We start from the raw sequence: 56,564 nt of genomic DNA, 5'->3' as shown, positions 1-56,564 counted from the left end.
CCGCCCCGGCCTCCGGGCTGCCGCCCGAGCTCTGGCCCCTGGTGGACGTCCTGGTCCCGAACCGCAGTGAACTGGCCCGGCTCCGTGGCGTGCCGGACGCCGCGGTCGCCGACCCCGCCGCGGTCGCCCGGCTGACCGCCGGCCTGCCCTGCGCCCGGGTGGTGGTCACCCTGGGCGGGGACGGCGTGCTGGTGCGGGAGGAGGGGGCGGTCACCGTGCTGCCCGCCCCCGTGGTGCGCGCGGTGGACACCACCGGCGCGGGGGACACCTTCTGCGGCGCGTTGGCGGTGGCGCTGGCCGAGCGGCGGACGCTGGCCGAGGCCGCCCGGTTCGCGGTCCGGGCCGCGGCGCTGAGCGTCGGACACACCGGCGCCCGGACCGGCATGCCGACCCGGGCCGCCCTGGGCCGCGCCACCGCCCCGGACCACGCCTCCGAAGGAGCCGACGCCGGTGCCCCATGAGCCCCTCGGCACGCCCGTCCCCGAGCTCTTCCCCCGCGAGCGGACCGAGCCGTTGCCCGGCGTGGTCCACCTGCCGGACTGGTTGACCCCGGGGGAGCAGCGCCGGCTGGTCGCCGCCTGCCGGGAGTGGGCCCGCCCGCCGGCCGGCCTGCGTACGGTCCGGCTGCCCGGCGGCGCGCGGATGTCGGTGCGGCAGGTCTGCCTGGGGCTGCACTGGGGCGTGGTGGCCCGCTGCCCGACCTGCGGCGTCGCGCGCAAGGCGGCGGCCGGCTGCCCCGACCACTGGTTCCCGTACGCCTACACCCGTACCGCGCTGGACGGCGACGGCGCGCCGGTGAAGCCGTTCCCCGCGGAGCTCGGCGCCCTGGCGCGGCGGGCCGTCGCGGAGGCGTACCCGGTGGCCCGGGGCAGGATCGCCGGTGCGGTCGGCTACGCCCCGGACGTCGCACTGGTCAACCACTACCCGCACGGCTCGCACATGGGCCCGCACCAGGACCGCGAGGAGCGCGTCGACGCGCCCGTGGTCTCGCTCTCGCTCGGCGACAGCTGCCTCTTCCGGCTCGCCGGCACCGAGAGCCGGAACCGGCCCCGGACCGACCTGGAGCTGCGCGGCGGCGACCTGCTGGTCTTCGGCGGCCCGGCGCGCTACGCCTACCACGGGGTGGTCCGCACCCTGGCGGGCAGCGGCGATCCGGCCCTCGGGCTGACCGGCCGGCTGAACGTCACGGTCCGCCAGTCCGGGCTCACCTGACCACCCACCCCAACCCGCTCCGCCCGAGCTCCCCTCCCCCTTCCCGACCGTCGCCGCGCGCCCCCTTTCGTCACTCCGCGCGAGCATCGTTCACCCGTTCGTGCGGCTCTTGGACCAGCGGGAATTCCCCGGTCGCCGGCGGACTTCTGGCTAGACGAAGCGGTAGCCCGCCCGGGGGTCCGGGGTGCCCGCTCGGAGAGGACGAACACCATGGGAACACCCGTCGACCACCTGGTCGAGCTGCTGGATCTGGAGCAGATCGAGGTCAACATCTTCCGGGGCCGCAGCCCGGAGGAGTCCCTGCAGCGCACCTTCGGTGGTCAGGTCGCCGGTCAGGCGCTGGTCGCGGCGGGGCGCACGGTCGAGGACGGCCGACCGGTGCACTCGCTGCACGCGTACTTCCTGCGCCCGGGCGTCCCCGGCGTCCCGATCGTCTACCAGGTGGACCGGATCCGCGACGGCCGCTCCTTCACCACCCGCCGGGTGCTCGGCATCCAGCAGGGCCGCAGCATCTTCGCCCTCACCGCCGACTTCCACGTCCCCGAACCCGGCGGCATCGAGCACCAGGTGTCGATGCCGCCCGTCCCGAAACCGGAGGAGCTGCCCAGCGCGCTGGACGAGGTGGGCAGCCGGCTCGGCGAGCTGCCGCCGTTCATCAGCCGCCGCCAGCCGTTCGACATCCGGTACGTCGAGCGGCTGCGCTGGAGCCAGGAGGAGCTGGCCGGCGTCGAGGCGCGCAGCGGCGTCTGGCTGCGCACCAACGGCGCGCTGCCGGACGACCCGCTGATCCACGTGTGCGCGCTCACCTACGCCAGCGACATGACCCTGCTGGACTCCGTCCGGGCCCCGGTCGAGCCGCTCTGGGGCCAGCGCAACTTCGACATGGCCTCGCTGGACCACGCGATGTGGTTCCACCGCCCGTTCCGGGCCGACGACTGGATGCTCTACCAGCAGGAGGCGCCGATCGCGCACGCCGCCCGCGGCCTGGCCCGCGGTCAGATATTCGACCGAGCCGGGCAGCTGCTGGTCTCGGTGGTCCAGGAGGGGTTGTTCCGGCCGTTGCGCGAGCAGTGACGGCCCACCGGCCGCCGGCGCGCCCCGCGCCCCGGCCGAGAGCGGTGACGAGAAGCATGATCATCAGGAGGACCGGCCATGACCGACGCCGACGAATGGAAGCGCTGGACCGACGCCCGCACGGCGGCCGTCAGCACGGCGCACGGCGTGCTCGCGCTCACCGCCACGCACTGGCTCGGCCCGGAGCCGGCCGAGCTGCCCGGCCTCCCCGGCCGCTGGTCGGGTGACGCGGCGGGGATCCGGGTCACCGCCCGGGCCGCCGACGGTCTGCGACCGGTGGGAGGCAACGGTACGGCCGCGGGCGGAGCGGTGCCGGCGGCGGAGGAGCCGCCGATCGACGGGGAGCTGCTGCTGCACCCCGACACCCAGCCCGAGGCGGACCGGCTGCGCTGGCGCGACCTGTTGCTGGTCCCGATCGAACGCGAGGGCGAGCCGGCCCTGCGGGTCTTCGACCCGGCCGCCGATCGGCGCACCGGCTTCGCCGGCATCACGGTCTACCCGTACGCACCGGAGTGGTCCGTGCCGGCGGTCTTCACACCGTTCGAGAACGGCGACCGCACGGTGACCGTGCCGAACGCCGACGGCCGGGACCGCGGCCTGGCGGTGACCGGCCAGATCGCCTTCCGGCTCGCCGGGGAGCCCCACACGCTCATCGTGAGCCGGTCCGGTGACCAGCTCACCGGTGTGATCAGCGACGCGACCAGCGGCACGGACACCTACCGGTTCCGCTTCATCACGCTGCCCGCACCGGACGCCGAGGGCCGGACGGTCCTCGACTTCAACCGGGCCTACCTGCCACCGTGCGCCTTCTCCGAGCACTTCATCTGCCCGTTCCCACCGCCGGGCAACCGGCTGCCGATCGCGGTGCGGGCGGGGGAGAAGGCGGTCCTGCACCGCTGACCCGGCGGAGTCGACGGCCACATTTCCGGGCCCGCTGCTGACACGCGCGAGCGCGGGGGCCACCATAGTCCGTTGTGTCAACCAATCATCCCACCTCTGGCCCGGCCGCCTCCCCTCCCGCGCCTCCCGTCCCCGTCACTCCCGCCCCCGCCTCTCCCACTCCCACCCCCGCCTCCCGCTTTCTCGCGGACCTCACCCCGCTCCGCGAGAACGCCGACTACCGCCGGATCTGGTTCGGCCAGTCCGTCTCCTCGATCGGCCAGCAGATGACCGCCGTGGCGGTCTCCGTCCAGGTCTACGCGCTGACCCACTCCAGCTTCGCCACCGGCGCGGTCGGCCTGTGCTCGCTCGTCCCGCTGATCGTCTTCGGCCTCTACGGCGGCGCGATCGCGGACACCGTGGACCGCCGCAAGCTCGGCCTGATCGGCTCGGCCGGCCTGGCCGTGGTCTCCGCCGTACTGACCACCCAGGCACTGCTCGGCAACGCCCAGGTCGCCGTGCTCTACGCCGCGGTCGCCCTGCAGGGCGGTTTCTTCGCGATCGGCTCGCCGGCCCGGTCGTCGATGATCCCCCGCCTGGTCCCCAGCCACCAGCTGCCCGCCGCCAACGCGCTGAACACCATCAGCATGAACCTCGGCCTGACCGTCGGCCCGATGCTCGGCGGTGTCCTGATCGGCGCCTACGGCGCCCAGGCCGCCTACCTGGTCGACACCGTCGCCTTCGCGGCCACCATCTACGCCATGTGGCGCCTCCCGGCGATGCGCCCCGACGGCTCCGCCGGCCGCAACGGTCGGGCCTCCGTCCTGGACGGCCTGCGCTTCCTGCGCGAGCAGCCCAACCTGCGCACCAGCTTCCTCGCCGACCTCGCCGCGATGATCTTCGGCCTGCCCCGGTCCCTCTTCCCGGCCCTCGCCGCCGGCTTCTACCACGGTGACGCCCGCACGGTCGGCCTGCTGGTCGCCGCCCCCGCGGTGGGCGCGCTGATCGGTGCCCTCTTCTCCGGCTGGATATCCCGGGTCCACCGACACGGCGCCGCCGTCCTGGCCGCCGTCATCGCCTGGGGCCTCTCCATCGCAGGCTTCGGCCTCACCAGCGGCCACCTCTGGCTCGGCCTCGCCCTGCTCGCGGTCGCCGGCTGCTCGGACACCGTCAGCATGATCTTCCGTAACACGATGATGCAGGTCGCCGCCCCCGACGAGATGCGCGGCCGGCTCCAGGGCATCTTCATCGTCGTGGTGGCCGGCGGCCCCCGCCTCGGCGACTTCGAGTCCGGTACCGTCGCCTCCCTCACCACCCCCATGGTCTCGGTGATCTCCGGCGGCCTGGCCTGCGTCGCCGCCGTCCTCCTACTCGCCGCCCGCCGGCCCGCCTTCCTCCGCTACGACGCCCGCCACCCCACCCCGTGACCTGTCCAAGCCTGGCAGCGAGCACCCCCCATCGTGCTGTATTGTTTTCCACGTCACCGGGACACCGGCGACAAGGTCGAGAATCCGGGCCAACTCCCGGAGCCGAGACCACGGGACGTGGCGCAGCTTGGTAGCGCACTTGACTGGGGGTCAAGGGGTCGCAGGTTCAAATCCTGTCGTCCCGACAGTAGTCGGAAAGGCCGTTGGCCGGGAGAAATCCCAGGTCAGCGGCCTTTTGCATGACGCGGTGTCAGATTCAACAAACAGTTGTTCGCATACGGTTGGGGACCAGTTGGGGACCAAGTGGTCTCGAAGTGGTCGCATCCGGGGACCAAGGGGCCTCTCAATGGGCATTTTGTGCCTCGAAATTGACTACCCACAGTGACCGAGACCGAATCGTGACCAACGATTTCCCGACACCCCATGACGCAATCTGGCCATATTTTCCGGCAGTTGAGCGACTGCTCCCGAATCTGTCAAGACGTCAGCTGATTTCGTGACCTCGCGCCCGAGGCGTCGCCTGGCTCCTCCCGGACGCCTCCGCAGGCCCGCTCGGGGACCTGCCTGCGACCCGTGATGATCTACGCACAGTGACCATCGCCGTGACGGCGCGAGTGGGAGAATCGGCCGACGACCACGAGCGCGCGGAGGCCGCGGGGTGCTGGCAGGCGAGTTCCGACACAAGGGAGCAGGCCCACTGCTGGGCGCCCGACGGCCCGGCGAGCTGGGGCCTTTCGGACCGTACGGATCGGGCGACCGGGCCGACTCGGCGACCGGTCGCCGCTCCGAGCCCGGCGAGCAGGAGGACGGGACCGCAGATGCCGAGTCATGACCCGACCGACGGGCCGGCGCCGCACGGCGCCGAACCCGGCGACGCGGCACCGCTCGGGCCGTGGGCCGGGGCGCGGTCACGGCCTGGCGCGGCAAGACCGGCAATCTCTGGCACGCCGACCCGAACTGCCACATCCTGCGCAGCCGAGCGATGGAGGAGATCTTCGTCCAGCCCGCCGAGGGCGCCCTGGGCGACCGCAAGCTGCCGGAGAACCTGCACTGCCCGCCGCCGGGCCCGCTGCGGGACTACCTCATCGCGGCCCGGAAACTGGAGAAGTACGAGTGCGCGACCGAGATCGGGCACGAGCAACTCGCCGACGGCCAGCTGCCGGTGATCGCCTTCGGCGCGCTGATGGCCCGGAGCGACGTGATCAACGCACTGGAGAGCGATCCGCTGGAGTCCTCGTGGCGCTCGGCCCGCCGACGCCGCGACGAACTGGTCGATCAGGCCCGCCCCCTGCTTGACGAGCGCTTCCCGCTGTTGCTGGCCGCCCAGTGGGTGCTCACCGGCAAGACCGCGTGCCAGTACCAGCACCGCTACACCGACTTCGCCGACGCCGTCATCGACGCGTTCGAGAACGAGGGCCTCTCCTTCTTCGGCCTCTACGACTACGTCACCAAGGATCTGATCCGCGCTGGGTGCAGGACATCGCAGCTGGCCACACCCCCGAGGTCGGTGAGGGCCGGCCACAAGAAGTAGGGGCCGGTTAGACCCGGCGCGGGCGGCTGGTCCACCAGGTGGTCCGCGATCAGCGAACGCCAGCGGGGCAAGGCCCGACGTTGATGACGTCGGGCACGACGCAGTAGCCGTCCCGATGAAATGCCGTGATGAGAGAACGAGTTGTCGTCTCCATCCCGCATTGGAAGCGGCAGCGGGCTGGGGTGGGCAACAGGATTTCCGGGCCCGGTGGTCAGACAGGCGCGGGGCCCCGCCCCCGCAACACCGGGCTCGCCGCCGCCGCCAGTTGACACGCAACCGGCTCTTGACGGATCCCGCATGTCGTCTCGTGTTGCCTCCTACGCCGAGTCCGTTGCCCAGTGGTGCGCCAACGCCAAGGCTGGGGGTGGACGACGGTTTCGACACCGACCACGTGGTGGCCAGGCCGACCAGCAAGTCCGTCCCCTCACCACGCTGGGCACCCGCGGAGGGGTTCGGCGCCCTGGATGGATCGGCTAAGAGCACGCGATGTGTCTGGCCCGAGACCGCGACAGGAATCCCGCAGCACATGCAAGAGGAGGCTCGCACATGACGGATCTTGAACTGATCTCCGAAGTGAGTGAACGCGGATACGCCGTCATCTCGGCGCCCACGACGGAAGACCCGTTCGACGCGCACAGGAGCGTCGCCCGATCGCTGGGTCTGTCCGACGCCTACACGCCGGTCCTTTATCAGGACCCGGAGGTCTGTGACGTGGTAGGCCAAGTGGGAGCGTACAACGAGATTCCCCGGGACAGCTCCTCGGTGTTGCCGTGGTCCGAGATGCCGGGGCAGCAGTTCCACGTGGACGGCCTGCTGGAGCCGCTCGGTGGGATCAAGACGACCGTTCTGCACTGCCTGGAGCAGGCGCACATCGGCGGCGAGACGGAACTGTTCTTCTGCTGCGAGGCTTTCCTGAATCTGTCGGCGGCCGATGAGGACGCGGCGATGAGCCTGCTGCACGCTACGGCGTTGACGCGGTTCGCGACCATCGCCGTGTCGGACCCCACCCGCCTTCGCGCCACTGGGCCGGCCTTCGGTCGGGTCGACGGGGAGATGGTCACCCGCTTCTCGGATGGGACGACTGAGCTATGGAACACTGCGGGTAACCCGGCTTTGCAGCGGGCGCTCGACTACCTGCGCGGGCCGGCACACGAAGCGCATTCCGCTCGCGTCCGTCTCGCACCGGGCGAGATGCTGATCTTCCGGAACGACCGGGTGTCGCACCGTGGCTGCGCCTACCAGAACGGCGTTCGGCCGCGCCGGCTCACCCGTTCCATGTACAGCAGTGCGCCGTACCACCGGATGCTGGACAGGTAGAGCCACGCCCAGCGCCAACACGGTTCGGACGGCCGGCGCGATTCCGAGAACAGGCGTTCAGCCGGAGTCGCGCCGACTGTCCAGGCGCACATCTCATCCGATCGGCCGGGCTCGCGACCTGGCCGAGTACGCGGGAGAACCGTCTGGAGAGTCGGCGCCGTCAGCCCGAAGGGGGCGACCGCTTGAGGTCAGGCCGAGATGCTGAGGAACTCGGCGACGGTCGGGACGTGCCGGTGCCGACCCAACCGTGTGCGCAGGTCGGCGAGTGTGCTGGTAGAGCGAGCTGAGTCGACACCGCCCATCGCGTCGATGACGTGGTGCCCGATGGCGACGGCGGCGTCGAGTTCACCGAGCGCCAGATGGGCCTCCGCGCGTCGGGCCTGGTATATGACGGCGCCGCGGATCTCGCGTTCGGTGTCGTACGGGTCTTCCTGGGTGGCGGCGGCTGTGAAGTGGTCGAGGGCCTTTCGAGGCTCGCCCAGGCTGAGCGCCGAGCTCGCGGCGACTTGGTGGATCTCGCCCCGTGACAGCCAGTACAGGGCGGGCCGGTCGGCCTCGATCGCCTCTGCGCTTTCGTATGCGGCGAGCGCGTCGTCGATGTGGGCGTAGGCAGCGGTGCTCTCGCCGGCCTTGGAGTGGGCTCGGGCCGCGCGGGCGTGGAGCATGGCCCGTACGCGGGGCGAGGAGATCTTCTTCCGGTCGGACATCGCCGCGTCGATCAGGTCGAGTGCGCCCCGAGGATCGCTCTTCTCGGCGTTGTAGCGGAGATTCGCCCAGAATCCGAGCACGAGGGCGCCCAGAGTCGGGTCCTGGGCGGTGGCGGCGGCGCGCAGGGCGGTGACGAAGTGCCGCTCGGCGGCGGCGTGCCGGCCCTCGTCGTAGGCGCACCATCCGGCCAGCCGGGACGCCTCGGCCGCGGCGGCGAACAGCTGTCGGCCGGTCTCCTCGGTGTAGGTGGCGTTCTTGATCCGGTCCCGGATCATCTGCAGTTCGAAGACAGCGCCCTGGTAGACTTGTTCGGATCCCACGGTGTCGTCGAGATGCCGAAGCGCGTCCAGACGAAGTTCGAAGAGCTGGGCGTCGCTTGTGCCGACTCGGCGGCCCGTGGTGGGGAGGGTGAGCGAGGGGTCGGCGGTGGCCCACTGGGCGAGGATCGCCCCGAGCGCGCCGGTGGACGTGATGAGGAAGGCGCGCCGGTCCACGTGACCTCCTAGGTCAGTCAGTGAGAGGACCGTACCCGCTGCCGTCCAGGGCGACTCCAGGACGATGCCATCGTCGTGAAGCGCCAGGTACAGGAAGTCCGGCCAGCCGTACCGGTCGACGTCTGCGAGGTCGATGCCGTGGTAGCGGGCCATGGCCAGCAGCGCGGGCCTTTCGGGAGTTACGCCCTTACGTGTCCACCGTGTGAGCTTCTCTCGGCGCACGGCCATCGCTCCGAAGCCCAGTTCCTGGTGCGCCTGGTCGATCCGGGTGAGGTAGCGCGTGGCACTGAGGCCGTCGCGGACCAGCAACGTGGTGAGCGGATGGATGGCCTGCCCGACCTCGACCGCCTTGGCCACGATGTCCTCCCTGCAGTGGTGTCAGCTCCAGCTTTGACGACTCGTCACCACGGATCAAGCCCGTCGTGTCGGAAGGCAACACGGAGCAACATGAGGCAGCACGAGGCAACGCGCGGCGGCTTCCGTCACCGCCCCGTGCGGGCGGACAGTAGCGATCCCGCCGGCGTTCCGGCCCCGATCGAGCCGCAGCGAACGGAAGACGCGCGGCCGGGCGGCCCCGCCACCTACGGCCCCAACGGCGCTCCGCAGCACTGACCTTGCCGCACGCCCGGCCCCACCCGGCGGAATCCCGGCGGTCCCGGTTCCCGACAACGGAGGTACTGACATGAACTCCACGGCCCGTAGCAAGGGCCCGGCTGAAGCCCCCGAGGACGGCGCAGCCGCGAACCTGGGCCACGGCAGCGTCCAGGGCAGCCCGCTCCTGGTGTTCTCCGAATCTGTCATCCGGCACGACGGAGCCGCTGGCACCCGCGGCTTCGTGGTGGCCCCGGTGCGTCAACTGCACAGTCCCCAGCCTTCGGGTAGCGGGCCCCACATCCTTATCGCCCACGATCTGACGCCCGCAGACACCTCCGCCCTGGACCTCACCCAGGTCTCAGCATTCTGCACTGTCGCCGGAGGCCCCACCTCCCACGCCGTACAGGTCGCCTACAGCCTCGGCATCCCGACGATCGTCGCAGCCGGCGACCGGGTCCTGACCGTCCCGGACGGGACGATGTGCGCCCTCGACGGCGACACCGGCACCCTCTACAGCGAGCTCACGGAGAGCGACCTGGCCGCCGCGACCGCCCACCGCGACCGGCGCGCGACCCGGCCGCGAGCGCGGGCCAACGGGGGAGGCACGCCGGTCACCCTCACTGGCACGATCACGCGGCCCTTGCAGGCCGCCGAACTCCGAGCGGCCGGCGCCGACGGCCTCGGCCTGCTCGCCACTGAGCTGCTGTTCCTCGGCCGTGAACAGGACCTCACCGACGAGGAGCAGCACTACCGGGCCTACCGTGAGATCGCTCGCGCCGTCGGCGGCGCTCCCGTGACCCTTCGAACGCTGGACATCGGCGGAGACAAGGACATGCCCGCACTTGGGCTGCCCCGCGAGGACAATCCGTTCCTCGGAGTGCGCGGCGTTCGCCTGAGCCTGCGCCGACCGGACCTGTTCCTACCTCAGTTGCGGGCCGCCTACCGGGTCGCCCGCGACGAAGGTGCCCAACTGCGCCTGATGTTCCCGATGGTCACCCACGTCGAGGAATTCCTCCAGGCCGCCGAGGCCGCCCGCGAGGTGCAGGCCGAACTCGACGCCCCCGTTCTGCCCCTGGGCGTGATGGTCGAGGTCCCGGCCTGCGCCCTGGCCGTCGACCAGTTCGCCGGGCACGTCGACTTCCTGAGCATCGGCACGAACGACCTCGCCCAATACCTCACGGCAATGTCGCGTACCAGCGCGGACCTCGCCCGCAACATCGACCCGCTGCACGTAGCCGTCACCCGCACCGTGCGGGAGGTGGCCCAGGCGGGCACCGACCACGGCATCCCCGTGTCCGCGTGCGGAGGACTGGCGGGCGACCCGGCGGGCGCCGTCGTCCTGACCGCCCTGGGAGTCACCGCTCTCACCGTCGCCCTGCCGTACCTGCCCGAGGTGCGCGACACCCTCGGCCGGATGGACGCCGCCGCCCTGGCGACGATCCGCGACCACGCCCTCGACACCGGCGGCAGCCGGCACCTGCGGGACCTGGTCACCGAACTGCTCGACCTCTGAGCAGACCACCACCAACCCGCCCAGTCTCACTCCTGATGGGCCGCCACACCCGTGGCGGCCCGGGAAGGCACCACCATGCCCTCACCTGCACCGCGGCCGATCAGCGTCCTGCTGGTCGGCGGCTGCGGCCACTGGGCCGCGGCCGAGAACCACATCCCGGCCATCCTCGCCCTCGAGAAGAACGCCACCCCCGTTCGTGTGGCCGCCATCTGCGACCCCCGCGACCCTTACAGCCCGGCGCTCCTGGCGCACATGCCCGACCTCGACACCCTCGTGCAGCGGGACAAGCCCGCGTGGATCAAGCCCCGCCCGGGCGAGACGCCCGACCGGCTCGAGCAACAACTGCAGCAGGCCTACCAGGAACACCGCTTCGACGCGGTCATTGTCGCCTGCGACCCCGTCGCCCACTACCCCTACCTCAAGTGGGCCACCGACCAGGGCATCCACGTCCTATGCGACAAGCCGATCGTCTGCGTCGAGGACGCCGCCTGGAACCCCGAGCACGCCGCCGAGATCCACCACCGCTTCGACACACTGCTCCGTGCCCACCGCGACCGGCCCGGCCACCTCTTCGCGGTACCCCTGCGGCGACGCGCCAACGACGCCTTCCTGCACGTCGGCGAGCTGATCCGCGAAATCCACGACGACCACAAGCAGTCCCTGACCATGGGCCGCATCGACGTCGCCGGCGGCCACTTTCGCCTCCCCGAGGAGTACGCGCTCGGCAACGCCCACGGTTACACCCACGGCGTCGGGGCGCTCAGCTTCAGCAGCTACCACTACCTCGACGAGCTGACCCGCTACCTCCTGCTCGCCCCCGGCCAGATCAGCGCACTGCGCCTGACTCTGCAGTACGTCCGCCGTGTCGGCGACCAGCTGTCGACCGGACAGAACGATGCCCTCGCCGCTCTCCTGCGCCCCCGCTCCGAGGTCGGTATGCCGGCCGCGGACCTCGCCGAGCGAGTCCTCCTGGCCGAGATGGACTTCGGCTTCACCGTGGACCTCCTCGACTCCCAGCAGCGGTCCCACGGCGTCCTCACCTACACCTTCACCTCCAACTCCCTCTCCAACCGCACCGTCGGCACGCTGGCCCATGACTTCCAGGACGACGTCGCGTTTCGCGAGAAGGGCCGTATGTCGCAGTACGTCATCGACCTGCATCAGGGCAGCCTCCAGCACGTGCGGCTGACCAAGAACGACGCGGTCGGCGAGACGTACACCATCCGCGTCGAGCACCGGCGCAATCCGCTCATCGGCGGCAGCGGCCGGCTGGAGACCGTCTACGAGAACGCCCACACCAGCAGCGCCGTCACCCCCCGCGACATCACCGCCGCTTTCCTCGCCCTGGCCGCCGGCGGAACCGCCAGCACGGACGTCACCGACAAGATCGCCTTCCTCGACGGCCAGACCCTCACCCACCGGGTCTTTGCCGCCATGTACCAGTTGATCGCCACCAACCACCACGACGCGATCCCGTGCCCGTCCATCCTCGTCGACCTGCCCTGACCCACGGCGCACCACAGACAAGGGCGCAGCACATGTAGCCATACCCAGATCCCCTGGGTGCACCGATCTTACGAATGATCAGTTTCAACCCACTAAGAAAGGTAGGGCCGCACATGAACCGCCTCGTCCCTGTCGATCACGGCCTCATCTTCTACCCCCGCGGCGGATCCGCCCTCGTCGCGAAGGGCCTCACGGAACACCTGCGCGCCCAGGGCCGCCCCGCCCGGGTCTTCGCCGGATCCCTAGGCGAGCCCGGCGACTACTCCCACGCGCCCACCTTCTACGACCCGGCCCACCTGCTCGCCTCCGACTACAACCTCGCCGCGACCACCTACGGCACCGGGCTGGACCCCCTGGAGATGCCCGTTCCCCTGCACCCCTCCTACGAGGACCGCCCCGGCGTGCCGGACCGGGTCTTCGCCGCGGTCTCCCCCCGCACCAACGCGCATCTCGAGGACTACTGGACCCACCAGTTCGCCGACCACGGCGCCGGCGAGGGCGGTCTGCTCCACCTGCACCACCTCACCCCGCAACACACCGCTGCCCGCCGCCTCGAACGCACCGTCGTGACGACCCTCCACGGTACCGACCTGAAGTTCCTCCAGGGCGCGCTGGACCGTGTCCGCCGGGCCACCGACACCGGCCTGACCATCGCCGAACTCGCCCAGCGCGAAGAGACGGCCGGCGACAGCACCGAGAACCTGCCAGACGAGCGCTGGCGCAGCTGGGCCCATGCCGAGTATTGGATCCAGACCCTGCGGGAATACGCGCAGAGCAGCGAGCACATCGTCACCGTCTCGGAGCAGGACCGCGCCCTCGCTCACGAGCTGCTCCACATCCCCGAAGGCCGGCTCGAGGCCATCCCGAACGGGGTCGACGTCAACCTGTTCCGGCCCTGCCACGCCCTCGACGACACCGGCAAGCGCAGCCTCCTGCACCGCTGGCTGGTCGAGGACCCGCAGGGCTGGCTACCCGGCCGCAGTCCCGGCACGATCACCTATACCAACTCCGACGTGGACCGCATGCTGCGCGATGATGCCGGCAACCGGCGTCCCCTGCTGCTGTGGATGGGCCGCTTCCTGGGCTTCAAGCGCCTGGACCTGCTACTCCACGTCTTCGCCTCCATCGGGGAGAGCGCGCCGGTGCGCCCAGCCCTTCTGGTGCTGGGCGGTTTCCCGGGCGAGTGGGAAGGCGAGCACCCGCACACCCTGGCCGACCGCCTGGGCATCGGTAATGACGTGTACTTCGCGGGATGGCGACCGCACGGCGACCTGATCGATGGCCTCAACGCCAGCGACCTGTTCGTGACGCCCTCCGTGGGCGAGCCGTTCGGGCTGGTCTGCCTGGAGGCGATGGCCTCAGCCACTCCGGTCGTCGCGACCGCCAGCGGCGGCCCGCTCGCCACTATCCGGCCGGACGGTCCCCGGCCCACCGGGTGGCTCACCGTCCCGGGCGATGCCAAGGACCTGCACGCCACCCTGCTGGACGCTCTTACCCGTCCCGGGGAGATCGAACGGCGCGGACGTCACGCCCGTGACTTCGTCGTCCGGCACTACAGCTGGCGGACCATCACCGACCGGTACGCCCACATGTACGACAGGGTGCTGGCGAGCGTCCGCGCATAGCGACCACCAACCTCATGGCCGACTGGGTACGGCGGACCGGTTCGAACGGCCGGAGGTTCTGCGCGAGAGCGTGTGTGACTGGGATCGCTGCGCGGCCAGCTCCACCGTTCCGTTCGACGAGGAGGACGACCGCCTGGCAGCCCCTACGCGGGGGCGAACGCGATGGCCGGGGTAGCGACACCCGCTGCCCCGGCCATCGCCTTTCGGATCAGGCAGAACCGCGGACGGTCGTGCGGCCCACACTCATGTAGGTGAGGCCGAGTGAGGCCATGCGCTGCGGGTCGAGGAGGTTGCGTCCGTCGAAGATCAGGGGACGCGCCATGAGGGCCGCGGCCTGATCCCAGGCGACGCCCTGGAGCTCTGGCCATTCCGTCACGATGATCGCCGCGTCGGCGCCGGTCATCGCTTCCAACGGGGTGGCACAGCGTGTGGTCGACGCCCAGGGCGCGGAGTCGAGCTGGCGGACCAGCGGATCCCAGCAGCGGACCGTCGCGCCCTCGGAGAGGAGCCGGGAGGCGATGATCGTGCTCGGGGCCTCGCGAACGTCGTCCGTTCCGGGCTTGAAGGCGACGCCGAGCAGGGCGACGGTCCGGTTATGGAAGGCGCCGCCCAGCTCGTCCTTCAGCCGCTGGATCGCGCGCCGTGGCTGCAGGTCGTTCACCTCGATGACGGAGGTGAGCAGCTGGAAGGAGTAGCCGGCGTTGCCGGCCAGGGCCCGCAGCGCTCGGGAGTCCTTGGGGAAGCAGGAGCCGCCCCATCCGACGCCGGGCCGCATGAAGTGCGGCCCGAGCCGGTGGTCGAGCCCGACCGCGCGGACCACGTGTTCGACGTCGGCGCCGGTGGCCTCGCAGATCGTCGCGATCTCGTTGGTGAAGCTGATCTTCGTGGCCAGCAGCGCGTTGGCGGCCAGCTTCACCATCTCCGCCGAGCGGACGTCCATCTCGGTGATCGGGCCGTCCACGCCTTCGTGCAGCTGGGCGACCAACTTGGCCGTCTCGGGATCGTCGGCGCCGATCACCACCCGGTCAGGGTGCATAAAGTCCCGCACGGCCTGGCCCTCGGCGGTGAACTCCGGGTTCGACGCGTACCCCACATGCTGGAGACCGGCGCGGTCCATTGCGGCCCTGACCCTGGCGCCGGTGCCCACGGGCACCGTGCTCTTGACCACCACCGCCGCCAGATGACGAGCATCCCGCAGGGTCTCGATCACCTGCCAGATCCTGGACAGGTCGGCATCCCCGGAGGGCGTCGACGGGGTGTCCACGCACACGTACACGACGTCGGCGTCGCGAACGGCCTCTTCCGCGTCCAAGGTGAACGTCAGGCGGCCGGCGTTCTCCGCGATCAGCGACGCCAGCCCGTCCTCATGGATAGGAACCCCGCCGCTCTGGAGGAGCTCGACGCGCTCCTGCTGGATGTCGCGAACGACGACGTCATGCCCCAGTTTCGCGAAGCAGGCGCCCGTCACGAGGCCGATGTAGCCCGCACCGAAAACCGCGATTCGACGTTGTCCCAGCATCGGTTCGTTCACCTTTCCGGCCTCGAGGCGCCTTGCCTGTCACCTGCATCTGACCCTAGAGCATGCCGCAGGCTGCGTCCGTGGGATGACGAGCTGGCCACCCGCCACGTCGGGCGGAGGCCCTGCCGCCGACATCCGGCCAACCCGGAGCCGCCGCCTACTTGCCCTTGCGCTGGCGCTTGGGCTGGACCCCGCTTGCCGACCGTGCGCACCGGGGCTTCGGCGCCTGGGTAAGCGTGGCCGTGGCAGCCTGCAGCACAGTGAGGAGCTTGGCCTTGAGTTCCTCAGCCTGCTTTGGGGTGGTGGCGTCGGCGGGCGTTTCCAGCAGGTGCATCTTGAGGACGGCCAGCATGTCCCACTCCCAGGGGCCCCGCTGTCGCGGGCCGGGGATCAGTCGGACATAGTCCTCGTTGTACAGGTCGGCGAGCAACGCAAGCGCGTCAGCGTCGCTGACCTCGTTGATCTGCTCGCGCTCCGGCGCGCCGGTGGCTACGCTCTCCGCGCCGCGTACCTCCTTCAACAGGGCCAGCCGCAGGTTCTGCTGCATCGCCACGCGCCCGCCCGCGCCGTTGGCAATCCACGCCGCCGCCGCTGCGGCGAGCATGACGGATCGCGAACGGCCGCTGGGAGGCTCGTCTCGGCTGCGTGGGTTAGCGGCGGAATCCGCGTTTCGGGTCGCGTGCTTCGACGTTGTCGAACGGCTTGAACCATGCGGCCGGCCGCATGTCACCGATGCCCATGGCCTGGTTGGCGGTGTCGTCGGGGTCCTCGATGCCGTCCAGGTGCGGGCTGAAGAGCATGAGGATGTCGGTGTCCTGGAAGAGGATGTCGGTGCAGGCGTCCCAGTCGTAGTCGTCGGCGTGACGGGGCAGCCCCTGATGGCTGGCGGTCTCCTCCGTGAGTTCTCGGGTTGAGGGTGCGTCGGCGAGGGCGAGGTGGAGGGCCATTTCCTCGGCGGGGCAGGTCGGTTCGGGTGACTGCCCTGATTCGAGGTCGTTGGCGAGGTCGTCGCAGGCGCGAGCGAAGCAGCGGCGCCACTGGTGGTCCTGCTTCCAGGTCAGATGCGGAAGTCGGCCGAAGACTCCCCAGTTTCCGTCCTCATCGTTGTGCAGGGCGTCGTCGCCGAGTTCATCAGCGTCGTCGTACGCCTGGTCGGAGAGGACCGAAAGCGCTGAGTGAAGGATCGCTGCGGTGCGTGGCGTCAGCTGCCAGTGCTCCTCTTCCTCCTCAGCGCCGCTGGGACCGGTGAGCGGGAACAGGGCGGCGTAGTCGGGCAACTTCTCGGCAGCGGTGGCGGATTCGGGGCCCGGCCGGGTGGAGGACGCTCGGTAGCCGGCACCGAAGTCGGCGGTCACGGGAGTGGTGCTCCAGTCGGCGACCTCGTCGCCGGCAGCCGGGTCCAGCATGCTGCCGATGGCGCTGTCGGCCAGTTCGTCTGTTCCAGGGATGAAGGCTGTACTGGTGACGAGGTGCATCAGAGCACCGGTGAGATCGCGAGGATCGTCGTCGGACAACTCGTCCGCGGGCAGCGGCTCCCAGCCGTCGTCTTCGGCTTCGACCAGGACAGCGTCCGGATCGGTGATATGAAACTCCTTGAGGTGAATGACCCGAACGACGCTACCGGGGAGGTCGGCGAGCCGGCGGTCACGAGTGAGGTCGCCCTCCTGCGATTCCTCCTGCTCGTCGTCGGCGGGCTCCTGCGCGAGCGGCTGTGGTGAGGTGCCCGCATAGGCGTGGGGGCCGCTCGGCCACCAACCCTGCAGAGCTTGCTGGAAGGCGAGGCGCAGGGCCTGGGCCTCGGCGGCAGGCAGCGCGGTAGCGGCCTTGGCGAGCCGCGCATCAAGCTCCGGGCTGGCACCGCGAATGGCGGCGCGCAGGACCTCGGCCACAAGCTCGGCTTGCCCCGCCTGATCGCAGGACAGGACGTGCTGGGCGGCCGGAGGCGTGTCCGGCACAGCGGTGACGACGAGCACGCGGCTCAGACGCTTCTGGTGCTCGCAGACGAACTCTTGAATGGCGGCCTTGGCAGGGGAGGAGGACATGAACTCTCCGGTCGGGGGGCTGGACGCTCTACGTGGTGGCCCACGGGAGGACGGTACTTGGCAGTGAGTGCTGTGTGGTGCTGCCGAGTGGGTCGGCGGCACCACAGGTGCTTCGCGGTGATCCGGGTGCCCGCTCGGTACCCTTCCGCGCGGGCCGCTGGAAACGGGTCAGGAGGTCAGGGCGAGTTGGCGGATCTGCTCGACCTCGACCTTGGGGCCGGGCAGTCCGCAGGTGGCGTTGATGTAGGCGGTGAGCTGGTCGCCGGCGCGCTGGATGGAGCGCAGGTCGGGGTGGAGGTAGCGCTGGGTGGTGGTCAACTGGCCGTGTCCGGCGATGCGCATGAGCACGTGAGGCGGGACCCCGGCGTCGGCGAACCAGGTCAGCGCGGTGTGGCGCAGGTCGTGGCGGCGCAGGTACTCGTAGCCGAGGCTGACGACGACGTCATCCCAATGAGTGGCGTCGCGCAGGATGGCGGTGGTGACCCGACCGCCGCGCGGGCCGGTGAACAGCCGGGCATCCGGCCTGCCGCCCACGCGGGAGATCCGCCAGGCGATGTTCGGGCGTAGCTCGGGGATGATGGGGACGAGGCGGCTGCGCTTGCCCTTGGTGCCCTTGTCGATCAGGCCGCCGGGGGCGGTGGTGGTCTGTCGGCAGACCCTCCAGATCCAGTTGTTGGTGTCGATGTCGCCGGCGCGTACGCCGGAGACCTCGCCGATACGGGCTCCGGTGCCGCCGGCGAAGCGGACGATGTCGCCCCAGCCGTCGTAGTTGTTGAACGAGGCGGCGACCAGGGCGTCGGCGATCCGGTTGAGGGCGTCCCAGTCGCGCAAGGCGAGTCCGCGAGGGTTGTCCTCCTCGTCCTCGGCCTTCTTGATCAGTTGCTGCCAGCCGTACAGGCGGGCGGGGTTGTTCTCGATGATCCCGTCGCGGATCGCCTGCTCCATGATGCGAACCCACACGGCTAGGGTGCTCTTGAGGGTGGAGACGCCCGTGCCGTCGGCGATCCAGCTGTTCAAGGCGCGGTCGGCGATGCCGGCCGTGATACCGGCGACTTGCAGATGGCCGACGGCGGGCTTCACGCGAAGGCGCCAGCCGGCCAGGTATGGGACGTGGGTCTTGAGTTCGAGGCCGCGCAGGGCGAGGTCCATGACGGAGTCGCCGTACTCGCCGAGTTCTGCGGTGGCGAGTTCGACGGTGACGCCGCGGCTGGCGGCCTTGGCGACTCGGTCGAGCCAGCCCTGGGCTTCTTCCTCGGTAAGGAACATGGTGGAGCGCGAAGGGCGCTTGCCCCTGTCGGCCGGGTCCACCCAGCGCACGCGGGCGCGGTACGGGGTGGGCCGGTCGGGACGGTACTCGATGTCGGTGGAGATCTTGATGCCGATCGGTGCGTCGATCTGCTTGGGTGACGTCATCAGGCGGCCACCCCCGGCACGACACGGTGGCTGACCAGGTAGTCCAGCAGGTCCTGGTGACGGTAGGAGACGCGGGAGCCGATGCGGACGTAGGCCGGGCCCTGCGGCGGGCTTTGGGTACGCCAGCGGCGGAGGGTGCCCACGGTCACCTTGAGGATCTTGGCGGCTTCCTCACCGGTGTACAGCAGGGCAGGGGTGCCCGCGTCCGCGCAGATGCACACGGAGGCGGCCGGCGGGGTACGGGGAGTGCGGACCGTGTGGACGGTGGCTGATGCGGTCGATGTCGGGGCGTGGGGCATGATGGTGCGTGCCTTCTCCAGTTGATGGCTGTGGAGGGCGGGTCTCCGAGACGGACGGATGCTGGCAGGCGAAGACCGTCTCGGGGGCCGCTGATACGGGGCTGCGCCCGGTTGTGTAGTTGGTGAGGGTCAGGCTGGTTCGGGGTCGATGAACGCCAGGGCCGGGGGCAGCGGAGGCGGGGTCAAGCCCTGTTTGCGCAGTGCGCGGCGGGTGGTGAGCAGGTCCGTGCGGTCGTTGTGGGCGACCTCCTCCAACTGGGAGGCCGCGATGTTGGCTCGCTCGTAGTCCTCCGGGGCGGCCATCTGGGCGTCCCGGCGCCGCTCGCCGGCCAGCTGGCTGGACAGCGATGCGGTGCGCACGAGCCGGTCGTGGCGCCGGAAGGTGTCGAGAGCGGCCTGCGGCGATCCCGCAGCAGGGGCCTCACGGGCGGGATCGCGGCTCTCGCCCGTGAACCAGGCCACAGCCTCCCACGGCGAGGTCTCCATCTGCGGTGCTGGCCGCGTGGTCGGAGATGGCCCGAGCGGGAAGACCAGCGTGACCGGCGGCATCTCCAGTGCCCTCGCCAGGACGAGGAGTTCGGCCAGGGTGGGGCCGTTGCGGAGGCCAGACTCCACTTTGGAGATGACTTGTCGACTGATCGGATGTCCCAGCTCGGCGCAGCGCTTGGCGAGTGCCTCGGCGCTCAGTCCGAGAGCCGCGCGTTGGCGCTTGATCTCGGCGGCGATGCTCGCATCCAGGGCCTCAGCCCATTCTCTCTGTTCCACATGAGAACAGTATCGCATGTCTACCGATCTCCATCGGAGCACATGGCAGGATGTTCTCCGAAAGGGAACACCAATCACGAGTCCTTGGGAGTACGTCATGGCACAGAGCAGCACCAGCCGGATGCGACGCGGGATGACCGTTGCCCAGCTGATCGAACTCCCGACCGTGGTCGACCTCGATACTGCGAACCGAGCACTCGGTCTCGGCCGTAGCACCGGGTATGCACTGGCCCGCCGTGGCGCCTACCCCGTCCCTCTGCTGCGGGATGGTCGCGTCTACCGTGTCTCCAGCGCTGCGGTGGCGCTGAAGCTGGGCTTGGTCATTCCCGATCGCAGCATGCCGCACGCTGTGGCACGTCCGGCTGCAGCCTGACCTCGACCCTGGAGAAGTGCGCCCCGCGATCCTCGGCCTTCAGGTCGGAGGCAGTGAACTCACTACGCTTCACCAGCATCGGCGCCGGGCTACCGGCATGACCGCCGGCCCGGCGCCGATAGTTACCCACGTGGGTGGAGTCCAGGGTCGGGGCAGTCCTTCGAGCCGGTGCGGCACGCACGGCCCGTGTGTCTGGCTCCTGTGGGTGGAGCGTCATGCCCAGAACCAGGGGGTCAGCGCGGGCTGGCCGGGGTGTCGAGTGGCCACTCGTCCAGCCACCGGCGCCAGGTGGTGATGGCCAGGCATGGTGATGCCGCGGCTCGTGGCGAGTGAGGCGACCTCGGCGTCCCCGACACCGTGCGTGACGACGGTCCGATCCTGCAAGCGGCGTCGAACGGGAAGGAACTGCTGGCGGCGAAGGGCACCACCCGCAGGCGGAAGCTGTAGCCGGCGGCCCTCGGATCGTCGACCAGGTAAGTCGTCCAGACGCCCGCACCTGTCGCGCTAGCCTTCTTCTGCCCATGCTGAGGGCGGGCTGATATCGGTGGCGTACGCGCTTGCGGAGGTACCTGCCGTGGGACCTGCTGAGTGCGGTCTTGCAGCCAAGGGGAAGCGGGACTGCGGGGTGCACGAGTGGTACAACCCGGATAATGTCACTGCCCGGTGCTACCACTGCGAGGCCGGAGAACAGCCTTCCGCCAGTGGACCGCGACCTTCGCGCCGACGACCCTGCCCGGCCAGGTGGCGGTCGGCCGGGTTCGGGCTCCGGGTCGATGCTCATCATCGCCATACGAGATGGCCGCTCCCACCCACACATGCCGCGCTGGGCGGTACTCTGCGGGCAGTCCATCCACGGTAGGAGAGGGCAAGCGGTGGAGGGTTACTGGCACGGGCTGCATGAGCTGCCCGGCGGCGAGATCGATACCGACGCGCTGCAGGCACTCAGCCGCCCCTGCGGTCTGGCCGATGTCGCCAGCGTCCTGTCGGCGTGATGTCCGGCCCCCCGATCCCGCCGAGCGGCTACAGCGCAGAGGACGGGCTGTTCGGTCAGCTGGCCGCCGCCGATGACGGGCGGGAGCAGTGCCGCGAGTGGGCGCAGTACCTGACGGCTTGGGCGGAGCAGCGCATCGGCGCGGTGCCCGGCCGCGAGGAGGTGGTGCGGCTGCTCGCCGAGGGCCTGCTGCGGTTCGTGGCGCCCCGGCCCGGCAGCCAGCAGCAGGTCAGGGCGTCGCTGGATGAGGTGGCGGGCGCCGTCGGTGACCGTGGTGAGGCGGCACGGCAGGTCGGCCGTGTCCTGGCTTGCCACCGCCAAGCCGTGCCCGAGGGCGCCAGCCCCACCGTCAATGCGCGCCGGCACGCGCTTGCAGAGATGCTGCGCGGGCGGCCCGACCGGGGCGTGCCGGCGGCGCTGGCCGGAAGCCACCTGCTCCAGGGGCGGGCCAACGGCGAGGTGACGGCGGTGGTCTTCGACCACGGCCCTGCAGCGGTCCCGGACGTCCACCTCACCCTGCACCAGGACATCCACGAGTCCACTCGCGCAAGCGGCGGGCGGCACCTGTGGGACGACGCGGTGATCACCTCCGGTGTGACCGCCGTCGGCCCGGGCATCGCCGACCAGCTGTACGAAGGGACCGCCTACGGCACGCTGCTCGCAGCACTGCCCGGCCTGGACGTCATCCCGGTCGAGGTGCCCCTCAGCCGGCTACTCCACAAGCTGCTGGTCGAGGACGTCATCGGCGTTGTCTCCCCCACCCGCTGCGCGCTGCTCTTGGAGCACGGCACACGGAGGCCCGACCGCTCCTGGCAGCCCCTGCTCGCCGAACTCGAAACCGGCCCAGGGCAGTCGGTGTGGGCCGCCGTTGGGCTGCGGGCCTGGATCCAGTGGGCGTGGCTGCGCCACCAGAGCCTGGCCCAACCGGTCGACGACGAGCGGCGGGTGCCGGTCAGCCCGGATGCGGTCCTGCCACGCGCCGGCCAGCTACATGTGGTCGCGCCGGACGGCACCGGGTCCACGGCGCGGATCACGGCCTCGCGGCCGGTCGACTGGCAGCTGCCGGCCTGGCGGCGCCCGCCGTGGGAGCAGCCCGGTACCGCGGGTCAGTAGTCGACGTTGCCGCTGGCCCGGCGGTCAGCACGGTGCGGATCGCGACGGGATTCGCCAAGGCTCAGTCGTTGGCGTGGCGGTGCTGGCATTCTGGTGTGATGCTGACGATTGCCCACCAAGCCGAGGTGTCCGCAACTCACATGGTGTCAGGGCTGCCGGGGTGGCATGAGTGCGCGAGGCCGCACGGCCACGACTATGCGATCACGCTGGAGCTGGTGGTGCCGGAGACCGAGGTCTCCTACGAGGATGCCTCCCAGCGGCTGCGAGTCGCTGCCGGACTGCTGGAGAGGTCTGGCGGGCCGATCCGGATGAGGGAGCTGTGGACGCTCGTTGATCCGCCGGAGCCGAACACCACCACCGCGTGGCTGGCCGGCTGGGTGTACGAATGGACGACCCAGCGGCTCGGCCCGGGGATGGGTGACTACCTGCGGGTGAGGGTCGAGTGCCCGCGCCAGACTCCGGGGCCGGCTGTTCACCGGGGTCGTGCGGTGCCAGCGGACGGCACGATCTCCGACACTGTCGCCGCAGCGACCTGACCTCTGGAGTTACCAGAGGTCAGCGATGGCCGTCACCTCGGCGTTGTTCGTGTCCTAGTACTGCAACCGCATCTGGGGGTTGTGGCCTCGGCGTTTGTAGTGGGAACGGCGGGCTCGGGCCTGACTGCGTCGTCGGAAGCGTGACCAGCGCAGGTGGTGCTCGTTGGTGTGGTGGCGGGGTGTGACGACGAGGTGTCCCATCAAGCGGCGGATCTCCGGGACGCTCAGGGGTATGAGCTCGTTGTCGTCGTCGCTGATGCCCCTTTTGCGGCTTCTTGGGCCCGGACGGCGGTCAGGTAGGCCAGGGCGGCCATGGCCAGGGTGATGTGCCGGTACCAGGCCCGGTAGAGCCGGACCTGGTAGTGGTCCAGGCCGCACTCGTTCTTCGCGACCTGGAACGATTCCTCTATCGCCCAGCGCGCGGCCGCCACCTTGATCAGGTCTTTGAGGCGGGTTGCGACGGGGCCGTAGCAGACGTAGTAGGCGATCTCACCGGGGTCGCTGACGGAGCGGCGGGCCAGGACCCAGTGCCCGAAACCGTTCTCCCACACCGGTCGGATCGCGACACGGGCCCAGTCGTAGATCCGCTCGCCGTGCGCGCCCTTGCCGCCGGACAGGCGTTTCCACGCCTGCCGGGGCAGCGCGGCGATCAGGGTGTCCACCCGGGTATCGGCCCAGCCGGTGGTGGTCACCGTGTCGTTGACCTTGGTGGCCAGCACGTGGGCGACGCGGCGTTCCTCCAGCCAGAGCCGCAGGTGCTTGACCTGGCCGTACGCCTCGTCCGCGGTGACCCACGCGAACGGTATTCCGGCGTCGATCGCGCGTTGCAGCATCCACTTCAGGTGCTCGTTCTTGGTCGCGAACGGCACCTCGTCCGGGATGCCGGCGGCCCGGCAGCGCGCACGGTCGCCGGTCCAGGACTTGGGCAGGTACAGCTCGCGGTCGATCAGCGCGCGGCCCTTGGACGAGGCGTAGGCCAGGAACGTGCCGATCTGGCAATTTTCCGTCCTGCCCGCGGTGCCGGTGTATTGACGCTGAACGCCGGCCGAGCGGATACCCTTCTTCAAGAACCCGGTGTCGTCGCCGATCAGGATCCCGTCCTTGGCCCCGATCGTCTCCACCACGAAGTCGCGCACGTCGTCACGGACGGCGTCCTCGTCCCACTCGGACAGGTTGAGCAGACGCTGGACGCCGTCAGGCCGCAGCTGCCCGACCTGTTCGGACAGCGTCCAGCCGTTTTTCCTCTCCAACGGTGCGAGCAGCCCGGTCAGATAGTCCATTGCCCGCTCGCGAGGCTCCGACCTGCCGAAACGGTGGGCGAACCGGGCATGGAGCCCGGCTATGCCTTCGGACCACGACTCGACCTGCTCAACTGTCAGCTCATCAGCACACAGTCACACCAACGAGCCGAAGCTGTGATCGTTACGCACCTGCGGTTGCAGTACTAGCGGCCCAGTGTGCGGCCCGGCGAGGTGCAACCGCGCTGGCGGCACCGGGTGCTCGCTGGGCTTACTGGTCAACTCCGGTTGCGACTCGTTGAGTTGCTGGGCGGTCTCCGGCCAAGCGTGCTGCCGGGTTCGACCCACGCGAGGACGCTCCACGATGGCTGGCTTCAGTCAGATGTAGTTGCGACCTTGTTGTGATCCACCGCCGAGGGGTCGACGTCGACCACGACCGGAAGATGGTCGGAGGCGGCCCGTGCCTCGGGGGTGCGCACCGTCCGGTGGGAGCGCAGAGCGGGCAGCATGTGGCGGGTGACGCGCCAGGTGTCGATGCGGCGCTCACCCCAGTTGTCCGGCATGTGGCCGCACGAGGGCTCCCACGGTGCGTCGAGCGCGGCGGCTGTGTCGGTCAGCGTCCCGCGCCAGGCCAGGACCTCGGCCGGTGAGCGGTCGGCGCGCGGGCCGGCAGCGGGGTCTATGGGCCACTGGACCTGGTACGGCAGATCGTCGTGATCCTGGCCGGTGTACGGGTCGGTGTCGTAGAAGCTGCCGTCGGGCGCCCGGTCGGCACTGATCTGGTTCCAGTCGGCGCCGATCAGCGCCGGCTCTCCGCTGCGGACCACCGACCGCACCCGAAGGTTCTCCTCGAAGCGGCGCCGCGGGCGGAACGGATCCCCGTGGAACGAGCAGACCTTGACCGGGACATCGGCGCCGATGTCCAGGACGAGGGTGGCCATCGAGTGCCAGAAGTCCGGGCCGCCGTGGTAGGGCCGCCAGCCGCCCGCGACCGGCTCGACCCCCGGGCGCCACAGCAGCGCGGTGTGGAAGCCGTGCTGGCTGGAGGCGAGCGCCGGGATCCGGGGACTGTCGTCGGTGGGGCGCACGGCGGCGGTGTCCAGGCCGGTGTCGTCGGCGAGCCGCCACAGCACCGCCGCGGCGGCCTGCGGGCTTTCTCCCAGGATCTCCTGGACGGCCAGCACATCGGTGTCCAGGTCCCGGATCGTTTGGACGAGGAGGTCGTATCGCTCCCGCTGCGGTGTGGTGCGCGGCAAGGCGAGGTTGAACAGGTTGTAGGTCGTGAACCGCATGGGTCTCGCTCCCGGGTGATGTAGTCGGCGCGTTGTCCCGGCGACCTGGCGCAGGACGGGTGACCGGGGTTCGCCCGGCGCGATGGAGCCGGGCGAACCGGCGGGACCTGAGCGTCAGCCTGTGCCCTGCGAGAGCGGGACGCTGGTGGAACCGGCGGGCAGCGCGATGGTCGCCACCGGCTGCCATGACAGCTCCCAGGCCCTCTCCCCGTCCGCCCGGGGGCGCTGCTGGAACTGAACGTCGAGCAGGTGGAGGCTGGCGAAGCGGACGGCGGCGTGGCTGGGCGAGATCCGCCGCAGGGCTGTCTGCAGTGCGTCGGAGGACCCCTCGGCCCAGGCGTAGCCGAGCGAGATGTGGGGTCGGCCGCCGTCGTGGAGGAGCGCGCCGGGGCCGCGGACCGAGCGGATGGCGTCGCGGACACGCTCTCGCAGATCGACCAGGCCCTCGTCGGGATACACGTCCAGGAACGCGCCGACCCGGTTGGCGACCGGTGAGCCGACCGTGACCTCCACCGGGCTGGCAGAAGCCAGGTGCTCGCGAAGCGCGGCGAGGAGATCGCGGCGCTCCTCGGCTGTGATCTTGTCGGCCGTGGTGTCGGCGACCATCTCGATCGTGCAGTGCAGCGTGTCGTCGCCCATCGTGGTGATCGGGTACGGGCTCATCGCGTCGCGGCATTCACCGACCAAGCGGGCCAGCGGGAGGTTGGCCTCAACGTCGGGGCAGGCGTACACGTGCAGGACACGGGCGCCGTCGGGCCACGGCGCGCCCTGAAACTGGGGAACGAACTTCTCCATGGTCGACTTTCTCCTCGGGGGGTGCGGGGCTCACGTCGCCCGGGCGGCGCGGCCTCGCGGTGACTGTCAGGACTGGCCGGAGCCGGCGGGTGTCGGCAGCGGCCAGAGGGCGACGGCTTTGTCGTCGGAGGGCTTGTAGCGGGGCCAGGCCAGCCCGTTGGCGTCCTCGGCTTCAGCGCGGGCGATGGCCTCCAGCACGGCGGTGGGCCCGGCAGTGGCGCATTCGGCGATCAACTCGTGCCAGGAGTAGAGGCCGTAGTCCTCGGCCGCGCAGGAGACCCCGTCCGTCATGGCGAGCACCGCGGCGACGTCGGTCAGCGGGAAGGTGGCGGTGACGGCGTGCCGGGCGGCCTGCGGGGCGGCTTCGGCGACCCAGTAGCCGCCCGGCCGGTTGATCTTCGTCAGCTGGAACGCCCGCAGGTCCCTCAGCAAACCGTGGTGGTGTTCGCCGAAGCCATGCCCGGCGAGCAGCGACTGCCGGATCTCGGCCACTTCGGGGCGGCCGGTCACCAGGTCAGCGAGCCGGTCGTCACGCACCTGCTGGATGGCGCCGTTGTGGTCGGCCACGATGACGGGACTGTCGCCGAGGACCAGCACGTCCAGGCTCCCGGGCGCTGCCCGGGCTATCGCCACGGTCGCCGCCGGGGAGGCGCCCGGTGTCAGGCCGTGCTTGGAGGTGACCGCACCGATCGCGGCCTCCAGCACCAGGCGCAGGTCCGCACCCGGCTCCGTGGTCAGCCGTCGAGCGATGAGTTCGCCGAGCGTCTGCGCGTACCAGGCGCCGCGCGGCTGCTCGTCGCCGACGGTCGAGACCCCGTCCAGGACGATGACCGCGTTGGGCGTGGTGAGGATACGGTCCTCACTCGGCCGCGCGCTGCTACCCGCACGCCCGGCCAGCACCACCCTTTCGGTGAGGGTCTGGGTGGACGACCCGTCGATGGCCTCTGGCTGGGGCACGGCTGGCTCCTCCACGGGTGGCTGCTGGGCAAAGCGATCGTGACCTGGTGTCGCTTTCGGCGACGGCTTCATCGTTGTCTCCAAGAGGCTTGGTAGCGGGCGGTTTTCGCGGGGACTTGGTCAACGTGTGTCGGCGTCGGCCGTTTCGCGGGTCTGTCCTGGGATGACGCTGGTCTCGTACTGGCGGGCCTGAAGGAGGTACATCTCCCTGTACCGCGTGGGCGGGCGTTGAGCCATCAGCTGCGCGTGCGTGCCCTGTTCGGCCAGCCGCCCGTGGTCGAGGACATAGATCCGGTCGGCCCGGGCCGTCGCGGCCAGCCTGTGCGTAATGAGCACGACGGTGACCCCGAGGGAGGTCAGGGCGCGGATCCGCTCGAACGCCTCGACCTCGGCCTTCGGATCGAGCGCGGAGGTCGGCTCATCCACGATGACCAGCTGCGGCATCCGTCCGGCCGGCCCCGGGGTGGTGAGGCGCAGGTGAGTGCGAGCCTCGGCGATCTTCTGCCACTGTCCGCCGGAGAGGGACACACCGCGCTCGAAGCCCTTGCCCAGCAGGGTGTTCCAGCCGTTGGGGAGTTCGTCGAGCACCGTGTTCAACCCGGCGTGGTCGGCCGAGGCGTCGAGCCGGTCCTGACCCACGGGAACCTCGGGCCGGCCCAGCAGCAGGTTCGCGAGCGCGGTAAGGGTGTACCGCTGGAAGTTCTGGGCGAGCAGGCACACCGAGGCGAACAGTTCATCGCGGTCGGCTGCGGCGGCGTCGATGTCGTCCCACAGGATCCGTCCCTGGTGCGGCTGGTAGACGCCGGCGAACAGGTGGGCGAGCGTGCTCTTGCCGGAGCCGTTCGCGCCGACCAGCGCGACGACCTCCCCGTGCGGCAGGGTCAGGCTGACCTTGTCGAGGGCGGGCTTGTCGCGGCCGGTGTAGGTGAAGGTCACCTCCTCGACGCGGATCTCCTTGGCCTGCTCGGGCAGGGCCAGGCCGCCGGTGGGGATGGCGCGGGACTCGCCCTGGTCCCGCAGGTCGGCGAGGTCGCGGACGAACAGGGCCTCCTCATAGAGGGAGTTGATCTGGGAGACCAGACCGCCGATGCTGGCCGCGCCCGTGCGGATCGCCACGATCGCGGTACCGGCCACCGCCAGCGGCATCGACCCGCTGAGGACCAGCCAGCCGAGCAGCACGAACGCTGCGGTGCTGGCCAGCCCCGCCAGCACCGCGGCCGCCACATCGGTGCGGGCCTTGGCCCCGGCCAGCCGCGCCTGCTCCTTCTCCGCCGCGATCGACATCTGCGAGTAGTGGTGCAGGATGAACGCCCCGGCGGCGTGCACCCGCAGCTCGGCGGCCGACCAGGGGTGGATGAGCATGTCGGCCAGCGCCGTGCTGGCCCGGGAGTGCTGCAGCCACGCCCTTGTGGAGGCGTAGCGGCGCCGGGCGGTGCGCACCGCGCCCCATCCGCGCGGGGCGCAGATCAGCAGCAGCATGGGCAGTAGCGCCGGGTGCAGGACGGTGAGCACGCCGGCGGCGGAGGCCAGGCCGAAGCCGGCGGACAGGACAGCGGTGGCCTGGCCGATCAGGTGCTGGATGGACAGTGCGCCCCAGCGTGCGGCGTCCACGGCCGCGAGGAATTCGGGGTCCTCGATGGCCTCCTGCTCCGAGCGGACCACGACGTGCAGGAAGTCGGTGGTGGCGCGGCGGAAGACAGCCGGTTCCAGACGGCCCGCCGCCCAGCCGGAGGCAGCGGCCAGCAGAGCGGACAGCCCGGTAGCGGCCCCGGCCACCGCGATGGCGGGCCACGCGGAGTGCACCACCGCGGTGACCTCGCCGTGCCCCAGCACGGCACGCAGGGCCCGGTTGGTGGCCAGCAGTACCAGAGCCCCGGCCGCGCCGCGCAGCAGCTCGGCGCTGATCAGCGTCGCCATCGCCCATCGGTCCGCCTGCCACGCCATCCGCCCGGCCAGCCGCAGCAGGGCGGGCAGTTGCCGCGCTACCGCGAAGAACGAGACGCTTCCGGAGGCGAGTTCGTGCTTGGTCCAGCCCGCCGCATAGCGCATCGGGCCGCCGAACAGCAGCTCCTCACTGTCCGAGTGCTCCGAGTGTCCTGCAGTGGTGTCCTGTGCGGTGGAGTCGGTGGTGGTCACGCGTTGGCTCCGATCGCCGGCTTGGGGGCGGGAATAGTCCAGGTCAGGCGGGTTCCGGCGCTGACGTGGGCGGTGCCGTCGGGATCGAGGTCGAGCCGGTGGGAGGCGGGCGACCCGGCCGCCCGCCAGGCGGCCAGGTGCCCTTCGGCCAGGGCCCACAGACTGCGTGGCCCGCTCTCGTTGACCAGCCAGCGCCGGGCGGGCTGCTCGTCACCGACGGGTACGTAGACGTGCGGCAGCCGCCGCTCACTCTCCACCTCGGCGAGCACGGCGGCGAGCCGCGTGTCCTCGCAGCCAACCTGCTTGACGGCGGCGCGGGCGAACAGCTCCCGCTCGGATGCCCAAACGCCCTGCGGCGCGTGCCGCACCGGTGTGGTCGTCACCTCGCCTCCCCGGTTCAGCCGCGGACCAGGGCACGGGGGCCCGTGCCCTCCTCGAAGCCGTGGGTGGAGAAGCCGCGCCCACCGTGGAGGTACGCGAGCAGCGCGGCGTGGGAGGTCGGGAACATCGGCGTTGGCAGGTCGTCGGCCGGTGTCCACACGACCGCGAGGTGCTTGTGCGGCTCGGCGTTGACCAACTCGCCAGACCAGGTACTGGTGGCGAACACGTGGAGCAGGAAGGGGCCGTGACCGTCCCAGCCCGCATTGACCTGGATGGTGTGCACGAGGCGCAGGTCGGCAGGAACGACCACCAGGCCGGTTTCCTCGTGCAGTTCGCGGGCCGCCGCCTCGTCCAGCGTCCGGTCGGTGGTCTCTGCCTTGCCGCCGGGGATCGTCCAGGCCGGATCGCTGGACCAACTGTCGTTCGCGTAGTGGATCGTGACGATCCTCTGCGTGGTGGGGTCGTGAACGATCACGCTGACGGCCTGACGCAGACTGAGCATCGCGTTGTCTCCTGGGGGTCCAAGGGCGGTGCCGGACAGATCGAGCGGGGCAGGGGTGCGAAGTTCGAGGGTGGCAGGGCAGGCACCGCGATGGGTCTGCTCCGCGTCGTTGTCACCCGATCGTGCGAACGCCGGTTCGATCAACTTCTGGGCGGTGGCTGCTGCAGGGGGTGGTGGGAGACACGCACCGTCACGCCTGCTCCGGTGCGGACGGAAAGAGCGCGGCGCGGGCGCGGCCACTGCCCGGCAGGTGGACGACCGGGGTCCGCGGTTCGAAGAACCGCACATCGGTGGCGTTGAGCCGGGTGGGAAGCCGGGCGCCCGGTTGCCGCACGGGCAGGGGCTGGGCAGGAGTTGGCTGTGCGGCCTCGGACATCGTGGGCCGATCCTCATCGGTGGGACTGGTCAATTCGGGTGCCTCGTGATCGTTGGGGCGGAGCCGCGATGCTGGACTACAGGTCGCGCGGGACGGGGGCGCCGGGCGCTCCGAGGGCGAACAGCAGGCGGGCGCCGAGCCGCACGGTGTGGCCGGTGCCGATCAGCAGGACGGTGTCGCCGGGCCCTGCGAGTTTGGCGAGCAGATGCTCGACGCCGGCGGCGGCGAGGTCGTCGCCTGGGAGGTCGATCGTGTGGAGGTGGCTGTCCAGGCCGCCGACGGTGGCCGCTCGCGCGATGGCGTCGGTGCCGCAGGGCAGGTCGAGGTTGTCGGCGCGGCGCCGGTCGTGCAGTGGCAGCAGGACCAGCTCGTCGGCGACGGCGAGCTGGGCGCCGATGGCCTTGGCCTGGGCGAGCGTGCGCGACCAGTGGGAGGGCTCGTAGACGGCGACGAGCCGGCCCGGCGTCAGGGCGCGGGCGGCCTTGAGGTCGTCGGCGATCTCGACCGGGTGCCGGGCCAGGGAGTCCATCACGGTGACGCCTTCCTGGCGGCCCAGGACGGTCAGGGACCGCTCGATGCCCCGGTACTTTTCCAGGCCGCGTCCCACATCGCCCGGGGCGGCGCCGAGCGCGAGGGCGGCGGCCAGCGCGAGGGCTGCGGCTTTGGCCGCGTTGCGCCTGGGCAGCGGCAGGCGCAGAGCGTGCGTCCTGCCGTCCCAGTCGTGCAGCGTCAGGCTGCCACCGGCGCTGTCCGTGGCGAGCTTGGTGATCCGCAAGTCGCTGCCGCGGCCCTGACCGACGCTCACCACCCGCGGGCCCGGTCGCCCCTCGGCCAGACGCTGGGCGAGCTGCGCGCACCCGGTCTCCCACGCCGGCAGCACGACGATCTGGCTGCGGCGGGCCAGCGCCTCCAGTTCCTCCAGCGCGGCTTCGTGGTCGTCGTGGTGGGGTGGGTTCGCCGTGACGGCGGTGATCACGGTCAGGGTGGGTGCGCACCGGTCGCCAGGGTCGGCGTCCGGACCGAGCTCGGTGATCAGCAGATCGCCGCCGCTGTGGTGCCCGGCCGGCTGCCCGACGGGTGGGGCCAGCAGCGCCCAGGCCGGGTTGCGGTAGCCAAGGGCGGCGGTGAGCGCCCCGGCGGTCAGTGTGGTGCTGTGGCTGCCGGCCACCACGATGCTGGTCGGGGCTGCGGCGAGCAGCAGCGCGAGCGCATCCGCGTGATCCACGACCGGCAGGCCCATCTCCCGTGCCCGGGTGGTCTCCGCGCTGCGGGCCAGGGAGTTCGACGGCGAGATGAGGGCGGACATGTCGGCGCGCACATGGCCACGATCGTGCCCGGACAGCACGCCGATGCCGAGGTCCGCCAGGTGCTGGGGGACGTCGTCGGGGTGGGCGCAGCCGGTGGGGCGTGCACCGCGCTCGCGCAGCAGTTGGGCCAGGCCCGGCATGCCCGGGTCGCCGATCCCCACCAGGTGGGGGGCCGCCAGCCGTGCGGGCCCGGTGTAGTCGATGCGGTCCATGGTCAACTCCTCTGCTGCGGGAAGGCGGTGGCCGGAGCGGTGGCGGCGATGGCATGTTCGATGAGCGCGATCAGGGAGCGCATCGCAGTCGCGCGCTCTCCTATGTCGGCCGTGATGAGGGGGATGCGTGGGTCGTGCAGGTGTAGGGCCCGGCGGACGGTGGACGTGGTGCCGGGCCACGATGGGCCGGGCTGGTCGATGACCACGGTGAGGGGGATGCGGCGCCGCTGGAGGTATTCGGTCGTGGCCAGGGAGCACCCCGGGTCCTGGGGGTCGACGACCACGAGTGCGGCGTCGGCGGCGGTCAGCAGGTCCTCCCAGCGGAACCAGAGCCGCTCCTCGTCGGGGACGGCGAAGAGCGTCACCGCCGCCCGTTCCAGGTCGATGCGGCCCAGGCCGAACGTCACCGTCGCGTCCGGGTCCTGGCCCAGGCCGCTGCCGGGGGCGGTGACGGCCAGCAGTTCGGTCACCGGACGCAGCGGGGCATCACTCAGGGCAGTGGCCAGGATGTGCGCGGTGCCGGGTGGGCCGGCCACGAGGACTGCCAGTGCCGGGCACCGGTCTTGGAGCAGACACTCGTCGCTGGGCGGGGATGGGTGGAGGGATCTCAACAGGGCTTCCTGCGTCAGGTCGGAAAGAGGAATGGCCGGAGGCGGCGGGTCAGGCCTGGTCGAAGCCGCGCGAGACTTCGAGGTCGCTCACATGCCGGTCGTGGAAGTGGAGTTCGGCATCCGCAGCGAGCGCGTAGTGGGCGACGACCTGCTCGCCGAACAGGCGCAGCGCCAGCTCGCTGTTCTCGAAGGCGTCGACCGCTTCGCGGAGTGAGAGCGGTAGGCAGGGCGCGGTGCTCTCGCGGTAGGCGTCACCTCCCACCGGGGCGGGCGGGGCGAGGTGACGCTCGATGCCCCAGCGCGAGGCGGCTGCCGCGGCGGCCACCACCAAGTAGGGGTGGGCGTCCGCGCCGGGCAGGCGCACCTCCAGGTGAAGGCCCGGGCCGTGCCCGACCACCCGCACCGCACAGGAGCGGTTGTCCCGGCCCCAGGCGAACCGCGTCGGCGCGAAGCTGTGGTCGCGGTACCGCTTGTAGGAGTTGACGTACGGGGCCAGGAACGGCATCAGGTCCGGAAGCGCGCCGAGCAGGCCGGCCACCACGTGCTCGCCCAGCGGCGACAACTCCTCGGGCCGGTCCGGATGGGCGAGCACCGGCAGGCCATCGCGCCACAGCGACATGTGTAAGTGCAGCCCCGAGCCTGTCGCGTCGTCAGGCGCGGCCATGAAGGTGGCCGCCAGGCCGTGCATGGCGGCGAAGGTGCGTGCCGCCTCCTTGAACAGCACGTGCTGCTCGCAGGCCGCCATCGCGTCGCCGTACGGGAACGTGACTTCCAGCTGGCCTGGCGCGCCCTCCAACTTGACCGCCTCAACCGGGAGAGCGGCGCTGGACAGCGAGGACATCAGACGCGCGGTGGTCCGGGCCACGCCGTCGGGCATGTCGAAGGCGTAGTCGCGCCCCGGTCCGGTCGCTGGCCGTCGGGTCGACGCTCGGGCGCCCTGCTGCTGCACTTGGCCTTCGTCCGCAGCCTGGTAGAGGACGAACTCGCTTTCCAGACCGACCCGCAGCTCCAAGCCCAAGCCGGCCAGGTGCGTGAGCTGCTCGCGCAGCACCGTGCCGGGGGCAACCGTCAGACGCTGTCCGGTGGCGTCCAGCGGATCGGCGAGCACCAGCGCGGCGTGCGGGACCCACGGCGCCATCCGCGCGGTGCGGACGTCGGGGGCAAGGCGTACGTCACCGTAGCCGTCGCGCCACCGACTCTCGGCCGCCACCATGCCCAGGTCGGTGGCCAGCAGGTACCCGCAGCCCTCCATGTGCATCGTGCCGTTCAGCAACTGCTCCACGACGGTGTCCGCCGGGAACGTCTTTCCCCGCAGACGGCCCTGCAGGTCCACCGTTGCGATCCGCACTCGGCGCACCTCGCCGCTGCGCACCGCGTCGCGCAACTGCGACGGCGTCAGCTTCCCGCGGTACCTCGTCGTCTTACCCGGCTGCGGCATCGGGGCGATGACCATCACACGACCTCGGCTTCGAGCTCGGCCATCATCCGGTCGGCGACCGGGACGCTGTAGCGCGGGCCGGCCATCCGGAAGCTGATCTCCGCGCCGACCAGGACCAGCAGGAGCACCGCCCCGGCGTAGTTGAAGGAGTCGACGGTCACCGGGGAGACCTGCGGCAGACAGAACAGCACCGTCACGCAGGCGACCCACACCACGGCCACCAGGCCGACCGGCTTGCTCCAACGCCCCAGACTCCACGGCCCGGGCCGAAACCGCCGCCCGGCCCGCAGCCGCAGGAACACCGGGATCGCGATCGCCGGCGTGATCCCGATGACATTGATCGAAGTGACCGCCGCGTACGCGGTCGGCGAGTACAGCACCGGCAGGGTGAGCACCAGAGCCACGACCACCGAGAGCCAGACCGCAGCCACCGGCGTCGCGGTCGACGGCGAGACCTTCCGCCACCAGGCCGAGCCCGGCAGCGCCCCGTCCCGCGAGAAGGCGAAAGCCATCCGGGAGGCGGCGGCGACCTCGGCCGCGCCACAGAACAGCTGCGCACCGATCACGATCAGCAGCAGCAACTTCGCCCCGGTCGAGCCGACCGCGTCCAGGAAGATCTGCGCCGGCGGCACCCCCGTGGCGGTGCCCACCGTTCCGGCGTAGTCCTGGATAGCGAAGGTCAGACCGGCCAGCAGCACGGCGCCCGCGATCCAGGACACCCAGATCGAGCGGACGATCCCGCGCGGCGCCGCCACCGACGCCCCCGTGGTCTCCTCCGACAAGTGCGCGGAAGCGTCGTAGCCGGAGAACGTGTACTGCGCCATCAGCAAACCGACCGCGCTCACGTAGAGGGAGTTGTGCCAGCCGGTCTGGTTGACGAAGTGGGTGAACACGAAGCCGGCGGACTGGTGGTGCGCCGGCACCAGGGCGAGCACGGCCACGATCACCGCCACCCCCGCCAGGTGCCAGACGACCGAGACGCTATTCAGGACACTGACCAGCCGCACCCCGCGCAGGTTCACCAGCGCGTGGACCAGCAGGATCACGGCGAAGATGACGAACAGCTTCCCGGGCGTCGGGGTGAAGGAGAACTGCATCTGCAGCAGCGCACCGGTGAACTGCGCAGCGCCGTAGTCGATTCCGGCGATCGCCCCCAGCAGTCCGAGGAGGTTGAGCCAGCCGGTGTACCAGCCCCACTTGGGGCCGCCGAGCGTGTGCGCCTGGTAGTAGAGCGCACCGGAGGTCGGATAGGCCGAGGTGACCTCGGCGAACGCCAGACCCAGGAGCAGCACCATGAAGCCCACCCCGACCCAGCCCCACAGCATCACCGCCGGGCCGCCGGTGGTCAGGCCGAATCCGTAGAGCGTCATGCAGCCGGACAGGATCGAGATCACCGAGAAGGACACCGCGAAGTTCCCGAAGGCGCCCATCCGGCGCACCAGGACCGGGGTGTACCCCAAGGACTGCAGATGGGAGTCGTCATCCCCGGTGCTCACAGGGACGGCACGGTGCGTGCGGGACACAATTTCCTCCAACGAGGTTTGAGAGAAAGAAAATCGGATCGGCGAGGCGCGGTCCTGCCCCTGCCCCTGCCTCGGGATCAGGTGCGGGCGACTGCCCTGGCGGCCTGGCGCCGGGCGTCCAGCAGCAGGTCGCGGCCACTGCCGGGCGTGTTCGCCACGCTCTCCCAGGGCTGTTGGGAGCCCAGCGCCCCCATGACCTCGAACACCCGGGCCGCCTGCTCCTTCTTGTTGCCGGCCCACAGCGCGTGGGCGAGGTGACTCAGGTCGACCACCGAGCGTGCCTCGCTCGCCGGGCGGATGAACCAGTGCTCCCACGCCCTGGCGGTGTCGCGGGTGCATCGCTCGTGCATCCACTGGTTGAGCAGCAGCGCGTCGCGCTTGGGGGCGGTGCGGTAACGCTCCACGTGCAGGTAGAGCGGCAGGAGGAGCAAGGGCGAGCCTGCCGGGGTATGGCCCAGCAGCCAGTGCACGAAGTCGTGCGCGTACCCGGTGCGGCCGTGGGCGAGCCACCAGCGAAGCACCCGGTGGTGCCCTTCGCGGCTGTACGGGTCGCGCCGCTGGAGCTGCGACAGCAGCCACCACGGGCCGGCGGGCAGCAGCGCATCCGGCGGCTTCCCGCCGTGCTCCTGGAGCACCTGGCCCGGGTCGAGGACAGCCAGCTCCAGCATCGCTACCCACGGAACCGGATCGGCCGGGGCGATCCGCGCCGCGTGCCAGCACACCTCCCGGGCCGCCCCGTGCATCGCACCGGCCTGCGGGCGGCCTGCTCGCGTGGCGGCCAGCGCCCGCAGCACCGCCACCCGCGCCCGCAGTACGGCGAGGTCGGTGCTGCCCGGGTCCTCGCTCGCCCAGTGCTCCAGGACGTCGGAACGCACAGCCGCGCTGGCCAGAACCTGGCTGCGCGCGGTTCGCAGCGACCAGTCGCCCCCGGTACGGGCCAGCAGCTCGCGGGTGGACATCCACCGCCCCGCCTGGAGATCCGTCACCGCCCCACGTAACTCGGCATCCAGGCCAGCCGGGTGGAACACCACCTCATCCATGCTGGCCGCCATCACCGCACCCCACCCACGCCCGGCAGGCCCAGCCGGGCGACTGCCCCGTACCGCGACACCGCGGCATCGCCCAGCCTGGCGAGCGCCTGCGCATCCGGGCACCACCGGTTGACCACTACCAGGCCCGGCGCCTGGAGCAGCATCCGGTCCAGGAACCCCGCGACCTGCTCCAAGCGCCGGGGGAAGATCTCGATCCCGTGGGAGCGGTAAATCGCGCTGACCACCTGCCACACCGCCGGCGCGAAGTCATCCGTGGCGTGGGAGAGCACCAGCCACGAGCCGAGCGGAAGCCCCTCCATCAACTCGGCGACCAGCCCGCGCGGGTCCTCCTCGTCCGGGATGAACTCCAGCACCGAGTCCAGCACCACCGCCACCGGCCGCCCGGCAGACAGCAGCGAGCGCACCGCGCAGGAGCCAAGAAGCTGCCGCGGATCGCGAAGATGCCCCCGGGTAACCGCCAGCCGACCCGGCGACGGGCAGGACAGCTCGGCCCGCAGATGGCTCAGCACGATCGGGTCGTGATCGACGTACACCACCCGCGCCCGCGGAGCCTCCGCCTGGACCACCCCGTGCAGATGCGGGAAGGACGGCAGGCCCGCCCCCAGGAGCAGCACCTCCCGCACCTCCTCGTCCCGCGCCAGGCGCCGCAACGCGCGCTCCACGAACCGCCGACGAGCCCGCACCGCCTGCGCGAACGCCGGCACAGCCGCAGCCAACTGCTGCGCCGCGGTCCGATCAGCGGGGAAGCCGTCCTTCCCGCCGAGCATCTGGTGGTCGACCCGTGCGGGGAGCGCCCGGTCGATGCCCAGCGCGGCGCCGGGTACCCAGTCACGCAGGTAGGCCGGGATCCGGGCAGCGACCGGAGCGCCGGCGGCGGAAGCCGGCTGCCTTCCGGCCTGGGGTGGTGCCTGCTGCGGATCCTGGAGCGTGGCCATGGTGTCCTCGGCGGTATCGGTGCTGCGGGTCGGCTAGTTGGTGCACCCGCACGCCGTGCGGCGGTATCGCGGCGAGCGGGTGGTCTGGGAAGACAGGTGTTGGTCGACCGGTCGGGCAGCGGGGTCGACCGTTCTGGGTGGGCGTCCAGGTGTTGCGGCGGTCAAGTTGGCTGGGGCACGGCTCGGTTGGGCTACGCCGGTCAGATGACGAGCACGGCCCCCAGGGGCAGGTGGGAACGTCGTGGGCGTCGAGTTTCGAGCGCAGTTGTTGTCGCATCTAGATTGCGTGGCCGGGAGCCGGTGCGCGAGGTCCAGCATGCGGACAATCGCGTTGTCCGCATGGACCAGGCAGTGTCCGCATCTGGAGACTGTTGCGTCTGCGGGGGTGGCCGAGAACTGCGTTTCGCTCGGCCTGCGCGTGGTCAAGCAGGGATAGACCATTGCCGAGAAGCGGGGCCTGCGCACTGTGCGCTTCGGCTACTCGATGCCGAGGTGGTCAAGTTGGAGCGGTAGATAGCCACGGCGGGGTGGCGTTACTTCACCACCCCGCGTTCGAAAGGCCCGACGTGCTACTGCTGGGGCCCTTCGGCGAACACCAGGCGCGGTTCCGCCAGAATGTCCCGGCCAAGCTCTTGCGTGTACACCTCGTCGACGCTGCCGTAGACAGCACTCGCCCAGTCCAGGCCCAGCCTGGCGGCAGCGGCTTCGACGGAGCTGGCGTCGGGGCCTTCGATCTCCAGGAAGGTCGGCAGGTCGGGCCAGGTGTCGAGGTCGAAGCGAAGGTCACCCAGGCGCCATTCCTCGCGCCAGTTTTCCTGGTAGCGGAGGGCTTCGAAGCCCATGGCGGTCAGCAGGTGATGGGTCTCGTCGAAGTCGGAGACGACGACTTCGACCTCCAGGGTGGTGTCGATCGCGGATTCCTCGGCTGTGGTCTGCTTGTAGGTCAGGGTGACCTGGTGTCCCTCGTCGCGCAGCCGCAGCCAGCCGCCGCGGGCGTCGATGTCGCTGTTCTTGAAGACCACCCGGCGCATGAGGGTGCGGGGCTGGTGAACCTCAGCCTGGAGTTCCTTCAGGGCGGTGGTGGTCTTGTCAACGTCGATCGAGAGGAAGCGGGCCTCGTATTCCGTCTGCATGGAGATTGTCCTTGTCCTGTGTTGGGGTTGGGGGCTTGACCGGTCAGTACGCGGTGGGGCGGCATCTGGCGGGGCTGCGGCGCCGGCCGATGAACAGACCCATCCGGTGTAGGTGCCAGCTGGGTTGTCCGAGATGAGGGGCTTCGTCGAAGAGCGGGGTGTAGGTCTCCCAGATGGCCTCCCAGTCGGGGAAGTAGGCGCGGATCTCCTCCGCGTCCAGGTAGTGCTCGATCTGCTGGTGCCGGAGTTCGGTGGGCATCATGTACTCGGCTCCTAGAAGCCCGGCGGGTGAGCACAGGCTTTGCAGGGCATCGGTGAAGTCCTTCAGAGGCCGCCGGTGGTTGATCGAGTAGTGCCAGGAGCAGCTGGTCCAGACGCCGTCATGGGCCGGGATGCCTGTGAGCTCCAGGACATCACCGGTGATGATATCGACACAGTCGGTGAGCTTCTCGGTCTCAAGGCGTTGGCGGAGGCCAGGGGTTGATGGTTTCCCTTTGACGGCGTCCTGGTCCTGTTCGATGGCGGTGACGCGGTAGCCGCTGCGGGCAAGGGGCAGGACAAACTTGCCGTCAGAGGCGCCGACAACGCATGTGCTCCGTGCGCCGGCGAGTTCGAGCTGGCGTTGGAAGAGGGGGAAGAAGCTGCGGGTGGACTGCCAGAGGCTTTGGGTCACGGGCATGAGGTGGGTCCGTTCTCGTCCGTCGACGTCATGACCAGGGCAGGAGTTCGTCGGGCGTGGCCGTGAAGGGGCGGCCGTCGACCAGCTGGACGATGACGCGGTGGAAACCGTGGTCGCGCAGGAGTTCTCGGCAACTGCCGCAGGGACTCACTACGGTGTTGGTCGAGCGGCGTAAGGCGACACAGGCGTCGAAGGCGTCGACGCCGGCTGTGAGGGCCGTGCCGATGGCGACAGCTTCGGCGCATGTGGAGCAGTGGCTGCAGGTGCGGGACCGTACGTGCAGCGCGGTGAAGATCTGTCCGTCGAGCGTCGAGATGGCGGCGGCCACCTCGATCTGTGGAGAGTGGCAGTTCAGGAGGGTGGTTCGGCACGTCTCGATCAGGGTGCTTTCCAGCACGGCGGGTTGGTGGCTCGTGAGGTTCACCGTGTTGCCTCGCGATCGATCAGCGTGCGGAAGGTCTCGGCGGGCGGCTGTGGGCGCCACAGGATCTTCGCCTTTTCCAGGTGGACGACGCCGGGCCGGTCCCAGGCGTTGGCGATCCAGTCGCCCAGGCTGTAGGCGCCGACCGCGTCTAGGCAGATCAGCGTGCCCGGGCTGAGCGGTCCGGGGACGGTAATGCGGCCGAAGGCGTCACTGCGATGGCACAGTGGACCGACGAGCTCGTAGGTGATTTCGCCCAGGGCCGGGAGGTCGCTGACGTGGACGGGACGCATCTCGTCACCGCGCCAGCAGTGCAGGGCGTTGGTGCCGATGTCGAGGACGGCGATGTTCCGCTCGCCGTCGTGCCGGACGGCGATGACCGAGGCGACGGCCGACAGGGAGGGTTCGGCGAGGTAGCGGCCGGGTTCGAACAGCAGCCGTTCAACGCCGTGGGCGCGCAGGCGAGGGGCGTAGCTGCTGATGGCCGTGGTGATGCCTGCGAGGTCCGGCGCCTTCTGTACGGTCGGGTGTACCGGCGCGCCGATGGTCTGAGCTAGCTGAAGCAGAGGCCCTGTGCGGCGCTTCTCGACCCAGCCGGAGGCCAGGCCTCCGCCGAGATCGAGGCTGGTCACCCTAATGCCGAGCGTCGCGAGGCGGTCGAGCAGGGCACAGGCGCCAGCCAGCGCCCGCTCGAACGTTGTTGCGGAGACGAGTTGGCCGCCAAGGTGCAGGTGGAGTGCCTCCAGCGTGACCGTGTCGCTTGCTGCGAGTCGCTTCGCGGCGGCGAGGACCGCATCGCCAGTGCTGGACCATCCGAACTTTGTCTCCCCGCGTTTCCAGCCCTCGGTGGGGTCGGCGCCGCTCTCACCGGTCAGACCGGGTACGCGGATCCGCAGGCCGACCGGTACCGCCGGCGCGGTGGGCGGCCGGGAGCACAGGATGTCGATCTCGGAGTCGGTCTCGACGTTGATCAGGCGTGCCGGTTCTCCGTCCAGGACCGCCGTGAGCAGACCGGCGGCCTTGCCGATGCCGTTGACCAGGATCGCGGACGGGTGGTGCAGGGAGCGGGCGAGCCGCCATTCGTGCAGCGAGGTGACCTCGGCTCCGACGCCCATGCCGGTAAGGTCCTCACACAACTGCGGCAGGTAGTTCGTCTTGTACGAGTAGTAGGTTGCGCTGGGTAGCGGCAGAGCATCGGTGAAGCGGCGGAAGGTGCTCACCGCATCGGCGAGTCGATTCGAGGAGTAGCAGAACAGCGGGGTCCCGTGCTGCGTGGCCAGGGCGAACGTCTGCTGGGGAACGCTGTCGTTCATCGCTGGCCCTGCCTATCGGGGAGAAGACCGACGATCGCCTCGACCACTCCGTAGGGGGCCAGGCCGGTGGTGTCGACGGGGACGAGGCCGGCGCGTGCGTAGACCTCACGGGTGACGTGGGTGTTGTCGGCCTCCAGCCGGTACCAGTAGCTGCGGTTCTTCTCGTCATCACGCGATGCCATCCGCCGACGGCGGACGGCATCGTCCACGGTGAGGACGAAGGAGTGATCCGGTCGCAGGGCGTGCGACCAGTCAACGTCGGGCAGCGGGTTGATCCCCATGGCCGCATGGGTGGCCAAGGTACGGTAGAAGTAGCTCTCCATCACCACGCTGTGCCCGCTCGCCAACGTCGCGCGAGCGGCATCAGAGGCCAGGTAGTTCACCATCATCCAGAAGTTCAGCCGGGCCCGAACGTTGCGCGAGGCATCGACGTTGCGGCGCATGGGTTGGAAGCGGGCGTTGAGCGTGTCCAGGAGCACCGCGCCGAGCGCGTCGGCCAGTAACGGTGCGACGGTGGTCTTTCCGGTGGCACTGAGACCTTCGAGGACGTAGAACCGCGGTGCGCCTTCGGCCGTTGTCACCACCGGCTCCTCAGCTGTCGAGGTAGACGACGTCGGGGACAGGGGCGGCGAGTTCGTCGTGCAAGTGGGGTTCGTAGACGATGGTGCCCAGCCTCTGGTCGAAGCGGAAGGCGTTGACGTCACGACCCACGGCCTTGCAGGAGACGGTGAGCCCACCGCGGGGATCAGCCTCGATCCGGTCCAGCCAGCCGCTGGCCAGCAGGTTGGAGCAGGCGGCCGTGGGCGGCTGGGGCATCAGATCGGAGTCGTAGACCACGCGAAGCTGGAGTCCGGCGGTGTTGATCGCCCGGTGCAGCGCCTCGTACTTGGTGGACTGGTCCACCTCCAGCTCCGGGTGCCGCCGCGCGTTGCCCACCAAGCGTAGACAGTGAAGCTTGAGTTCACCGACCTGGTGCTTGTCGAGGAGGCGGGCCAGCGGGACGACCTGCCCGATGTTGCTGCGGGTGACCGTCATCGTGACACCAGTCTCCACACCGAGGTCGACGGCCAGGGCGAGCGCGTCGATCGCCGATGCGAAGCTGCCGCGCTGCCGGATGCGATCGTGGACATCGGCCAAGCCATCGATGGAGACACGGAACTTGTCCAGGTACGGTGCCAGCTGCCGGACGGTGCCGAAGAAACCACGGTGGCCGTTGGTACAGATCTCCACCGCCAGCCCGCTGTCCTTGCAGAACTGGGCCACCTCCACGATGCCGGGGTGCAGCAGCGGCTCGCCGCCAAGCAGCGTCACCGCCTGGAGGGCGTACTCGTTTCGGAAGTGGGACACGAGTTCCACTGCCTCGGCCGTGGTGTACCGCTCACTGCTCTCCAGCAACTCACCGTGGAAGCAGTGCCGGCAACGGAAGTTGCAGCCGTACAGGAGTTGCAGGTACAGCCTCATCACGCGGGTGATCCCGGTGACCTGTTTGAGCATCGCTGCCTCCCTTGAACAGGACGTCCAATGACCTGTCCCGCGCAACACTCCTCTCTGGACGCCTGCGGCGAAATCGGCTCGACCCGTGGGCGGTTGCCACAGGCTGAGCCCACAGCGAAACGGCTGGTAACGCAGAGTCATCTACCGTACGCTGCGGGGGACCTAGGAGGCGCGGCGCGGTGACGAAACGCAAGACATTCGACCCAAGAAGCGTGCCGGTCTCCTTCTGGCGCACGGCCGATGTCCAGACCGCCTTGGCCCGCCATGAGGTCGGCGGGCTATTCCAGGTCTACCTGCGCCAGTTCCCGGATTGCACCCAGACCCAGCTGGCCCTGCTCACCGAACACGACCGCTCGGAGATCTCCAACTGGATCCGCGGGGTCCGAGCCGGTCGGGTGAGCGACATCAACGTGCTGACCCGGATTGCCGATGGCCTGCACATGCCCGACGAGGCCAGAGCTCTCCTCGGTCTCGCCCCCGCCTCGGTCCTGATGTCGAGCATCGCAGCCGCGGTCCCGCAGCCGCGACAACCGGGCGGCCATGCAGAGGTACCGCACGGCGCTGCGCCTCCGGCCTCCGCCGATTCCACGGACTGGCGTGTGGCGCTGCGCCGTTTCTGGGGACTGAGGCAGGACGCGCGCGTGGACATCGTGTGCTCGGAGATCCCCGAGCAGGAGCGGCCGTACTTTGCCAGCCCGCAAGACCGCAACTACCTGCGGTACGCCAAGTTCGCCGATCTCGACAGCCTCATCTACGTGCGCACCCGGCTGACCCAGCTGGACCCGGACCTGGTCATCCGGGACTTTTCCCCATCGGAGTACTTCGACACTGGGGTGGACACCCTGGTCGTCATCGGCGGTCCCCCCTGGAACGCGAAGTACCGCGAGTTCCTGCCCCAGCTGCCCTTCCACTTCGCCCCGCATCCCCTTGGCGAGGACGATCCCCTGGTTGTGCCGCAACTGGGCGATCTGACGCTTGGCCCCCGGTGGACTCCGGGCAGCGAGCTGCTGGAGGACATCGCCGTCTTCACCCGGCTGACCATGACGAAGGGGACGACCGTCTTCCTGCTCGGCGGCTGCCTGACCCTCGGCGTTCTCGGCGGCGCCCAGTGCTTCCTGCACGGCGAACGCGCAGCGGCCAACGCCCGCTGGCTGACCGAACTTGTCGGCGACGACGACTTCGTGCTCGTCACCAACGTCCGCCGGCTCGGCGGCATCGCGGACCTGGCCGACCTGACCGCCACCGAACCGCTGCTGCTCCTGGCCCGCAGCAACAACGACCCGTTCGCCGTCGTGTTGAAGAGCACCGACCGCTACGGCGGCGCATAACCGACGATCGCCCACGACTCCCGGGGAGTAGAGCAGTGATATCCGCCGCAGACATCCGCACGTACGTGGTCAACCTCCCGCGGCGCGCCGACCGGCGTAAGCAGATGGAAGCCCAGCTCCCCACGGAACTTGGGGCCACCTTCACCTCCGACTGGGCCGGGCCCTTCGACGGCTGGGAGCTGAATGGGCCCGTCCTGGAACGGCTCGATGTTGCCCTGTTTCCCTGGCAGATCGACTCGGACAACCCATGGTGGAGCCGCCCGCTCAAAACCGGCGAGATCGGCTGCAGCCTCGCCCACCTCGCCTGCTGGCGGCATGCGGCCGACACCAGCCAGGAGCCGTTCATCCTCGTCCTCGAAGACGACGCCGTCCTGGCCCCGGACTTCCTCCACGGCTTGCTCGCCCGCCTCGCCCAGCTCACCACGCAGGTCGAACCATTCGACCTGCTGTACCTGGGTCGCGTCCCCTTGGAGCCTGACAGCCCCTGCCTGCCAGGCATCGTCCGACCCGGATACAGCCACTGCACCTTCGGATACCTGCTTACCCGGCCGGCGCTCGCGGTGCTCCTCGCGGCGAGGCTGGATCAGGCCGTGGTTCCGGTCGACGAATTCCTGCCCTCGCTCTACATCGAACACCCGCGCACGGACCTGCGTGTTCGGTTCCCGCGACAGCTAAGGGCGCTGGCCCTTGAGTCGTCGCTCGTGCATCAACTCCCCAAAACTGAGGCGGGAAGCGACACCGAGGACTCACCGTTCGTCGACTGGCAGTAGCGACCGCCGCAGGCCTGGCGAGCGCAGCCCCCGCCAATGGCCGATCAGAGTCTGGAGCCGTGCCCCGGTCCACTGAGCAGCTGGCGTCCGTACGTTGGTGCCGGTGACCACATGCTCAGGGGGCACGTCCTGGGTCACGATCGCGCCCGCCGCGACGTAACTGCGTGGGCCGATGCGGACTCCGCCGACGACCAGGGCTCCGAAGCCGACGACACAGTCCTCCTCGATGACAGGCGGTGCCTCCTCCACCCCCCACCAGCCCTGGTGAGGCTGGGTGTACTCGTGAACGAGTTCGCCCATCACCGTGCTGCGGTCGCCGATCCGTGCGGCGTCGCAGACGAAGCCGGCGATCGTGCAGTCCGCACCGATCACCACCCGGTCGCACACGTAGGCGCCATAGGCGAGGCGGGTCCGATCGCCCACGCGGCTGTCGTAGCCGATGCGGACTTGGTCCTCCAGTACGCAATCGGCGCCGACCGTCACCCCTTCGTAGAGCACGATCTGGTTGAAGAGCAGGCTGCGGTCGCCGATCCGTACTGCAGCGCCGGGCTCGTTGCTGTCAGTTGCGGCGGCCGCGCGAAGCCTGGACTCCTTCGGGTGGCCCAGGACGCAGTACTCTCCGAGCCGGACCGTACCCGCCAGCGTCGCCGGCCCGTAGAGCGGGCGTGTCACTTCGAGCGCCCGGCCCGACCGACAAGCCAGTCAACCGAGACCTCGATCGCCTCGTCCTCCCGCTCGCGGGAGTCGAACCCGTGATCGGACCCGTGGACGGTGTGGAAGCCGCAGTCGGTGTGCTCCTTCGCGGCTTCACGGGCGATCTCGTAGGAGACGTAGCTGTCCTGGTCTCCGTGGACGATGAGTGCCGGAGTCAGGTCCGCTGTGAAGGCCTCGGCCGGCTGGTAGGAGCGCATCTCCGTGAACAACGGACGCCCCAGCTCGAACTCCCCGTCAAGGACCAAACCCCCCTCATCGCGCAGGCGATCCTGGGACTGCTTGCTGAAGTTTTGGATTCCCCATGGGAGTTCGGGTACCAGGAAGGTCCGCTGGAGGTCCAGGACTGGGTTCCAGAGCACCAGCCCGGACAGCTGTCCGCTCAGCCAGGGCAGAGACAGCGACGTCGCCACCGCGCCGAAGCTGGCGGCCACAACGAACAGCGGCCCGGGAAACTCACGCCTCGCGAAGTCGACCGCAGCCTCAAGATCCAGCATCTCGCCGGCGATCGTGATGCCTCGCTGCGTGCCGCCGCTGGCTCCGTGCCCGCGGAAGGAGAAACGGACGACCGCAAACCCAGACTCGGCCAGCGCGTCGGCCAGGCGGACGAACATGCCGCCCTCGTCCTTGTCCGCATTGATCCCGTGGGCCTGAACCACCGTGCCGATCGTCCGGCGTCCCGTCGGAACCCTGTGCACGACGGCGTCCAGCATGATGCCGTCCCCCGAGGTCAGTTGAATCTCGTCCACTTCGGATGCTCCTCACCGACGACAGCAGCAACTCCCCAACGGTACCCAACGCCGTTCCCGCCCGCGCCCGATTCCACTGAGGTGCAGTTGCTCCCGCGACGGACAGGCCTCGCCAGAACATCAGCGTGGTGCTGAGCGGTCAGTGCATGGCGATACCCGAGAAGCGGACAAGACAGCTGTCCGCAACCTCTCCGCCAGTGCCGCCGCACCTGTCCGAGACCAGTCCACTACGTGTCCACTTGCAGAGGATGGCAGAACAGGCAAGAAGCGAAGCACTCTTGGCATGCCATCGGACGCGATCGGTTGCCAACCGAGCGGACGATGTGAGCCCTCAGCTATACGGGGCCACTCCATTCACCAGGCCGACGTCTCCGGCCGCCCTGCCCTGAGGAGTCCGATGTCGACGAGCGCACCACCAGCACTGCCTGACCCCACCCGAGTGGCGGACCAGTACCGCATGCTGGTCATGCAGCCGGGCACCTTCTGCAACCTCGACTGTGCCTACTGCTACCTGGCGCTACGGCGCGAGCGACACCTGATGCACCCCGGCATCGCCGCCGCGGTTGCCGCCGACATTGCGCTGCAGGACGCCGACTATCAGGTGACCGTGCTGTGGCACGGCGGAGAGCCCACCGCAATCGGCTGCGAGAAGATGCGCGGGCTCCTGGCCCCGTTCGAGCCTCTGCGGCAGGCCGGCCGGATCCGGCACAGCATCCAGACCAACGCCACCCTCATCACGGACGAGTGGTGCGCCTTGTTCACCGAGTACGAGTTTCAGGTGGGGGTGAGCCTGGACGGCCCGCGGGACGCGAACACCGAGCGGGTCAACGGGGCGGGCAGGCGGGCCTTCGACAAGATCCTTGCCGGAATCGCGAGGATGGCCACCGCGGGCATCACCATGTCGTGCATCGCCGTCGTCACTCCCGACACGGTCGGCCGTGGACGCGAACTGCTCGCCTTCCTCGACTCCCTCGGCTTCGACAGGATCGGCTTCAACCTGGAGGAACGGGAGGGCGTCAACGACAGCCGGCCCTTGATCACACCAGCCGACGCCCGGCGATTCTGGCGCGACATCGTGGAGTACTGCCGCAGTGCCACAACACCTCCACGAATTCGTGAACTGGGCACTCTCGCACGCTACTTGCAGCCGGACATGGCGCCGGTGCGCGATGTGCTGCCCACCGTCACCTACGACGGCAAGATCGTCCTACTCTCCCCAGAGCTGGCGAACCTCCAGGCAGCCGAACACCACGACTTCGTGGTTGGCGACATCCGCCACGAGACGATCCAGCACGTCCTCACCCGCCACCACGGCATCGAGTACGTAGCGCAGTTCGAGCGCGGCCTGACCCTGTGCCGCGACAACTGCCGCTACTGGAACACCTGCTATGGAGGCTACGCCTCCAACCGATACTGCGAGCAGGGGTGTCTCGACATCACCGAGACTGCCCACTGCCGCGGAAGCCGCCAAGCCCTGGTCGACGCCGTCCTGGAGGCGGCCGACCCGGCAAGCGACGGCCAGCTCATCGACAACATCCACACCAACACCGGAGGAGCAACACATGCCCGCTGAGACGAGCCCCGACACCACCGGCGAGCCCGCCACCGAGTGCCCCCAGCGCGACGTGACCGCGGTGCTGGGCGCCTACAGCACCGATGACCCCGGCACCGGCGCCACCGACTTCGACAGCTTCTCGGACGGCGGCCGCTGACCCGATCCGCCCGTAAGGCTGGTGCCCCGAACATCCTCGGATGCGCGGGGCACCAGCGCGCTCACGCGAGGGGACGTTCCGAGAGCGCTATGAACTGCCCGGCGATGCGACCGTAGGGGGCGAGGAGCTGCCAGGCGTCGTTCACCGTCTCGCGCACCGGCCGGTACACCAGGCCGGCACGCTTCGCCGCCGAGGAGTCGAGCACCCGAGGCGCCGCCCACGGGCCGACCGCTTTGTCGTCGCCGGGCTCCCACTGCATCGCGGCCTGTGTTCCCACCACGGACGCGCACACCGACAGCAGGTTGGCCACCGGCATAGCAGAAGCCGCGACATCGAACACCTCGGTCCGCCGTCCGAAGTCCGCCCTATCGCACGCGAACGAGGCCAGGTCCCGGACGTCGATGATCTGCACCGGACGCTGCGGGTCGCCAGCGACGGGGACGGGGCCACCGCGCGCCAGCCGAGACAGCCACCAAGCCAGCTCACCCGCGGTGTCGGTGCTGTCGAGCACCGGACTACAGCGCAGGACTGACCAGCCGTCGGTGCCTTCGTCGGTGTCGGCTTCTGCTGCCGGGACGATGCGGACCCGGCGGCGGGCCGCTTCTTCATCGAGGCCGACCGGCCCGGTGCCGTCGAGGGTGGCATCGATGATCGCATCCCAGCGGGAACCGTTCCCGGGCCCGTTCCGGAGCACGCCGCCGGCAGATGTGCGCTCCATCGAGGTGACCTGCCAACGCCGCCGGCGAACCTCAGCAAGCACGGCTCGGCCAACCACGCACGGCCCGGTGATCACCAGCGCCGAGATCCGCATCTTGGCTCCCCTCAGTAGCTCGGACGACAGCACGCCCGCTGTCGGCAGACCCGCTCCACCCACTCAGTATGGACGCCCACGCACCCCATCAGGACCTGTTCTGGCCTTGGGCTACCCAATCGCGTTCCATCCCCAGGGGCGCTGTCCGTGCAGGTCTTGGAGGCACTCAAGCCGGTATCGGGCCTCCTGGAGATGGCGGTCGTCGGCGGCAGCGTGCTGGAGTGCGAAGCAGGTGACGCGCAGCTCCCGAACATCGCGGAGTATCGGGTAGCCCGCCCACTCGGTCACGTCCGTCCCGTATGCCTGGCAGTACGCGCCGTACTGCTCGCGGGACACGGTCCCGAAGGTGGTGAACCCGACGGCGGTGGAGGTGAGGTCCCACTCGGGTGGCCCCACTGAGGTCCGCTCGAAGTCGAGCAGAAACGTCCCCTCGGCGGCGACGGCGACGTTGCCGCCCCAGGCGTCCCCATGTATCACGCTGACCGGCATGCCGGCCGGAAGAGACATCCACGCCTTCTGAAGCCGAGCCAGGCGCTCGTGGAGCCAATCTTGCTCAGTCGGGCTGATGCTGGACGCGCTGTCGATCCGGTCGGTGAGGCGGACGAAGGGGTCGATCCGCCCCAGTGAGAAGGAGCCGGGCACGGGCAGCCCGTGCAGGCGCCGCAGCAGGGGGGCGAGTTCGGCGGCGGTGCCCGCCCGGTGCCCGGGCAGCTCGTGCCAGAAGGTCACCGGGCGGCCGTCAACCTCCAGGGGCTGCGCAACTCGGTCGAGTGGTCGAACGGCACGGACATCGTTGTCGCGCAGCCAGCGTGCGACCGCCAGCTCGCGCGTGGCCGCGGCGCGCTGCCCGGGCCGGGCGATGCGGGCAACCACCTGGCCATCCAGCCGCCAGAGGGCGTTCTCACTGATGCGGATCGGCTCAGCACCGGCCGACGACAGGCCGGCCTCGGCACACGCCTTCAGCAGCACAGCACGGGAGTTGTCTACCGTCATGTCACCACCGTAGAGGTGATCTTGGCGCGCAGGTCATCGATCTCCGGCACGGCACGGTGCCGGTCCGCGATACGGCCCAGCTCCTCCAACTCGTGCGTGGCCCGCCGCGAGCGGAGCAGCCGCACCTCAGAGAGGGCAGTGCGGCCCTCGTCCACTGCTTGGGCCGGGTCGCCGGTGGCCATCCGCAACGATGCGATCTTGGTGCGCGAGAAGGCCCGAGAGCGGGCAAACGCCTCACCATGGCCCTCGACCGCGGTCTGCAACCTCAGCAGTGCCTCATGAGGCGGGCGGCCTGCCTGGACGAGGTCGGCCAGAGCATGTCCAGTGTCACCATGGTGCTGGGCGCTGTCGTAGTACGCCATCCACGGGCCTTCGTCAGCGGGGACCACGGAGGCGAACGACTCGTCCGAAGCACCGACAGCGGCCAAACATTCCTGGGTGCGGCTCATCTTGGCCAGCGCCCGGGCGCGCGCGTTGTGCAGCATCGACCTCTCAGCTGGCGAGAGGCGATTGGCGTGCGCCAGCGCGAGATCGGCGAAGGTGAGGCCGGCGTCCGGATCCTGCCTCCACGTGGCTTGCCGCGACAGCAGGTTGAACGTGACCGCTCGCATGGACCAGTCGTTCACCTCCTCGGCGCAGGAGCAGGCGAAGACGAACAGCCGCCGGGCGTCCTCATGGGCGAAGGCGTCGAATGCCGAAGCTCCGACAACGGTTGCCAGTCGACTCACAGAGGTGAACAGCTGCGCCCGCAGTGCGTCGGGACAGCTGGCCTTGAGCAGGCCCTGTGCCCAACGCAGCTGGGTGAGCGCCGTCTCGCGGACCACCCCCGCACCGCCGTAGAGGTTGTCCCAGCGCCGCAAGGTGGTGGCGGCATCACGGATCTGATCGACATCGACCGGATGTACGACGGTGGGGGCAGCCGCGGCCGAGGAAGCGTCGATCAGTTGAAGAAGAGATCCAGCAGCGAGGACAGCGGTGCCGGCGGCAAGGAAGTTACGTCGGTCCATAGGAGGCTCGTTCCGCTCGGAGGGCGACCGTGGTACCTCCAGCGTGCTGTCCGACTCACCCTCACGGCGAGTGGACAGCACTCCCTCAAGCAGGTTGTCCACTTCCTTGGGACGCTTGTCCACTTCGCCCCGGACCGCGGCAGCCAGCAGGGCAAGACTTCCGCCCGTCCGAAGCTCAGCATCGAGCGCATCTGCCAGATGCGGACGGCAACTTCGTTCAGCCTTCTCGATCTTGCTGATTAAGTCCTTGCTGACGTGCACCAGGCGACCAAGCTCTCCCTGGCTCAGTCCTCGCCGTGTTCGCCACTCCCGAAGCTCTGCGCCAAGACGATCCGCCGGTGAGCGACTGGCATCGAGCGGCCGGGGCGGCGTTGGCATCTGCTCTCCAGGGGGCTCTGAAGTGGACAACACGACTGTCCGCTTGCCGGCCCTGGCCCTGCCGGTCGACATCGGACTGAATGGTTACCAGGCGTTCCAGCACCATTACACACCCACATGCGGCTCATTGTTGAGCGTTTGCCGATGAACTGATGCACCGTCCTGCCAGGTCGGCTATCCGGCCAGTCCGTCTGGTATCGCTAGCGACTGCTGGTCAACGCGGCTGGCATGCACTGCGCCAGCGCGGACTCGGGCGGGAGTGGACCTTCTTGTGGCCGTGCAACCGCCGTCCCAGTTGGCAGGAAATCGGCTAACAAACGAGCAATTGACCGAGTTCACTCGAACTCCCCGCTGGAACCCTGGCGGCTTCACCTCCCAGGCGTTCACCGTCGGTGAACTGATCGCCCTGCCCTGCGACGCCGCAGGGTCGCAGAACCACCACCTCACCGGAGTACAGATGCCGGTTAGCCTCGTCATGGCCGAGCCCATCACCCAGCCCCCGACGGCACCGGTCCGCTCGTCCACGCACACGACGCCGGACTCACCACCTTCGCGTCCGCCCCCCTGCACGGCGGTGGGCTGCCCGGCCTGATGGCACCCGAACTGGTGAACCTCATCAGCCCCGGCGCGACCCCGCACGCCGCCGCGTACCAGCTCATCGCCGCGTGCCCGGCGCTGGACGTCGTCCTCACCTCGACCAGCACCCGCCAGCACTGGGACGATGCCAGGGGAGCCCTCGCCCAACCGATCCCCGACGACCGACTCCGGATGGTACTTGATGTCCTTTCAACCGGATGACGACACCCGGAACGACCTGACCCATGCACACAGCAGGGCCGCGAAGTTCCTCGGCCTCGTGTGTACCGGACGGCCGGTCTACGGCACCTCCGGAACCACCACCGGCCGCCGAGCTGGTGAACTCTGGCTCCGCGTCTCCAGAAGCAGCCGCCGCAGAGCGCCCCGGCCGACCGGCGAGGGCGCCCTCGGCGCCGAGCAGCTCGTCCCCGCCTCCGTCCCGCGCCCCCGGCTCCGCGACACCGTGGACTGGACCGAGGCTGGCTGGTTCTACCAGGCCGACGTCTTCGACCTCGTGGGTTCTGCGGTCTCCTCGACCCCGGACCTCCGTGATGACCCCGGCCTGGACGATGGCTGGTGGACGGGGCTGCGGAACGCGCTGGCCGGCATTGCGGAAGCACCGGGCACGAAGATCACTCTGCGCCAGGCGTGGGTCGACGAGGTCTTCCCGAAGTACCTCGGCATCCCGGCCCCCGCCGAAATCGAGCGGACCACCGGGCACGGTGATCTCCAGTGGGCGAACCTGACCGCCGAACCGCTCGAGATCCTCGACTGGGAACGCTGGGGCCTGGTGCCTGTCGGCTACGACCCTGCTGTCCTGTGGGTCAGCAGCCTCCTCGTGCCCGCGGTCGCGGACCGCATCCGCACGGAGTTCGCCGACATCCTCGACACCCCCGCCGGACGCGTCGGTCAGCTCATCGCTCTCGCGGAGATGCTCCAGGCTGTAGATCGGGGGTACTACTCAGAACTCGCCCCTCTCCTCGCTGACCGGGTACGTGAGCTGACCGGTGTCACCCCACCGCAGGGCACCGACGCCGGCTCCGTCCGGTAGACCATGGACCTCCGGCGGGAGCCCGTCGATCACGTCCTGGACCAGGTGGAGCAGCGCATCGGCACGAAGTTGGACCGGCGGAGCGCAGTGCGCAAGCGCCGGACGGTCGGGGTCGGCACCGACCGCGGCAGCTGGGCCCGGGTTGAACGCCGCCCCTGGGCGCGGGCGCGGGAACAGGGATGGGGCGGAGTCGAAGCCGCAGCGGTGTTGGCTAGCGTGGCGATGCCACTCTGGTATGGGTCGACGACATGGCAGGACCCGGACGACGGGGCGATCTGGCATGTGGACGAGACCTCGCTGCTGCCTGAGCTCCCGGTCGGGGCCGCGGTGGTGACCGTGGACCCGGAGCTGCCGGATGAGTGGTGGTGCTCGTTGAACTCCTCGCTGGCAGCGCTGGCCGTTCAGCACACGGCCCGGGTGGCGGCCCCGGACACCGAATGGATCACGCAGCAGCTGGTCGACGACACAATCAAGGCCGCCTTTCCCGGAGCGCGCGAAACTCAGGTGGAGCGGTGGTGTCCTGCTCACGCCGACCTGAACTGGGCGAACGTCACCGGCCCTGGTGCGTTCTGCATGTTTGACTGGGAGGACTGGGGAATGGCGCCACGCGGACTCGACTCGGCGTCGCTGTACGCCGCCTCCCTCGCCGTACCGGCGCTCGCGGACCGGGTACGCAGGGAGCGCCGGGCCGACCTTGAGAGCCGCGACGGGATGGTGATGCAGCTGTTCGTGCTGGCGAAGATCGTCGGACCACACTCTGGTCCGAACGACCCGCGAATGGGGCCGGCGCACCGGGAGGCCACGCGGCTGATCCACGCCCTTCAAGGGGACTGAACGTCACCCTGACTGCAAGGCGCCAACGTCAGCGAATAGGGAAGGAATACGCATGGCCCCCACCACGCGCCGTCCGGCCGGCCACGACGCCGAGGACATCGCGAGCGCGAAGGAGCGAGGCTGTAGCGATCTGGCACCCATCGACGACGCATACCAGGCAGGCGAGATCACGGCCACCGAGTGGCACGCCGCCGTCCTGGGCGTCATCGAACCGGCCTACCTCAACGGCGACAACCCGCGGGCCCAGTCCGGCCACAGCGGCGACGAGACACGCTGGCGAGAAGCCCGCGGCCTGCTCGTCGACCTGCTCCCGCCCCACGGTGGAACGTTCCTCGACATCGGATGCGCCAACGGTCACCTGATGGAGAGCCTGACCGACTGGGCGGCTGAAACAGGGATCATCATCGAGCCCCACGGGGTGGAGATCTCCACCGCCCTTGCCGACCTCGCCCGAACCCGACCTCGCCGCCTCAGCTCAGCACCTGCTGGAGCAGTGCCTGACCGGAGCTGGCCCGCGAAGCCCTCACTCTCACCGGCATGTCCCGGCTGTGCGTGGCGGGCGGGGTGGGGCTGAACTGCTCCGCCAACGGCCGCCTCGCCCAACTCCGTGGTGTGGAGGAGCTGTTTGTCCAGCCGGCCGCCGGGGACGCCGGCTGCGCCGTCGGTGCGGCGCTCGAGGTCGCGCTGCGTGGCGGCGATCTCACCTTGCCGGGGCCGGCGATGACCACTGCCGCCCTCGGCCCCGCCTTCGACCCAGGCACCATCCGCACTGTTCTGGACGACTACGGGCTGGCCTACCGCGACCACGGCGACAACGTCCCAACTGTCGTCGCCGGGCACCTGGAGCTCGGGCGCACCGTCGGCTGGTTCCAGGGCTGCATGGAGGCCGGGCCTCGCGCGCTCGGACGACGAAGCATCCTCGCTGACGCCCACAACCTCCAGGCTCGCGACCATATCAACGACCACGTCAAGCACCGGGAGCCCTGGCGGCCCCTCGCCCCGGTCCTCCTCCAGGAGGCCGCGCCCGACCTGATCGGCACCAGCACGCAGCACCCGTTCGTGATCGTCGCCCGGCAGGCCGCCGACGCCGCGCAGGGACTGATCCCGGCCGCCGTGCACACCGATGGCACGCTGCGCCCGCAGACCGTAGCCCGCGACGACGCCGATCCGTACGCGCGGTTGCTGGCCTCGTTCGCCGAGCAGACCGGTCGGCCACCCGCACTGCTGAACACCAGCTTCAACCACGAGGCCGAGCTGATCGTATGCACGCCCCGCGACGCGGTCGCCACCTTCGCCGCTGGCCCCCTGGACATGCTCACGATCGGCCCCTTCCTCGTCCGCAAGGACCGTCATAGCTGACTGTCCGACACCACGCGCTCACAGCCGGTACGTTGAAGCACGGTCTCTGGTTCTCATCCGCAGCAAGCGAAGGATCGATTCGCGATGACCAGCACAACCTCACCCGGCCTGACCGTCGCCGAACGGCTGCGCGCCGAGCACGGCCCAGCGCTCACGATCGGCGCCGACTGCGACCTGCCCGACGACCTCGTCATCGAGATCGACACCGGCGCGCAGCTGACGATCGGCGAGCGGGTCTCGATCCGCCGTGGCTCCACCATTCAGGTCCACCGCGGCGCCACCGTCGCCATCGGCGACGATGTTGCCATAGGAGAGCACACCTTCATCTCGGCCATGGCCGGTATCCGCCTCGGCGACGGCTGCGCCCTGTCGAACATGGTCGACCTGCACGACCACAACCACCGAGAGCGCTCCGCCGCGAACGTGCCTACCGGGCAGTTCGTGCCGTGGGCGTCTGGCTTCGAGGCCGCGCCGATCATCATCGAGCCCGGCGTGATCCTCTCCAACAAGGTCACCGTCACCGCCGGGGTCCGCATCGGAGCCAACTCCCTGATCGGGGCGAACGCGGTTGTCTCCCACAGCACCGCCCCCGACACCGTGGCCGCGGGCGTCCCCGCCAGCGTTCGCCGACACTTCAGCGGCGCCCCCACGCCGCGCGAGGACCGGCGCGTCCTGACCGTCGGGTTCTTCGGCACGTCGATCATGGAGCATCTGGAGGCATTCAACGCACAGATGACCACGCAGGCGAACCTGCCCGAGGTTGGCGCCAAGGTCACCGTCGAGGGCTGGAACCAGCGCGGCTGGGTCCACCGTCTCGCGCTGTCGCTGCGTGCCGCCCATGGCCACGTCGGCTTCGACGTCCGCAACCTGGGCGAGGGCGGCGCTACCAGCCGCGACATCGCCGCCATCGTGGAGTCCGACCGGGCCACCACCGGCACCGACTACGACCTGGCATTCCTGGGCTGCGGCATCAACGACGTCTGGCGCTGCTTCCAGGGCCGGCTGTCCGAGGCGGTTGACCTCGAGGAGTACACCTGGCACATCAACACGATGCTGGAGCAGCTGACCGGCTACTCCCGTCAGGTCGTCGTCGTCAGCGAGACCCCGTTCGGGCCCGTCGATGCCCCCGAGGCCGTGACGGAGATGAACGCCGAACTCGCCCGCTACAACGAGGCCGCCCGCACGGCGGCCGCCGCGCACGGCGCACTGTTCCTGGACGTGTGGACCCCGTTCACCGCGGTTGCCCGCCACTTGCCGGCCGACGACGCCACGGGTGGGGTGTGGAGCGACGGTGTCCACCTCACCGAACTCGGTGACACCGTGCTGCTCCAGCAGGCCGAGCGGCTTCTCGCCGAGCACGGCATCATCAGCAAGCTCCTGGACTACCCGCTCTTGGAGCGCGATCAGGCCCTGACGGCGTACGGTCCGCTGTTCGCCCTCTACCGGCCGATCAGCTCCTGAACCGGCGGGGGGGGGGGGGGGGGGGGGGGGGGGGGGGGGGGGGGCGGGGGGGGGACCTCGGCATGCCTCCCCTTCTTCCCCTCCCCGCTAGATTCCAG

55 protein-coding genes and 1 tRNA gene (1 of these 56 running past the window's edge) are annotated in these 56,564 nt (G+C 70.0%); 24 read left to right on the top strand and 32 right to left on the bottom strand.

Translation table 11 applies throughout. From position 1 onward, the window contains the following. The 8 genes from ACZ38L_RS17755 to ACZ38L_RS17720 form a co-directional block, all read left to right on the top strand. Positions 1 to 461, top strand: the end of a protein-coding gene (locus ACZ38L_RS17755) for a ribokinase (RefSeq protein WP_465694076.1). It extends 499 nt beyond the left edge of the window; only the last 461 of its 960 coding nucleotides appear in the window; its start codon lies off the left edge, out of view; its stop codon occupies positions 459 to 461. Continuing rightward, on the top strand, positions 451 to 1,212 hold the full coding sequence (locus ACZ38L_RS17750) for an alpha-ketoglutarate-dependent dioxygenase AlkB family protein (RefSeq protein ID WP_465694075.1): 762 nt from the start codon (positions 451 to 453) through the stop codon (positions 1,210 to 1,212). The genes ACZ38L_RS17755 and ACZ38L_RS17750 overlap by 11 nt, the downstream gene beginning before the upstream one ends. A 210-nt stretch (positions 1,213 to 1,422) precedes the next feature. Further along, positions 1,423 to 2,286, top strand: a complete 864-nt coding sequence (locus ACZ38L_RS17745) for an acyl-CoA thioesterase (protein ID WP_465694074.1) — start codon at positions 1,423 to 1,425, stop codon at positions 2,284 to 2,286. Between the two features lie 78 nt (positions 2,287 to 2,364). Beyond that, entirely contained in the window at positions 2,365 to 3,186 is an 822-nt protein-coding gene (locus tag ACZ38L_RS17740) for a DUF1684 domain-containing protein (protein ID WP_465694073.1), read from the top strand. A gap of 74 nt (positions 3,187 to 3,260) precedes the next feature. Beyond that, complete coding sequence (locus tag ACZ38L_RS17735) at positions 3,261 to 4,592, top strand: MFS transporter (protein ID WP_465694072.1); 1,332 nt, start codon at positions 3,261 to 3,263, stop codon at positions 4,590 to 4,592. Between the two features lie 111 nt (positions 4,593 to 4,703). Then, positions 4,704 to 4,777, top strand: a tRNA-Pro gene (locus ACZ38L_RS17730). Between the two features lie 707 nt (positions 4,778 to 5,484). Further along, positions 5,485 to 6,123, top strand: a complete 639-nt coding sequence (locus ACZ38L_RS17725) for a hypothetical protein (RefSeq protein WP_465694071.1) — start codon at positions 5,485 to 5,487, stop codon at positions 6,121 to 6,123. A gap of 546 nt (positions 6,124 to 6,669) precedes the next feature. Next, complete coding sequence (locus ACZ38L_RS17720; protein WP_465694070.1) at positions 6,670 to 7,440, top strand: TauD/TfdA family dioxygenase; 771 nt, start codon at positions 6,670 to 6,672, stop codon at positions 7,438 to 7,440. Positions 7,441 to 7,628: 188 nt separating this feature from the next. Here the strand turns inward: ACZ38L_RS17720 and ACZ38L_RS17715 are convergent, their stop codons facing one another. Beyond that, entirely contained in the window at positions 7,629 to 8,999 is a 1,371-nt protein-coding gene (locus tag ACZ38L_RS17715) for a transcriptional regulator (protein WP_465694069.1), read from the bottom strand. 325 nt (positions 9,000 to 9,324) lie between these two features. Between ACZ38L_RS17715 and ACZ38L_RS17710 the strand changes: the two genes are divergently transcribed. The 3 genes from ACZ38L_RS17710 (at position 9,325) to ACZ38L_RS17700 (ending at position 13,880) form a co-directional block, all read left to right on the top strand. Further along, positions 9,325 to 10,749, top strand: coding sequence for a putative PEP-binding protein (locus tag ACZ38L_RS17710; protein WP_465694068.1), 1,425 nt, complete (start codon positions 9,325 to 9,327; stop codon positions 10,747 to 10,749). A gap of 75 nt (positions 10,750 to 10,824) precedes the next feature. Further along, the gene (locus tag ACZ38L_RS17705) at positions 10,825 to 12,255 is read left to right on the top strand and encodes a Gfo/Idh/MocA family oxidoreductase (RefSeq protein ID WP_465694067.1); all 1,431 of its coding nucleotides are present in this window, start codon (positions 10,825 to 10,827) and stop codon (positions 12,253 to 12,255) included. Positions 12,256 to 12,368: 113 nt separating this feature from the next. Then, complete coding sequence (locus tag ACZ38L_RS17700) at positions 12,369 to 13,880, top strand: glycosyltransferase (RefSeq protein WP_465694066.1); 1,512 nt, start codon at positions 12,369 to 12,371, stop codon at positions 13,878 to 13,880. A 208-nt stretch (positions 13,881 to 14,088) separates the two neighbouring features. Here ACZ38L_RS17700 and ACZ38L_RS17695 read toward each other — a convergent pair whose 3' ends face one another. The 6 genes from ACZ38L_RS17695 to ACZ38L_RS17670 form a co-directional block, all read right to left on the bottom strand. Beyond that, on the bottom strand, positions 14,089 to 15,411 hold the full coding sequence (locus ACZ38L_RS17695) for a UDP-glucose dehydrogenase family protein (protein ID WP_465694065.1): 1,323 nt from the start codon (positions 15,409 to 15,411) through the stop codon (positions 14,089 to 14,091). A 145-nt stretch (positions 15,412 to 15,556) separates the two neighbouring features. After that, entirely contained in the window at positions 15,557 to 16,003 is a 447-nt protein-coding gene (locus tag ACZ38L_RS17690; RefSeq protein ID WP_465694064.1) for a hypothetical protein, read from the bottom strand. Between the two features lie 46 nt (positions 16,004 to 16,049). Then, positions 16,050 to 17,441, bottom strand: a complete 1,392-nt coding sequence (locus ACZ38L_RS17685) for a hypothetical protein (protein WP_465694063.1) — start codon at positions 17,439 to 17,441, stop codon at positions 16,050 to 16,052. Between the two features lie 168 nt (positions 17,442 to 17,609). Next, positions 17,610 to 18,854 (bottom strand): site-specific integrase, encoded by a 1,245-nt coding sequence (locus ACZ38L_RS17680; RefSeq protein WP_465694062.1) that lies wholly within the window; start codon positions 18,852 to 18,854, stop codon positions 17,610 to 17,612. After that, positions 18,854 to 19,153, bottom strand: a complete 300-nt coding sequence (locus tag ACZ38L_RS17675; protein ID WP_465694061.1) for a helix-turn-helix domain-containing protein — start codon at positions 19,151 to 19,153, stop codon at positions 18,854 to 18,856. Before ACZ38L_RS17675 ends, ACZ38L_RS17680 begins: the two co-directional genes overlap by 1 nt. 129 nt (positions 19,154 to 19,282) lie before the next feature. After that, positions 19,283 to 19,918, bottom strand: coding sequence for a helix-turn-helix domain-containing protein (locus ACZ38L_RS17670; protein ID WP_465694060.1), 636 nt, complete (start codon positions 19,916 to 19,918; stop codon positions 19,283 to 19,285). Positions 19,919 to 20,015: 97 nt separating this feature from the next. Between ACZ38L_RS17670 and ACZ38L_RS17665 the strand changes: the two genes are divergently transcribed. From ACZ38L_RS17665 to ACZ38L_RS17655, 3 genes are all read left to right on the top strand, one after another. After that, on the top strand, positions 20,016 to 20,291 hold the full coding sequence (locus ACZ38L_RS17665; protein WP_465694059.1) for a hypothetical protein: 276 nt from the start codon (positions 20,016 to 20,018) through the stop codon (positions 20,289 to 20,291). 991 nt (positions 20,292 to 21,282) lie between these two features. After that, positions 21,283 to 22,395 (top strand): hypothetical protein, encoded by a 1,113-nt coding sequence (locus ACZ38L_RS17660; RefSeq protein WP_465694058.1) that lies wholly within the window; start codon positions 21,283 to 21,285, stop codon positions 22,393 to 22,395. Between the two features lie 32 nt (positions 22,396 to 22,427). Further along, complete coding sequence (locus ACZ38L_RS17655) at positions 22,428 to 22,931, top strand: hypothetical protein (RefSeq protein WP_465694057.1); 504 nt, start codon at positions 22,428 to 22,430, stop codon at positions 22,929 to 22,931. A 224-nt stretch (positions 22,932 to 23,155) separates the two neighbouring features. Here the strand turns inward: ACZ38L_RS17655 and ACZ38L_RS17650 are convergent, their stop codons facing one another. The 20 genes from ACZ38L_RS17650 to ACZ38L_RS17555 form a co-directional block, all read right to left on the bottom strand. After that, on the bottom strand, positions 23,156 to 24,310 hold the full coding sequence (locus ACZ38L_RS17650; protein WP_465694103.1) for an IS701 family transposase: 1,155 nt from the start codon (positions 24,308 to 24,310) through the stop codon (positions 23,156 to 23,158). Between the two features lie 233 nt (positions 24,311 to 24,543). Then, a complete protein-coding gene (locus tag ACZ38L_RS17645; protein WP_465694056.1) occupies positions 24,544 to 25,461 on the bottom strand; it encodes an endonuclease/exonuclease/phosphatase family protein in 918 nt (305 codons plus the stop codon). A 114-nt stretch (positions 25,462 to 25,575) separates the two neighbouring features. Continuing rightward, positions 25,576 to 26,256 (bottom strand): 2'-5' RNA ligase family protein, encoded by a 681-nt coding sequence (locus ACZ38L_RS17640; RefSeq protein ID WP_465694055.1) that lies wholly within the window; start codon positions 26,254 to 26,256, stop codon positions 25,576 to 25,578. A 66-nt stretch (positions 26,257 to 26,322) separates the two neighbouring features. After that, positions 26,323 to 27,213, bottom strand: a complete 891-nt coding sequence (locus ACZ38L_RS17635; RefSeq protein ID WP_465694054.1) for a hypothetical protein — start codon at positions 27,211 to 27,213, stop codon at positions 26,323 to 26,325. Between the two features lie 120 nt (positions 27,214 to 27,333). Then, a complete protein-coding gene (locus tag ACZ38L_RS17630) occupies positions 27,334 to 29,349 on the bottom strand; it encodes an ATP-binding cassette domain-containing protein (RefSeq protein ID WP_465694053.1) in 2,016 nt (671 codons plus the stop codon). After that, positions 29,346 to 29,732, bottom strand: a complete 387-nt coding sequence (locus ACZ38L_RS17625; RefSeq protein ID WP_465694052.1) for a hypothetical protein — start codon at positions 29,730 to 29,732, stop codon at positions 29,346 to 29,348. The genes ACZ38L_RS17630 and ACZ38L_RS17625 overlap by 4 nt, the downstream gene beginning before the upstream one ends. Before the next feature lie 14 nt (positions 29,733 to 29,746). Next, a complete protein-coding gene (locus tag ACZ38L_RS17620; protein ID WP_465694051.1) occupies positions 29,747 to 30,232 on the bottom strand; it encodes an NUDIX domain-containing protein in 486 nt (161 codons plus the stop codon). A gap of 190 nt (positions 30,233 to 30,422) precedes the next feature. Then, positions 30,423 to 30,608 (bottom strand): hypothetical protein, encoded by a 186-nt coding sequence (locus ACZ38L_RS17615; RefSeq protein WP_465694050.1) that lies wholly within the window; start codon positions 30,606 to 30,608, stop codon positions 30,423 to 30,425. A 76-nt stretch (positions 30,609 to 30,684) separates the two neighbouring features. Beyond that, positions 30,685 to 32,127 (bottom strand): glutamate ligase domain-containing protein, encoded by a 1,443-nt coding sequence (locus tag ACZ38L_RS17610; protein ID WP_465694049.1) that lies wholly within the window; start codon positions 32,125 to 32,127, stop codon positions 30,685 to 30,687. 2 nt (positions 32,128 to 32,129) lie between these two features. Next, a complete protein-coding gene (locus ACZ38L_RS17605) occupies positions 32,130 to 32,663 on the bottom strand; it encodes a hypothetical protein (protein WP_465694048.1) in 534 nt (177 codons plus the stop codon). A gap of 124 nt (positions 32,664 to 32,787) precedes the next feature. Further along, positions 32,788 to 34,191 carry a glutamine synthetase family protein gene (locus ACZ38L_RS17600; RefSeq protein ID WP_465694047.1) on the bottom strand — a complete coding sequence of 468 codons (1,404 nt, stop codon included), beginning with the start codon at positions 34,189 to 34,191 and terminating at the stop codon, positions 32,788 to 32,790. Continuing rightward, positions 34,191 to 35,672, bottom strand: a complete 1,482-nt coding sequence (locus ACZ38L_RS17595; RefSeq protein WP_465694046.1) for an amino acid permease — start codon at positions 35,670 to 35,672, stop codon at positions 34,191 to 34,193. The genes ACZ38L_RS17600 and ACZ38L_RS17595 overlap by 1 nt, the downstream gene beginning before the upstream one ends. A 104-nt stretch (positions 35,673 to 35,776) precedes the next feature. Next, entirely contained in the window at positions 35,777 to 36,751 is a 975-nt protein-coding gene (locus ACZ38L_RS17590) for a hypothetical protein (protein ID WP_465694045.1), read from the bottom strand. Further along, positions 36,751 to 37,686, bottom strand: coding sequence for an SAM-dependent methyltransferase (locus ACZ38L_RS17585; RefSeq protein ID WP_465694044.1), 936 nt, complete (start codon positions 37,684 to 37,686; stop codon positions 36,751 to 36,753). The genes ACZ38L_RS17590 and ACZ38L_RS17585 overlap by 1 nt, the downstream gene beginning before the upstream one ends. Before the next feature lie 569 nt (positions 37,687 to 38,255). Further along, the gene (locus tag ACZ38L_RS17580) at positions 38,256 to 38,819 is read right to left on the bottom strand and encodes a class IV adenylate cyclase (protein ID WP_465694043.1); all 564 of its coding nucleotides are present in this window, start codon (positions 38,817 to 38,819) and stop codon (positions 38,256 to 38,258) included. 43 nt (positions 38,820 to 38,862) lie between these two features. Further along, positions 38,863 to 39,498 (bottom strand): methyltransferase domain-containing protein, encoded by a 636-nt coding sequence (locus ACZ38L_RS17575; protein ID WP_465694042.1) that lies wholly within the window; start codon positions 39,496 to 39,498, stop codon positions 38,863 to 38,865. Positions 39,499 to 39,526: 28 nt separating this feature from the next. Next, a complete protein-coding gene (locus ACZ38L_RS17570) occupies positions 39,527 to 39,895 on the bottom strand; it encodes a cytidine/deoxycytidylate deaminase family protein (protein WP_465694041.1) in 369 nt (122 codons plus the stop codon). A gap of 23 nt (positions 39,896 to 39,918) precedes the next feature. Then, on the bottom strand, positions 39,919 to 41,232 hold the full coding sequence (locus ACZ38L_RS17565; protein WP_465694040.1) for a diaminopimelate decarboxylase family protein: 1,314 nt from the start codon (positions 41,230 to 41,232) through the stop codon (positions 39,919 to 39,921). Next, on the bottom strand, positions 41,229 to 41,813 hold the full coding sequence (locus ACZ38L_RS17560; RefSeq protein WP_465694039.1) for a P-loop nucleotide/nucleoside kinase family protein: 585 nt from the start codon (positions 41,811 to 41,813) through the stop codon (positions 41,229 to 41,231). The genes ACZ38L_RS17565 and ACZ38L_RS17560 overlap by 4 nt, the downstream gene beginning before the upstream one ends. 10 nt (positions 41,814 to 41,823) lie before the next feature. Next, on the bottom strand, positions 41,824 to 42,726 hold the full coding sequence (locus ACZ38L_RS17555; RefSeq protein ID WP_465694038.1) for a radical SAM protein: 903 nt from the start codon (positions 42,724 to 42,726) through the stop codon (positions 41,824 to 41,826). 179 nt (positions 42,727 to 42,905) lie between these two features. On the opposite strand from ACZ38L_RS17555, the gene ACZ38L_RS17550 reads away from it, so the two are divergent. Then, positions 42,906 to 44,054, top strand: a complete 1,149-nt coding sequence (locus ACZ38L_RS17550) for a hypothetical protein (protein WP_465694037.1) — start codon at positions 42,906 to 42,908, stop codon at positions 44,052 to 44,054. A 35-nt stretch (positions 44,055 to 44,089) separates the two neighbouring features. Next, positions 44,090 to 44,824, top strand: a complete 735-nt coding sequence (locus tag ACZ38L_RS17545; protein WP_465694036.1) for a glycosyltransferase family 25 protein — start codon at positions 44,090 to 44,092, stop codon at positions 44,822 to 44,824. Here ACZ38L_RS17545 and ACZ38L_RS17540 read toward each other — a convergent pair. Together ACZ38L_RS17540 and ACZ38L_RS17535 are read right to left on the bottom strand one after the other, a co-directional pair. Then, positions 44,801 to 45,496 carry a DapH/DapD/GlmU-related protein gene (locus ACZ38L_RS17540; RefSeq protein ID WP_465694035.1) on the bottom strand — a complete coding sequence of 232 codons (696 nt, stop codon included), beginning with the start codon at positions 45,494 to 45,496 and terminating at the stop codon, positions 44,801 to 44,803. The genes ACZ38L_RS17545 and ACZ38L_RS17540 overlap by 24 nt on opposite strands. Continuing rightward, complete coding sequence (locus ACZ38L_RS17535) at positions 45,493 to 46,284, bottom strand: alpha/beta hydrolase family protein (protein WP_465694034.1); 792 nt, start codon at positions 46,282 to 46,284, stop codon at positions 45,493 to 45,495. Before ACZ38L_RS17535 ends, ACZ38L_RS17540 begins: the two co-directional genes overlap by 4 nt. Positions 46,285 to 46,723: 439 nt before the next feature. Here ACZ38L_RS17535 and amcB point away from each other — a divergent pair, with 439 nt between their 5' ends. Beyond that, complete coding sequence (gene amcB / locus ACZ38L_RS17530) at positions 46,724 to 47,857, top strand: cyclophane-forming radical SAM peptide maturase AmcB (protein WP_465694033.1); 1,134 nt, start codon at positions 46,724 to 46,726, stop codon at positions 47,855 to 47,857. Next, the gene (locus ACZ38L_RS17525) at positions 47,847 to 47,996 is read left to right on the top strand and encodes a hypothetical protein (protein ID WP_465694032.1); all 150 of its coding nucleotides are present in this window, start codon (positions 47,847 to 47,849) and stop codon (positions 47,994 to 47,996) included. The genes amcB and ACZ38L_RS17525 overlap by 11 nt, the downstream gene beginning before the upstream one ends. Positions 47,997 to 48,057: 61 nt before the next feature. On the opposite strand, the gene ACZ38L_RS17520 is transcribed toward ACZ38L_RS17525, so the two are convergent. The 3 genes from ACZ38L_RS17520 to ACZ38L_RS17510 all read right to left on the bottom strand — a co-directional run bounded on the left by ACZ38L_RS17520 (position 48,058) and on the right by ACZ38L_RS17510 (position 51,185). After that, entirely contained in the window at positions 48,058 to 48,807 is a 750-nt protein-coding gene (locus ACZ38L_RS17520) for a Rossmann-fold NAD(P)-binding domain-containing protein (RefSeq protein ID WP_465694031.1), read from the bottom strand. Between the two features lie 111 nt (positions 48,808 to 48,918). Next, positions 48,919 to 49,800, bottom strand: coding sequence for a phosphotransferase enzyme family protein (locus ACZ38L_RS17515; protein ID WP_465694030.1), 882 nt, complete (start codon positions 49,798 to 49,800; stop codon positions 48,919 to 48,921). After that, on the bottom strand, positions 49,797 to 51,185 hold the full coding sequence (locus ACZ38L_RS17510; protein ID WP_465694029.1) for a helix-turn-helix transcriptional regulator: 1,389 nt from the start codon (positions 51,183 to 51,185) through the stop codon (positions 49,797 to 49,799). Before ACZ38L_RS17510 ends, ACZ38L_RS17515 begins: the two co-directional genes overlap by 4 nt. Positions 51,186 to 51,776: 591 nt before the next feature. Here ACZ38L_RS17510 and ACZ38L_RS17505 point away from each other — a divergent pair. The 6 genes from ACZ38L_RS17505 to ACZ38L_RS17480 all read left to right on the top strand — a co-directional run bounded on the left by ACZ38L_RS17505 (position 51,777) and on the right by ACZ38L_RS17480 (position 56,466). Continuing rightward, a complete protein-coding gene (locus ACZ38L_RS17505; protein ID WP_465694028.1) occupies positions 51,777 to 51,983 on the top strand; it encodes a hypothetical protein in 207 nt (68 codons plus the stop codon). Then, complete coding sequence (locus tag ACZ38L_RS17500; protein ID WP_465694027.1) at positions 51,964 to 52,812, top strand: hypothetical protein; 849 nt, start codon at positions 51,964 to 51,966, stop codon at positions 52,810 to 52,812. Before ACZ38L_RS17505 ends, ACZ38L_RS17500 begins: the two co-directional genes overlap by 20 nt. A gap of 3 nt (positions 52,813 to 52,815) precedes the next feature. Beyond that, complete coding sequence (locus ACZ38L_RS17495) at positions 52,816 to 53,646, top strand: hypothetical protein (RefSeq protein ID WP_465694026.1); 831 nt, start codon at positions 52,816 to 52,818, stop codon at positions 53,644 to 53,646. A gap of 52 nt (positions 53,647 to 53,698) precedes the next feature. Continuing rightward, complete coding sequence (locus tag ACZ38L_RS17490; RefSeq protein WP_465694025.1) at positions 53,699 to 54,220, top strand: methyltransferase domain-containing protein; 522 nt, start codon at positions 53,699 to 53,701, stop codon at positions 54,218 to 54,220. Next, on the top strand, positions 54,184 to 55,005 hold the full coding sequence (locus ACZ38L_RS17485; protein ID WP_465694024.1) for a carbamoyltransferase C-terminal domain-containing protein: 822 nt from the start codon (positions 54,184 to 54,186) through the stop codon (positions 55,003 to 55,005). The genes ACZ38L_RS17490 and ACZ38L_RS17485 overlap by 37 nt, the downstream gene beginning before the upstream one ends. Before the next feature lie 84 nt (positions 55,006 to 55,089). Continuing rightward, on the top strand, positions 55,090 to 56,466 hold the full coding sequence (locus tag ACZ38L_RS17480; protein WP_465694023.1) for a GDSL-type esterase/lipase family protein: 1,377 nt from the start codon (positions 55,090 to 55,092) through the stop codon (positions 56,464 to 56,466). Positions 56,467 to 56,564 lie beyond the last annotated feature (98 nt).

The sequence above is a fragment of the Kitasatospora sp. NPDC024654 genome, assembly GCF_055559155.1.
The sequence above is the reverse complement of the archived record's forward strand: the minus strand, read 5'-3'. Positions and strand labels throughout refer to the sequence as shown.

Excerpts from the sequence above, each read along its gene's own strand:
- ACZ38L_RS17745 (WP_465694074.1), top strand. The coding sequence starts at position 1,423 with ATGGGAACACCCGTCGACCACCTGGTCGAGCTGCTGGATCTGGAGCAG.
- ACZ38L_RS17740 (WP_465694073.1), top strand. The coding sequence starts at position 2,365 with ATGACCGACGCCGACGAATGGAAGCGCTGGACCGACGCCCGCACGGCG.
- ACZ38L_RS17720 (WP_465694070.1), top strand. The coding sequence starts at position 6,670 with ATGACGGATCTTGAACTGATCTCCGAAGTGAGTGAACGCGGATACGCC.
- ACZ38L_RS17710 (WP_465694068.1), top strand. The coding sequence starts at position 9,325 with ATGAACTCCACGGCCCGTAGCAAGGGCCCGGCTGAAGCCCCCGAGGAC.
- ACZ38L_RS17705 (WP_465694067.1), top strand. The coding sequence starts at position 10,825 with ATGCCCTCACCTGCACCGCGGCCGATCAGCGTCCTGCTGGTCGGCGGC.
- ACZ38L_RS17700 (WP_465694066.1), top strand. The coding sequence starts at position 12,369 with ATGAACCGCCTCGTCCCTGTCGATCACGGCCTCATCTTCTACCCCCGC.
- ACZ38L_RS17690 (WP_465694064.1), bottom strand. The coding sequence starts at position 16,003 with ATGCTCGCCGCAGCGGCGGCGGCGTGGATTGCCAACGGCGCGGGCGGG.
- ACZ38L_RS17685 (WP_465694063.1), bottom strand. The coding sequence starts at position 17,441 with ATGTCCTCCTCCCCTGCCAAGGCCGCCATTCAAGAGTTCGTCTGCGAG.
- ACZ38L_RS17680 (WP_465694062.1), bottom strand. The coding sequence starts at position 18,854 with ATGACGTCACCCAAGCAGATCGACGCACCGATCGGCATCAAGATCTCC.
- ACZ38L_RS17675 (WP_465694061.1), bottom strand. The coding sequence starts at position 19,153 with ATGCCCCACGCCCCGACATCGACCGCATCAGCCACCGTCCACACGGTC.
- ACZ38L_RS17665 (WP_465694059.1), top strand. The coding sequence starts at position 20,016 with ATGGCACAGAGCAGCACCAGCCGGATGCGACGCGGGATGACCGTTGCC.
- ACZ38L_RS17660 (WP_465694058.1), top strand. The coding sequence starts at position 21,283 with ATGTCCGGCCCCCCGATCCCGCCGAGCGGCTACAGCGCAGAGGACGGG.
- ACZ38L_RS17645 (WP_465694056.1), bottom strand. The coding sequence starts at position 25,461 with ATGCGGTTCACGACCTACAACCTGTTCAACCTCGCCTTGCCGCGCACC.
- ACZ38L_RS17640 (WP_465694055.1), bottom strand. The coding sequence starts at position 26,256 with ATGGAGAAGTTCGTTCCCCAGTTTCAGGGCGCGCCGTGGCCCGACGGC.
- ACZ38L_RS17620 (WP_465694051.1), bottom strand. The coding sequence starts at position 30,232 with ATGCTCAGTCTGCGTCAGGCCGTCAGCGTGATCGTTCACGACCCCACC.
- ACZ38L_RS17615 (WP_465694050.1), bottom strand. The coding sequence starts at position 30,608 with ATGTCCGAGGCCGCACAGCCAACTCCTGCCCAGCCCCTGCCCGTGCGG.
- ACZ38L_RS17610 (WP_465694049.1), bottom strand. The coding sequence starts at position 32,127 with ATGGACCGCATCGACTACACCGGGCCCGCACGGCTGGCGGCCCCCCAC.
- ACZ38L_RS17600 (WP_465694047.1), bottom strand. The coding sequence starts at position 34,191 with ATGGTCATCGCCCCGATGCCGCAGCCGGGTAAGACGACGAGGTACCGC.
- ACZ38L_RS17590 (WP_465694045.1), bottom strand. The coding sequence starts at position 36,751 with ATGGCGGCCAGCATGGATGAGGTGGTGTTCCACCCGGCTGGCCTGGAT.
- ACZ38L_RS17585 (WP_465694044.1), bottom strand. The coding sequence starts at position 37,686 with ATGGCCACGCTCCAGGATCCGCAGCAGGCACCACCCCAGGCCGGAAGG.
- ACZ38L_RS17580 (WP_465694043.1), bottom strand. The coding sequence starts at position 38,819 with ATGCAGACGGAATACGAGGCCCGCTTCCTCTCGATCGACGTTGACAAG.
- ACZ38L_RS17575 (WP_465694042.1), bottom strand. The coding sequence starts at position 39,498 with ATGCCCGTGACCCAAAGCCTCTGGCAGTCCACCCGCAGCTTCTTCCCC.
- ACZ38L_RS17565 (WP_465694040.1), bottom strand. The coding sequence starts at position 41,232 with ATGAACGACAGCGTTCCCCAGCAGACGTTCGCCCTGGCCACGCAGCAC.
- ACZ38L_RS17555 (WP_465694038.1), bottom strand. The coding sequence starts at position 42,726 with ATGCTCAAACAGGTCACCGGGATCACCCGCGTGATGAGGCTGTACCTG.
- ACZ38L_RS17525 (WP_465694032.1), top strand. The coding sequence starts at position 47,847 with ATGCCCGCTGAGACGAGCCCCGACACCACCGGCGAGCCCGCCACCGAG.
- ACZ38L_RS17520 (WP_465694031.1), bottom strand. The coding sequence starts at position 48,807 with ATGCGGATCTCGGCGCTGGTGATCACCGGGCCGTGCGTGGTTGGCCGA.
- ACZ38L_RS17515 (WP_465694030.1), bottom strand. The coding sequence starts at position 49,800 with ATGACGGTAGACAACTCCCGTGCTGTGCTGCTGAAGGCGTGTGCCGAG.
- ACZ38L_RS17510 (WP_465694029.1), bottom strand. The coding sequence starts at position 51,185 with ATGCCAACGCCGCCCCGGCCGCTCGATGCCAGTCGCTCACCGGCGGAT.
- ACZ38L_RS17505 (WP_465694028.1), top strand. The coding sequence starts at position 51,777 with ATGGCACCCGAACTGGTGAACCTCATCAGCCCCGGCGCGACCCCGCAC.
- ACZ38L_RS17500 (WP_465694027.1), top strand. The coding sequence starts at position 51,964 with ATGTCCTTTCAACCGGATGACGACACCCGGAACGACCTGACCCATGCA.
- ACZ38L_RS17495 (WP_465694026.1), top strand. The coding sequence starts at position 52,816 with ATGGACCTCCGGCGGGAGCCCGTCGATCACGTCCTGGACCAGGTGGAG.
- ACZ38L_RS17490 (WP_465694025.1), top strand. The coding sequence starts at position 53,699 with ATGGCCCCCACCACGCGCCGTCCGGCCGGCCACGACGCCGAGGACATC.
- ACZ38L_RS17485 (WP_465694024.1), top strand. The coding sequence starts at position 54,184 with ATGTCCCGGCTGTGCGTGGCGGGCGGGGTGGGGCTGAACTGCTCCGCC.
- ACZ38L_RS17480 (WP_465694023.1), top strand. The coding sequence starts at position 55,090 with ATGACCAGCACAACCTCACCCGGCCTGACCGTCGCCGAACGGCTGCGC.